The following is a 57,671-nucleotide window of genomic DNA, read 5'->3' as shown; positions in this document are numbered from 1 at the left end:
GATTACGATTCAAGATTTTCACTATGTACAACAAAACAAAAAACAACGAAAATCCTAATGCATAAAAATATGCCGTGAGAATATCTTTCTGTAATGCCAATAACAGTATGAAAAACACGCTGATACAGGCCTCTTTATTACTACGTAAATAAGAATATGCTACAAATAAAAAAATGATGAGCGGAGATACCACCGTGTCGCTGATACCTATGTAAATCGCTAAAATACCACAAACAATATCACTGGGACGCAAAAGCGCTTTCCCCCTTGTTTTCTTAATGACTGCCTTTTCCAACCGAAACCACCTCTTTCATGACACGATTATAAAAGTGTTTTCTCAAGGATTCTGTCAGTTTTTGTCTTATCTTTACATAATCACCACAAGATATACTGAACATGTGAAACCATCTGTCATTTCTTGTTGTTTTCTGATAAAATAATCTTGTTTTGAAAGGGGATCTATATGATAAATCGTCGTGTTTTTTTATCTACGATGCTGACCATCGGTCTGCCCATCATCATTCAACAGATCATATCGTTAAGTTTGAATATGATTGATACCTTCATGATCGGGAGTGTCGGTGTTGCCGAATTAGCTGCTGTGGGAGCTGCTAATAAAGTTTATTTTATCTTTTCTACTATCTGTTTTGGTATTTATAGCGGTGCTAGTATTTTTGTGTCGCAATATTGGGGGATTCATGATGTGAAAAACATCCGAAAGGTCATCGCTATTCAAATGCGGATTGGTTTTATCCTATCCGTATTCACCTGTATCACTGCTTTTTTATTTGCCCCTGGCATCTTAAGACTCTTCGTAAGAGATGCACACGCCATTCAAATAGGCGCACAATATCTACGGATTACCTGCTTCACCTATATTATGACTGCCTTTTCTTTTTTAATGAGTTTTAACTCGCGTGCCATTCATAACCTGCGCATACCAACTATTGCAACGATTATTGCCATAACGATTAATACCATTCTTAATTATGGTTTAATATATGGTAATTTCTATATGCCTCAATTAGGTGCCCAGGGAGCGGCGATAGCTACCCTCATTGCCCGCTTAATTGAAATGGTCTTTATCCTAACTTACGTATACACCAGTAAGGAGCATCCTTTAGCCGCAGATTTATTTACGATTACACATTTGGATCATGAATTATTAAAACGTGTTGTGAAAACGGCTCTGCCGGTAGCGGCAAGTGAAAGTGCTTGGAGCGTAGGTACAACGGTCTGCTTCATGGCTTATGGATTATTGGGCACCAGTGCTGTGGCAGTTGTACAAGTGGCGAGTGTTATTAATGATTTATTCCAATGCGTATTCTTTGGTTTAGGCAATGCCTGTGCTGTCATGATCGGAAATGAATTAGGACGCCAACGTAGTGATCTTGCCTATACCTATGGAAAAATCTTTATTCTGATGAATCTGGGATTCTGTCTGACCATGAGTATTCTGCTATATGCCAGTCGTGCTATGATCGTAGATATTTATAACTATGATGAAGCTACGAGTCGTTTATTAGATGCGACCATCATCGCCTTTGCGCTTTATAATACCCCGAAGATGATGTCCTATGTGCATATCTGCGGTATTCTTCGAGCAGGTGGCGATACCCGCTTTTGTATGGCATGTGATGTCATCGGCATTTGGTGTATTGCGATACCGCTGGCATTCCTAGGCGCAGCCGTATGGAAACTTCCACTTCCTTTGGTCGTAGCATTATCCTTTAGTGATGAAATTGTCAAAGCGCTCATCACTTTATGGCGTTTCCATTCAAAAAAATGGATTCATATCTTAATACAGACCAGCGAATCCCTGATGTGATCCCAAAAGTTAGTCCTAACATCTAACGATGAAATGTTTTAACACCTAGCATCCCTAAGGATGCTTTTTAATCTAAGCATTGTTTCACACGTTCTTTTATTTCACGAAACAGATTACTATTTTTATCTAAATGTGATTTCACATCTATAATACGTGCCGTATTGATCCACTTAGCATCATTGATAAATAAAACCGATTCCTTATTCATGCCCCGAATCTTGCCAAGCCGCATCAAATGACGTTTACCTTTTGGATTGTCTTTCCCATAAGCCTGTACATAAGCACTGTGATTCCCACTCATCGGCACAACAAACGCTTTGTTGTGAAATAAAGTCATGATGATACCAAAATGTTGAAATCCGATTTCATAAATATAAGCTTCGCCAAAATCAATATAACAAATATCACCAACACGAATATCCACTCCCAATTCATTACAATTCGTGATATTACGTCGTTCGCGTAAATTCATATCACTAATCAGTTTAGGTATCGCATCCTTCACTTCCAAACTGCGATAATCCTGACTTTTTTCTTCTATGTAATGTTGCCAAAGCTCTTCCCAATATGCTTTCTCTACAATCTTTCCTTTCTTCTCATCCTTATCTAAAATTTCTTGCAATTCCTTTAGTTCCACATCTATCACCTCATAAAACTATACGACAGAGGAACCGGTGTTTTTGTAAAAGTGAAAAGATTTATGTATTTTCCTGAATAAAAATGAAAGCTTTTTATAATTCCAATATTTCATAGGTGTTTATTTACCAAGCATTTTGAAAGATATTAAATCGGAAAGTTTTCTTTATATAAACTTTTTCTCTTCCTATAACCATACGAAAAAAGACGCCCATATACATCGACGTCTCACATTTATATTTAATTACTTCTTTTACTAAATTTATGGCAGATTATTAGGAATCGTTTTTTAACGCCTCTTATCACCGATAACAAAGGATGAAATTGTTTCGATATCATGCCACTGCCTTCAATGAACAATTCAACAATCAAGGCAATGATGAAGAGAACAACAAAGCCAGCCGTTTTATTCACCAAATAGATATATGCGGTAAAACCAAACAAAGCTGTAACCACATACAAAATTAGCACTGTATTTCGTTGCCCGAAACGCTGCATCAACAAATGATGCACATGTTTTTTATCCGCATCTGAGAATTTATGCCCGGACAATTTTCTTCGTAAGATTGCACCTAAGGTATCCACAATCGGTACCGCCAATAATAAAATCGGTAAGGCCAATGTCATGATCGTAGAACTCTTAAAGCCTAATAAAGAAATCGCTGATATGATAAAGCCTAAGAATAACGCACCGCAATCTCCCATAAAGATGCTTGCCGGATGTGAATTATAAATGAGGAACCCCATCGTTGCACCCGCCAAGATCAACGACATCGTTTGAATATCCATACGTCCTTCAATAGCAGAAAGACATGCAACCACAATCAAAATAATCGTACTGATACCACCGGCTAAGCCATCCAATCCATCAATCAGATTGACCGCATTGGTAATCCCGATGATCCAGACAAAAGTTACTAAGAAAGAGATGATTCCCATATCAATCGTAATACCTAAAGGTAAACGAATGACATCTAAACTCACCTTTCCTACCATCATCAGTACAATGGCAGCAGCTATTTCAAATAATAATTTCAATTTCGGCGATAAGTTTACCATATCATCAATCAATCCGCCGATAAACATAATACTTCCGCCAATCAAGATCCCATTGATGGTCATATCGGTTTTCATAAACACCGCCATACACACAACAAAAGATACATAGATGGCAACTCCGCCAATACGGGCAATTTTGCCACTATGTACCGTTCGTTCATTTTCTAAGGCATAAATTTCTAATCGCGTTGCCACAACTTTTAAGAAAGGTGTCAGAAAAGCCGATAGTAACAACGGAATCAATAGATATTTCAGGTAATCCATAGATTCACCTCGCTTATCTTATGTGTTTTAGCGTACCAGATGCAAATTCTCCAATAAGATTCCGGTTCCTTCTGCAACACAGCGCAATGCATTTTCCGCAACATATACTGGAATATGTAATTCATTACGCAATAATTCATCAATACCATGCAACAATGCACCACCACCGGTTAATACGATACCTCTGGTAACAATATCGCTAGCCAATTCCGGAGGTGTCTGTTCCAATACCGTTTTACAAGCACGTACAACATCCTGCAGGCTTTCTGCCATACTACCCTGAATTTCCTCAGAGCATAAGGAAATCGTTGTTGGTAAGCCGGTAACCAAGTCACGTCCGCTGACTTCCATTGTTTCATGTAAGCTGCCTTTCCAAGCAGTACCGATATTTTTCTTCACTTCTTCGGCTGTACGATCACCGATCAACAGTTTCTTTTCTTCTTTTACAAATTTAATGATATCACGATCAAAGGTATCTCCAGCAATCTTCAAAGATGTACTGGATACGATTTCCCCTAAAGAAATAACCGCAACATCGGTAGTACCACCACCGATATCCAATACCATACAGCCACTTGGCTTACCGATATCCAAACCGGCACCAACCGCTGCTACTTTTGGTTCTTCTTCAATAAATACTTTTTTTGCCCCTGCGCGATAAGCGGCATCACGAATGGCATTTCTTTCCACACTTGTAATATTGCTTGGACAACAAATCAGAATCGTAGGACGTTTGAACATTCCCTTGATTGCCAATTTCTTAAAGAAGAAATTCAGCATAATTTCGGTTACTTCAAAGTCCGCGATAACGCCATCCTTTAAAGGACGGATTGCCAATACTCTGCCTGGTGTTCTTCCAAGCATATCCTTTGCTTCCTGGCCTGCAGCCAGACATTTTTTTGTTTCTGCATCTATTGCCACGACGCTAGGTTCGTCAATAACGATACCCTCGCCTTTTACATACATTAATAAGTTCGCTGTTCCTAAGTCGATTCCTACTTCTTTCGAAAACATAGTTATTCCTCCGTTCTTCAAGCAAATATCATTATAACATAAAATTCCGATTAAAAAAGGCAAATTCTGCAAACTTCAGACATCCTTAAGATTTAACCGCTTTCTTATTTTACGGATATGAAAATAGTACCCTTTAGGTACTATTTTATCTCGCTCAAAGTCTTGTCAAAGACGGTTTTCGGATCTATGATCGTACCATTTTTTTCAACGACCATATGCAAATGCTTTCCTAACTCTTTATTGTAAATATTCGTCCCCGCTTTAGCAATGGCATCACCCTGATTCACTTTATCACCTTGTTTTAATGCCACATCATCCAGGCTTTGATAGGTGATGGAAAGATCCTTGCTCTTGATGGTAACACTCTTTCCAAACAAGGCATCTTCTTTCACCTCACTGACATCACCGGCAAAAACAGCTAAAACATCAAAGGCTTCATCGTTACATGCATAATCAATTCCCTGATTGGCACGATAGACACCTTCAAACTTCGTCATGCTGTCAACTTCATGATCCTTACCATCAAAGTATTCTAACACCGTTTTCGCTTCTACATTGAATGGATGGATGCCTTTCTGCGTGGTATCCGGTAACGACAATACCGGAACACTTTCCTTGAACACTGCCGTGTCCTCTTTATCCTTGCGGCTTGTGTATTCATAGCTGATAAACGCTACGGCAATCACCAGCACACAGCTTAATGCAACAATCAGTCTTCGTTTTGATGTGTTTTTTTCTTTCGTATAGCTATACATTTCATCACCTCTAGTGATGATTATTCCCTTATGAAATTCCTTTATACATCCTTTTTTTCAATCTTTACATCAGTGTAATAATGATGTAGGATTTCCTGATAGCTCTTACCTTCCAACGCCATCCCCTGAGCACCATACTGTGACATTCCTAAACCATGCCCATATCCTTTTGTCGTGATGCGATAAGCATCCCCGGTTTTTTTAATGGTGAAACAAGAAGAGCGAAGATTTAACTTCTCTCTTATACTGCGTCCGCTAAATGTTATACCATCGATTTTTATACTTTTTACATAACCGCTGGCATATCGAAGCGGCTCACTGATTTCGCTGACAGGATTTTGAAAACCCAATTTCGTATGAAAGGTATTGCTATCGATCGTTACCGTCTTTTCATATCCCTTTTCCTTTTTATCCCAATGGGAATCGACACTACGCAAGTAGGGCGTTTTACTTTCCCAATACTCCTCCGCATTTGCCGTTTTCCCACAAGAGCCGCTAAAAAACACTGCGGATATCGGTTTTCCCTGATACGTCAAAATTTCTCCAGATGTCTCTTTCACGGCCTGTTTGATACGTTTAGAATACTTCGCATAGGATGCCCCCCATATTTGCTTTAATTGTTTATCATCATGATAAACTTGTGTCTGTGTCGTATCATCTACTTCTAAGCCTCGCCGTATCACAAAGGTCCTCGCCGCAACACATTGCGCTTTTAATGCTTCCATTTCAAAAGATGCTGACATTTCAGAGGCTATGACACCACGTAAATAATCATCCATAGCCAAATGCAGCTCACTGCCATCTTGTCTGACGACATGTACTTTCTTTTTGGATTCTTTCTGCTTTTCAGCTGTAAAAGATTTCTCTTCCTGTGTCTGCCATTTAAGCGATGACTGCTTTCCATCTCCAATATGTAACCATAAGTAAAAGATAACAATGATGCTGAGAACAAGCGCGACTGCCTTGCATGTTTCCTTCAAAGCCTCACACCTCCCCTATCATGGTATGATGACAAAGCCGGTTCTATGCTTCATCATCTTGAAGAACTTTCTTACGATAATCACTTGGTGATACATGATAGTATTTTTTAAACACCTTATTAAAATATAGCTGATCTTCCATACCGACAGCATTTGCCACATCCTTAATCTTATAAGCGGGTTCTTGTAACAATTCTTTGGCCTTCTTCATTCTTTTTTCATTAATATAATAATTCAGATTGATACCCGTCTCACTTTTGAACAATCTACTCAGCGTACTTTCATTCATATCTAATGTTTCTGCCAGCATTTTCAAATTCAGTTTCTGATGATAATTCTTTTCCACAAAATCCATCACTTCCGTTATTTCACGGCGATATTTACTACTGCTAGAATCTTTCATCCACTCCTCAATCTTCACAAAGCCTTCTTTTAACACTTCTGACAATTTATCCAGTGTTTCGCATTTCCGTATGTTTGCGGTGATTGCGCCAAACGGCATGTTCTGTCGGGCTCCTTTTTCAATCTCTTTTCCTTCTAAGTTATTAATAATAAAAATCGTATATTCTAAGACTTGTCTTGGTACGATATGATTCTCACGCATATACAATAATGTCTTATCAATTAATTCATTCGCCTGATGAAAATTTTTCTTCTGCACCGCCTCCAGCAATTCCACATGGTATTGTAAATCATTCATTTGCAGGCTATGAAACAGATCCCCTTCTTCACTGTGTATCAACACACCTTCCCCTTTATAAAAGCGCTGTTCATGAGCCTGTACCACCTGCATATATACTTCATCATAGGTCTTTAAGGTGCGCTGTATATCAGATAAGGTAATCGATAAATGGACATCCAGATATTGTTCAATATTTCGCATAATGGAATTACATATCGTTATAATACGCAACTTCTCCGCACTGTGGAAAAGAATGACACCAGAGTGATTACTAATAAAAATCACCTGATGTTTTACATATAACGAGATACTTTCGCGTATCAAATCACGCAGATTACTCTGTAAACGCGCATGTTCTTTAAATTTCCCTTCATAAAGCATATTAATATTATCAACACGAAAATAAGCCAATTGATAAAAATCCTCATATTCCTGAAAAATCGGTTGTGCTAAAGCTCGCTGATATTCCTTCACATCAATGATATGCTCATTTTTACTTAATACCATGCATTGTTGTAATTCTTTAATTCCCTGTTTTTCTTCTTCATTTTGTGATGAGCCACCTTCTTCACAGTTTTCTTTCACCTGGGTGATGATCCTGGTCAATTCTTCTTTTTCCAATGTAATCTTTAACAGGTAATCAAAAGCTCCTGCCTTCATCGCATCACGGACTAGCTCAAAGTCGGAATAATTGCTTAATACGATGACTTGTGTATTTCGGCTTTCTTTTTTTATTTTTGTTATGAGTTCTATGCCATCCATTTCCGGCATTTTCAAATCGGTAATAACAATTTCAGGGTGTACCTCTTGAAAGATGCGATAAGCTTCCTTACCATCCTTGACCGTCGCAATCACCTCACAGTGTAAGGCCTGCCAGTCAATCATATTTTTTAACGTGATTCGGATCAGTCTTTCATCATCTGCTATCAATACCTTGTACATCTGTAATTCCCCCTTTCCTATATGGAAGCAACAGTGTCACAATGGTTCCTTTATTCACTTCACTCTGAATATTCATCGAATATTTATCTCCATACATCAAGCGTATGCGCTCTTGTATATTCATAATACCGATGCCACTTAATTTCTTATTGGTATAGGATTGTTCCACCTCTTGAAATCCTTTTCCATTATCTCCTATCTCTATTTTCAAACAACCTTTTTCAGCCTGCGCACGAATCGTCAAAATCTGATGTTCGCGATCTTCTTCAAATGCATGCAGAATACTGTTTTCAACAATCGGCTGTAACAGAAATTTCAAAATACGGCAATGGCGTACATCTTCATCAATATTATAAACCGTTTCAAACAAATCACCATAGCGAAGCTTTTGAATGATGATATAATTTTTCACATTTTCTATTTCTTCTTCCACATCAACATATTCATTACTGTCTACGATCGTATTACGTAATAACTTTGATAGCGCACTAATGCCTTCACTAACGGGATTGTCTTCATTTAAAATCGCCAAATAATGAAGTGTATTTAACGTATTGAATAAGAAATGCGGATTTATTTGTGCCTGTAACAACTGAAGTTGCGTTTCTCTTTTTTGTTCCTGTTCCAGTGCAACCGTCTTTACTAATTCCTGTACACGATTCAACAAGTCATTAAAGTTTTCACTTAATTCATGTACCTCATCTTTCCCATTATCCTCCACCTGACTACTAATAAGATTCGTTTCATCAAGCTTGCGCATGGATACCAAAATATTATGAATCGGATCATAAATACTGTGATATACAATAGTCGATAAGATAGCTTCTAATATCAAGATGGCCACACCATAAAGAAATAGCATATTCCGCGTACTATGAATTTCTTGTAAGACATATTCCGAGCTTACTAGATTGACAACCTTCCAATCCATGCCCTCAATTTGCTTACTTTCATGGTAATAAGACTTACCATTCACATTGACCATGTCTTGACTTATCTGAATATTTTTTCCTTTCGGAAACGCTGCCTGACCAAATAAATAATGATTATCCTTATCAATAATGATCATCATATTTGAAATACTGGAAGCATTGGTAAATGATGGACTGAATGCTCCCTCTTTAAAACCACCACAAACATAGCCAATGGTTTCATTATGGTAAACGATACGTTTTGTTAAGAATATTCCATTATGTTCTTTTTTATATGCCCAACTAATATCCAAGGTAGATGGTAATGACAAATTTCCTTGTTCCTTTTCACCGGCATCATCATAAATGACTTCCTGTTTCTCATTAAAGAGCACCAGACGATTTCGTCCGTTTAAATTCATATTCATCTTTGCATAGGCAACGAAATTTTTGCGTACAGAGCTTTCACCATCACTCAGCAACATGTCATATACGATTCCTTGTGCACAGAATTCCGTCATCTGATCTTCAAGACGCTCCATATTCAGATGAAAGAGTTCTTCTACCATCTCAACAGAATGTTGTGATGATTCCTGATTCTTTGATATGATCATTTGCATACTGAAATTATAGTATAATAAAAAACAGATAATCATTACCACCAATGGCAATGCGATAAAACCAAATAAAAGGCGGGAGCGTATGCTCACATTACGTAACAATTTGCGTCGCTGTTTCATATCATGCACCATCATCTATAGACCATTGAACAAAGATATATTCAATAAAAATTGTGCTACCAGATAGCCTAAAGCCAACGCTAACAACAATAGCAGACATTGCACTTTTCCTGGTTTGTGCACATCACAAAAACGGTCAAATTTGACACTGCTTAATGCCCAGAAACTTGCCGCAAAACAAAAAAGATATACAGTAAAAGTGATTAGGAAATAACGCATAAGCACCCTCCTTACATTTCTTATATTATATCATACTTCTCCATCAAAAAAAGGGAGGCGTTAAACCTCCTCTTGTGTATACGCACGTTCTTTGTGGAAGTAAATACTGGAGCTTGATAATATCAGAAGAAACAACAAGCCCGTTTGTACCCAATACACTGTATAATCCAACATGCCATGAATCAAGACAGTTAGGATACAGGCAACGATCAAGGAACATAAACGCAAATCAATGCGTCTTACAAATAAACGATATATTTCTTTCAGATTACTGCCAAAATAGACTCCCATGATCAATACGCCAATCACTCCATGACTTAAGATAGGATCTAAAATCACATTATGAGCATGTTGTGTAGGATGTCCACCATATTGTTTATAAATATGGAAATAAGTCAATGGACCTTCCCCCAGCAAAGGATGCGCCTCTATTCCTTTAACGGCTGTTGTCCAAATTTTAGCTCGCTTAAGAAAATCCGTAAAGATAGAAGCTCTTTGAAATACCTCCGGCTTTAATAATATCGCTATCCCACCTGTTCCAATTGCACTCATGGTCGCGGTGAAATAACCAAAACGCTTATTCATCAAAAACATGAAAGGTATCGTCACAACAAATGGTACCCAGGCCGTACGACAGCCTGTTAGATATAAAGCAAATAAGTTTGCCAAAATTGTTACGATATAAAAAATAATACGGCGTTTTGTTTTAACCTGCATCATCTTATATACGCAGATAAGCACCAGAAATTCAATCATCATTGCATAGTAATTGGCATTAAAAAAGGTTGAATTCACACGATTTTTAGGACTGTCTTCAATAACCAGCATCATAAAATCATAGTTCAGACGATGTACGATACGCATATATTCCATCAAAGCCCAAGCTACACAGAATAATGATATGATGCAGCAGGCATCCATTAACAATTCAAATAAACGTTTATTAATCACCGTACGGAAGTAAAAAATAAAGAGAAAGATCACTAAGATACCGATTCCACAAACAGCTCCCAGCCAGTTTTGATGAAATGCTGCCACCAAAGAAGCTAACAAACAAAAGGCAATTGCGAATTTTGATCTTGGTACTGATTGAATAATCGTTTTCATACGTCCCTGAATGGTTAAATAAAGCAATACACCGATAATCGCGATAATTGAACAATAGAAAGGTAAAAATATCGTACAGACAACAAACATGATCAGATATTCATCAAATGAAAAGTTGTCTAGCTTGCGATGTAAAAAGGCAGCAATTTTGTCCATGTTTGTTTCCTCCGTTCCTAAAAGTAGCTTTATTATAGCATTCCACATCAAAAATAACAATTTACCAAAGTAATCTTACAAATTTGATAGAAAGAAAAAACACGCCTTTGCAAACAACAGATAGAATTACAAAAGAGCCATCCAGAAGATGGCTCCATCAGTGAAAGGGAAGAAAACTCAGAATTTATAAGGCTTATTGATTGTCTCCATATATTCATACATCGTAATATCCGGATTCTTCAACGCCTCCAGAAGATGATAGGGATCCTCAATGATAACCCCACAAGTCTTCATATATTGGAGAATATTTACTATGTCTTCATGATGAAGATTGGCAAAAATAGGTAAGCCTCCCGTACTTGATGGCAACAGGAAGCCATTTTCCATGGAATTCATGGTAAACAACTTCACATCCTTATTTTTCAATAGGAAATATAGCTGCATGGTGTAACGACTATATCCCCAGGTGCCCCATTTGCGCTCAAAGGTAAACTTAACTCTATCAATCTCATGCCAATACAATCGTTCATAAAAATCACTAATCTCTTTTGATAACAAGATCTGTAATACCAATGATAATTTTTTAAAATGGCCGTATGGAGGAAGATAAGCCAGATATGTTTCATGATATTCCATACATTTGCTGGAATCTATCGCAAAGGGGAGCCATAAGCATTCGACGAACATTAGAAAGACGATCATACAAATGGTAATGTTGGATTGGGATACCAAGTGCATCCTTTAACAGTCCCTGCATTGCAACACCAAACAACAATCCGATAACCGCAATAACAGCTGCACTGGCTAGGATCTTTCCACGTGAGACATTTCCTTTCTTCTGCTTCATAACAATACCTCCCATAGGTTTTCTTTACCCGCTTATACAATACGTCATCTTTTACTTTCTGTGTCATACTTTTGCATAAGTGGCTGCTTTTATGACACATGTGGTAAAGCAAGATGTATTTTGGTAATAAATAATTGATGTTCTTGATCAAAGCAACAATGCAGATCTCCTTGATATTTCTGTGCCACATCTTGCATATTACGCAATCCAAAACCGTGATAAAAGGTATCCTCTTTCGTTGACAGCATGCGTTCACCAACTTGATGTACACTTTCACAGCTGTTTTTCATTTTTATAAAAACATACCCTTTCTCTTTGCGTATCTTTAACTGTATGACACGTTGTTTACATTTTACACAGCTTTCAATGGCATTTTCCACCATATTGCAAAAAATAGCGCTCATATCCACAGGATCAAACTGATCTTCTGCAAATGGTTCTACATCTAGTATCAATTGAATATCCTGCTCCATGATATCCTTTTGATAATTGCGCAAAACTCGATCCAGCAAAGGACAACCGGTAGGAATAAAGCTTACCACCTCAGAATAGGTCATCATGATTTTTTTCGTCAATGTATCATTCTCTTCTATTGTTTTATTATTTAAGAGCTTCATCTGTTTACGTAAATCATGTATCTGACGTAATATTTCATCATTATCCTTTTGTAATCGTTCATACTGAATGACATTTTCTTTTGCTAAATGTCTGCGATTTGTTATTGATAACATCGTTTCATACTGCTGCTTTTGCACATACGCAAAACGATTTAACAACGTGATCATAAGAAATAGCAAAAACGGTAACATATGCTCTATATGCATCATATTGGATTTCTTAAGCCAGACAAACTGTATCATGATACCTAACAACACTCCATATGCCATTAATAAAAACCATCCGCCTTCGCTTTGCTTGCGAAGTATCAAAAAAAGCAACGCATGAAGGATTCCCTCGACAAGCAGAAAACACATGCATTTTGCATACCAATCATGGAGAAAAACATCCATCATGAATGCCACCAGCAAGGAGAGGATAAAACTTACCAGAAAACTGCAGAAACATTTTACAAAGGCTGTTTCTTTCTCATAAATGAAACCGGCTATGATACACAATCCCCATAAACCATATAAATACCAATCCATTGGTAACACCAAGCTGCTTAGACAAGCTCCCATAACCAGGATGCTCATAAACTGCCTGATTTTCATCTTCATTGCGGAAAACTGAAACCATGTCTCATAATATAAAAAGGTCATATAAAGCATGCTGCCTGTGCAAAGAAATACCGTGAAATAATTCATAGACTCATCTCCTGAAACTGTAACCAGCTTTCTTGTACCTGCTGCACTCTTCTTCTAGCCAAGGGTAAAGTCTCATGATTGCTTATTTCAATACAGTCTTTACGAATCTGCATAATATGGCTCAATTGTACAAACAGTCCCTTATGACATTCAACAAAATGCACATGTAATTGCTTTGCCCAATAACTAACCCCTTCCTTACTTTCATATACTCCTTGAGGCGTATGGAAACAAGTCGTTCTTCCAATACTTTCAAAATATAAAATTTCTTTCATTTTCACCATGGTTGTCTCTTGGTGCATAGTTAAAGTCAGTGTTTGTGAGGTATCTCTTGTCTGTAAAATTTCATCCAATTCACTATACAACAAAGTCTCATGAATTGGCTTTAACAAATACCGGGATGCTTGTATCTTATAACCCTCTAAAGAATATTTTAGATAGCTGGTAATTACTACGATAATCATATCCGGTAAACGTTTACGTAATTCCATCGCAATTTCAATCCCATTTTCTTCTTGTATCTCAATATCTAAAAACAGCATATGATATATCTTCGTACTATCTAGAAGCTCTTTTCCATTTGTATAACGATCAATTCTGGCTTCCATATGACGCTTGTCAAAATATGCCCGCAATAAATCTTCATTTCTTTTCCCATCCTGATATTCGTCATCCAATACACAAATTTGCAACATCTTATCACCCTCACTAATAGTTTCATTATACACACAATATGATAAAAAGGATGTATGAAACACAAAATCGGTTCTTTTTCTGACATCACCGGTAAAAAAGACGTAAAAATCATAAAAAAAGGAAACCCTAAGACCCTACATCAGGTTTTACGATTTCCTACGTTTTTTGCCCACCACTTACAAGCGAGACTATTCTAACTCTTTTAGCTGATTATCAATTTTTTTGATTTCTTCTTCTAAAGTCGCAATTTCATTCTTTTGTTCTGTGATTGTCTGCTCAGCCTTGCTCCTCTTGCTTTCTGCGGTTTCTTTTTTCTCATTATAAATACCGGTAAGTGAAGATGCTTCTCCAGTAAGACGATTATATTCTGTCATAGCTGCATTTTTTCTTTCTAATGCCGCATCTAAACTTTCTTTTAACTGAGCTTTTACTGTTTCATCTTTTTCCGCATTATAATTCCCTAAAATACGTTCATATTCATCGTTGGCTGCCTTATACTCACCATTTTCATAAGTACTTACTTTTTTCTGCGCCTCTTTAGCCTTTGCCAACTCATTTTTTTCTAAAGATGCTAAAGTTTCAGTTGCATCCTTCTTATCCTTTTCGGCAAGTTCCAACTTATCGTTGGCATCTGCTTTCCGCTGTACATAGGTTTCTCTTTGTTTCTTTAAAGCTGCAATCTTGGCTGAGGAATCAGTAACATCGTCTTTGTTATTGGTATCATCCTTATTTGCATCCGTATTTGTCGGATCCTTGGTTGGGGTTGTTGGTTCTTCTGTTTGCTCCGGTGCCTTTTTATTATCATTACCGCCAAGGAAAGTATCCATTGCATATTGTACGGCAAAAAAGCATGCAACGATGATTAAAATCCCAACAATGCCAAGAATGACATAGGTAATGATTTTATTTATCTTCGTATTTTTTTCTTCATCATCGCCTTCATCTTCTTCCACTTCTTCTTTTTTAGATGTGGTTTTCTTAATTGATTTCTTTACAGGTAATGGTTCTTCATCCTCATCTAACACATGTACATCCGATAATGGCTGAACGATCGTTTTCCCCAATTCTTCCTCGTCTTCTGCTTCTTCATCATAATCAGAGATTGGCATCTGCTGAGTCATCGTTACATCTTGTGGCTCTTCAGCTGCAGTTAGGCTTTTTTTGCCATTCATGATTACCAATGTCTGATCATTTGTATCATCCACAAAGCCTACTCTTGTTTTCGCCAGTTCTTCTTCATCTACGCGAATATCAGGGATAGCTTTCTTCTCTGTACTTGCTTTTTTATCTTCAAAGATAGGGGAATGAAATTTCTCTCCCGTTAATGGATTAATCGCATTTTCCTCTTGGTTTCGTGGTGATGCTGAAGCAGTTGTCTGTGCTTCTTTTTGGCGTTTCATCTCTTCTATCTTTCGGCGTAATTCACTATCTTTACTATAATCGTTAATAATACCTGTCAAATCTACATCATCATGTTCGTTTTTTCTATTGTTCTGCATACGATCCCTCCGTTACAATTAGCGGTTTCATTTAATGAAAGAGCGTCCAATCGGACACTCAAGAAGAATTTTCACACTCAAAGGAGGAGAGAAAAATTCTTATATAAATCTATGCATCATGATTTCATTGGCTAGATGAAAACACATAAATTTACGTTATTATTATAACACTGAATTTTTCAATCTGTCATTCCATTTCTTAATTTTATCTTACACTATTCAGGAGCACCGTTTCTTACCATTTTAATTTCCGTGAAAGGAAATAAAACATAAACATCCTTACCAACGATAGCAGATTTTTTAAAAGGCCCGACTGCTCTAGAATCATAAGATACCACACGGTTATCTCCCATCAAAAAGTATTCATCTTTTCCTAAGGTTATTTTATTAAAATCCTCCGTAAATGGTTTCCCCTGTGATCGAATATGATTTGCATACTCTGTATTTAGATAAGGCTCTTCTAATGGCTTGTCATTTACATAAACCACATCATCTTTCGCATATACCGTATCATTTGGCATACCAATCACACGCTTTACCCAGTTTTCATCAGTTTCTTCATTATAGACAACCACCACATCCTGGCGTTTAATGCCTTGGGTCTTTGCCAAAAAGATATTCATGACACCGATTTCTGAATCGCTAAGCGTTGGATACATACTATCTCCATCAACCTGCACTGGATTGATGACAAAGTGTGATAACAGCATTACGACGATAAAGCAGATGATGAAGGTTCTGGCTAAATCAAACAATTCATACTTCCATCCGCTTTTCTTAGGCTTTTTCTTCTTGCTCTTTTTCATTGAAGAACTATCTTCATGCTGTTCATCATCTATAATCATAGCTTCTACATTGGGTTTTGTATTTTCTATTGTTTCTGTTTCTGATTTCTTTTCTTCCATAAAGGTTTGCTCCTTTTCGACTATGTACATTATTATAACACTACTTATCTAAAACAAAATGGGAAATTGTCGAAAAGCAAAACGTTCTGTATTTCATATCGCAGAAATAACAAATAATGTGCAATTTCTTCATATAGGTCTATTAGATTATAGAAATGTCTTTGAACTAATTAAATATGGAGTTGAAACTCAATCTTTCCTAATTTCCATTCATTTAAATTTTACTGTCTTGTTAAAGGTATGCCTGCGGTCGTACAAGAGTTTTTTTATTTTGCGACGTTTTCTATGGATTATGCCGATATAGTGCGACGTTTTTCCAATATTTTGACTACCTAACTGCGACGTTTTTCCATATTGTTACCTTTTTCTTTTCCTTCTATCCATACAAATTCCTTATACCATAAGACTTTAGCGTACATTCTTCTTTACCAACACAACATAAAAAGACGTATGCACTCTCGAAGAGTTTCATACGTCAATATGACTTATCCATTATAAACATGAATACGATTGATAGCTTTGGCAAGGGCAACTTCTGCACGTTTGATATTTGTGCGGCTGTCTTGCTTTTTCAAACGCGCTTCCGCACGTTCCTTTGCCCGTTTTGCTCGTTCAATATCTATTTCTTCACGACCTTCTACGGCATCTGTCAAAATGCGCATTTCATTATCCGCAAACTGTAACAAACCACCGGCCAAAGCATAATCCTTTTGTTCCTTATGCTCGCTCAAGGTACATTTGCATGTCTTTAACATCGCCACGATTGGCATATGATTGGAAAGAATGGTTGTTTCACCATCTACCGTTGTGACATGCACAGCCTCCACTTCACCCTCTTTATACAAACCAAGAGGAGTAATGATTTTCAGCTTGATCATAGGACTAGCCTTCCATCGCTTTGGCTTTTTCTACCACTTCTTCAATAGTGGAAGCGAACATGAAGGCCTGTTCCGGTAAGTCATCATACTTGCCATCTAACAGCTCTTTGAAACTGCGTACCGTATCTTCACGAGATACGTAGCATCCTTTGATACCGGAGAATACTTCGGCAACATGGAATGGCTGTGACAGGAAGTTACGTACACGACGGGCACGATTAACGATGATCTTATCTTCTTCACTTAATTCATCCATACCTAAGATAGCGATGATATCCTGTAATTCTTTATATCTCTGTAAGATTTGCTGTACACCACGAGCTACCTCATAATGTTCCTCACCCACTACTAATGGATCAAGGATACGAGAGCTAGATTCCAATGGATCAACAGCCGGGTAGATACCCAATGCCGCAATGTCACGATCCAATACGGTTTTAGCATCCAAATGAGTAAATGCCGTTGCTGGTGCGGGGTCTGTCAAGTCATCGGCAGGTACGTAGATGGCCTGTACGGAAGTGATGGAACCATCCTTCGTAGATGTGATACGTTCCTGTAACTGTCCCATTTCCGTTGCCAATGTTGGCTGATAACCTACGGCACTTGGCATACGTCCTAACAGCGCACTTACTTCTGAACCAGCCTGTGTGAAACGGAAGATATTGTCGATAAACAATAACACATCCTGATGTTCAACATCACGGAAGTATTCTGCCATCGTTAAGCCGGTCAAACCAACACGCATTCTGGCACCTGGAGATTCATTCATCTGTCCATATACCAGAACGGTTTTATCAAGGACACCACTGTCCTTCATTTCATGATACATGTCGTTACCTTCACGGGTTCTTTCCCCAACACCGGTAACAACGGATTTACCACCATGTTCCTTGGCAATATTGTGAATCAATTCTTGAATCAATACGGTTTTACCTACACCGGCACCACCGAACAGACCAATCTTACCACCTTTGGAATATGGGCACAAAAGGTCGATAACCTTAATACCGGTTTCCAACATTTCCGCAGATGTCTGTTGTTCATCAAAGCTTGGTGCTTTACGATGAATAGGCAGACGTTTGCTTGTTTTTACTTCGCCTAAACCATCAATTTCACGGCCTAAGACATTAAACATTCTTCCTAAGACTTCATCTCCGACAGGTACTTGAATCGGTGCGCCTGTATCGATGGCATCCATGCCACGTACTAAACCATCCGTACCACCCATGGCAATACAGCGTACCCGTTCATCGCCGATATGCTGTGCCACTTCGACAATCAGAGAGTCTTGATTTTTCAAAGGGATTTCGATTGCGCTCAACAGTTGTGGTAATTCGCCGTTTTCAAAAGCAACGTCAACTACCGGACCGATGACCTGCACAATTTTTCCTGTGTTTTTACTCATCAACTGCTCACTCCTTCCATTGCGTTGACACCGCCGACGATTTCTGTGATTTCCTGTGTAATGGCGGCCTGTCTAGCCTGGTTGAATTGTAATTCCAGTGTTTCCTTAATTTCTTCAGCGTTATCTGTAGCGCTTTCCATAGCCATACGGCGACTTGCCTGTTCACTTGTTTTAGTTTCCAGGAAATAGCTGTATAACAGAGATCTGACATACATCGGAACCAAGGTATCAAGGATTTGATCACCGGCTGGTTCAAAGATTGTCAGAGCGCTTGTTTTCTTTTCACGTTCCTTATCCTTTTCTACCGGTAACAAGGTTACTAACTGCGGCTCAAAGCTGACAGAGTTCACAAAGTGAGTATACAGGATACGGATTTCGGATATTTCTTTCTTGCGGTATAAGTCCAATGCATGATCGGCAATGGTTACCAGTTCACTGTAACAGTCATCTTCAAAGTCTGTTTCTTCCATCACGACATGGAAATCCTTATTACGGCTCCAATTGACACCGCGACTTCCTATCATGACAAAATCACCGACATTACCAATGTCATTCAACAGCATGCGAAAGATATTCGCATTATAGCCGCCACATAAGCCCATATCACTTGTAAAAACGATGGTGAATGGTTTTGCGCCTTCATTTTTACTTAAATAAGGATGGCGGGAATGTTCTATGGAAGACAGGATTTCTTGCACCGTTTCTTTTAAATAATGGGCATATTCCCGATTTTCTTCCATGTACTGTTTTTGTTTTTTCAGCTTACTGGTCGCCACTAGCTGCATCGCCTTGGTAATCTTTTTGGTAGATTCTACTGAGCGGATGCGCGCTTTGATTTCCAGTTTTCCAGCTGCCATAGACTATCCTTCCAGCATGTTCTTGAATTCTGTTTCAAAAGAAGTCAAGGCATCCTTGATACGCTGTGACAAAGCATCGTCTAACGCCTGCTGTTCATCAATATCATGGATGATGTCCGCATGTTCACGTTCCATATATTTTAACATTTCTTTTTCATACAGTTTGACCTGTTCTACCTTCACAGGCTTCAAGAATTTATGTTTTGCCGCAAATAAAGATAATACCTGATGGGCAACCGGCATTGGTTCATACTGGTTCTGAATCAGTAATTGTGTTAAGCGTTCCCCATGTGCCAATGTTTCAGTCGTAGCAGCATCTAAGTCACTACCGAATTTCGCAAAGGCCTGCATTTCACGGAACTGTGCTAATTCCAGTTTTAAGCTTCCGCTGACCTGCTTCATGGCTTTGATCTGGGCTGCACTACCAACACGGGATACCGATAAACCACTGTCTACCGCAGGACGTACACCGCTGTTAAACAATTCTGTCTGTAAGAAGATCTGTCCATCGGTGATAGAAATAACGTTGGTAGGAATATAAGCAGAAATATCACCTGCCTGCGTTTCAATAATTGGCAGTGCGGTTAAACTTCCTGCACCTAATTCATCGTTCAGCTTCGCTGCACGCTCTAACAGACGGCTATGCAAATAGAAGACATCCCCTGGATAGGCTTCACGTCCTGGTGGACGTTTTAACAATAAGGACATGGTACGATAAGCAACCGCATGCTTACTTAAATCATCATAGATGATTAAGACATCGTCACCGTTTTCCATCCATTCTTCCCCAATCGCACATCCTGCATATGGAGCAATGTATTGCAAAGGTGCCGGTTCACTAGCGGTAGAAGATACGATTGTCGTATATTCCATAGCACCATGTTTTCTTAATTTTTCTACGATTTGGGCAACCGTACTGGCTTTCTGTCCGATTGCTACATAAATACATTTTACATTCTTACCTTTTTGGTTGATGATCGTATCAATGGCAATCGCTGTTTTACCTGTCTGGCGATCCCCGATGATCAACTCACGCTGCCCTTTTCCGATTGGAATCATAGAGTCAATGATCTTCAAACCTGTCTGGATTGGCTGATGAACACTTTTACGTGTCATAACACCGGGAGCAACACGCTCTACCGGACGGTATTTTTCACTGACAATAGGAGCACCGCCATCAATCGCCTGTCCTAAGGCATTGACAACTCTTCCTAACATCATATCACCAACAGGAACTTCTACGATCTTTCCTGTACGCTTTACTTCGTCGCCCTCTTTGATTCCCTCATCATCACCTAACAATACGGCTCCGACATGTTCCTCTTCAAGGTTCAATACCATTCCATACACATCGTGTGGGAACAGTAACAGTTCTCCAGACATTGCATTATTCAGACCGTGGACTAACGAGATACCATCACCAATCGTGATGACGGTGCCGGTTTCTCCGACCTCCAGCTCATCATCGTAGCGCCGTATCTGTTCCTTGATCAGTTTGCTGATTTCTTCTGGCTTTAAACTCACCATATTCACCTCACTTGCTTATTGTGTTTCAGATACGTTCAAAACGGTACGTTTCAGACGCTGTAGTCTGCCTAATGCCGTATTGTCGATAATCTGATCGTTTATTTTGATGCGGATGCCGGCAATCAGATCTTTATCTGTTGACAGCACGAAATCTACTTTTTTCTGCAGTTTCTTTTCGAGTGTTTCTTTCAGCTTTGCAATTTCTTCCTTCTGTAATGGTGTTGCACTCTTCACGTGTACCACCTGAATGTTATTAAAGTCATTGTAAGCCTTATTGTATTCTCTGCGAATCTCTTCAATTTTAGCGAAACGTCCTTTATCAATCAGCAGTTTTAAAAAGTTTAACAGCATATGGTCAATCTGCTTTCCATAGATTGTTTCCAACATGCCTTTCTTTTCTTCCTTGCTGATTTTCGGATGTGCCATGACAGCACGGAATTCATCATCCTTCTTCACACTGTCTGCCACCACATTCAGCTGTTCTTTATATACATCCAGCTTTTCATCTTCTTGTGCCAGCGCAAACAATGCATCACAGTAATTCTTACTGACTATGCCTGCCATGTGTCATCACCTGCGTGTTCAATAAATTCATCCACATACTTCTGCTGTTGTTTCTCATCCAGCTCCTTCTCAATGATCTTGCTGGCAGCTTCAAATGCTACATCCGTAATCGTCTGTTTCATTTCTTTCTGTGCCTGAACTTTTTCACGCTCAATATCCTGCATTGCTTTTGTTTTTAATCCATCCGCTTCATCTCTGGCTTTTGCAAGAATTTCTTTCTTCTCAGCCGTCGCATTGCGTTTTGCGGTTTCCAGGATCTCATGAGCATCGCTTTTGGCATTTGCCATCTGCGTTTCATACTGTACTTTATAATCTTCACCCGCTTTGCGTGCATCGCTGCCCGCTTGGATATCTGCTGCGATTGCATCGTGGCGTTTCTGGAAATAATCCGTGATGACATCCCAGAAAAAATGCTTGGCAACCAGACAGATGATCAAGGTTGAAATACAGACAAGAGCCATATCCACAGGGTTTATTCGCAGGTAATTGGTAATGTCGATATTCATCTGCTAAACCTCCTTATGGTTGTGAATCTTACGAAAATTCATATAAAAGTCATGCCTATGTAAAAGATATTTTCTTCATGCAGAGGGTTCTTTCCCTAATAGCAAAACTTGCTTACTTTCTGCATGCGCATGACCTTGCAAGATCTTACGCTTAACCTTTCAGGAAAATCAACAGCAATGCGATGATCAATGCATAGATACCAGTTGTTTCGGCCATCGCGATACCTAATACCATGATAGAACGAATCTTACCGGCAGCTTCTGGATTGCGGCCTACGGATTCAGCACCTTTACTAGCGGCAATACCCTGACCAATACCAGGACCAAGACCAGCAATCATTGCAATACCAGCACCTAACAGTGCCATACCTTGTACGAAAAATTCATTAAATTCAGCCATTTTCATTTCCTCCTATTACTAATTTGCAAACAGCTTTTTTATTCTTCTTCATCGACATACGATTCACTCAAGAAGAAACTTGCCAATGTGAAGAAGATGTAGGTCTGAATCAGACCTGAGAAAATATCGAAATACGCATGCAGGAATGGCGTAAAGGATAAACCTAGTACACCAAACGGCATCAGCGATTCCATCAGTGTGTAAACAAGACCGGTAATAATGGTACCTGCCAACAGGTTACCAAACAAACGCAGTGACAGTGAAACCGGTAATGCCAGATCACCAAGAATGTTTAACGGTAAGAATAAGAAGATAGGATCACACAGCTCCTTAAATCTTCCAATCACACCTTTTTCCTTGAGTCCGACGAATTGAATCAGCAAGAACATCATAACAGCCAGTGTCACATTAACACTTAAGTTTGATGTCGGTGGCTGTAATCCTATCAGCCCCAGTAAGTTACTAGGAGCCATCATAAAGATCAGTGTTCCAAAGAAGGGCAGATAAAACTTCGTACGTGCCTTTAGGTTATCGGATATAATACCGGTTCCCAGTTTGGCGACACATTCACATACAAGCACAAAGCCTTTCGGTGCCTGTGTTGGATCTGCTTTCTTTATCTTATTACCTGCAATAATGAAAAAGACAGATAATAGCACACACAGAATCAGCCAGTTCACAATGGATGGGTGCAGCTGAATCGTCATATCACCTATCCGGATTACAAATTCCACGAATCAATCCTCCTTTCTGTGTAGAAATACATATATAAGAATTGCCCCTTTATGAAGCAGCATTCCTGCCAAAAGTGCCAAAACATGTACGCCTCGCCATGCGGCTAACGCAAAGATCAGTGTATAAATGGCATAGCGTTTTACATAGCTGCTGTAACCTTTTGCCTTGGGATTGCCATATAATTCAATGGTGTTGCTCATGTGCGTGATCATCGAGAAACCGATGATACCGGTGAGTGCACCAATCAAAATACCGGCACTGATATCTTTGAAATGCCCTTGAAAAAGCATGAGTGAGATACCACAGCTGACAAGTGCTAAAGCAAGCGTAATACGGCGGATTTCTTTTCCCATCTGTGAAGTTTCATCCATCATGCTCACTCATTCCTTTCATCAGCAGATAAAAATTAGCAATGATTGCATATGCCAGCAACAGCAACAAAATGATTGGTGTTGTATGAAGCTTTTCATCCAGCCACATACCAATCAAAACGGCTAACAGACAGCTTAACAGCATCGTCATCATAAAGCGAACGGCCTTATAATAGTCCTTCATGTTACTTTGTACCGAAGATTCTATCTCCTGCATCACCAAGACCCGGTACGATATAGCCATGTTCATTTAGCTTCTCATCTAATGCAGCTAAGTAAATATCCACTTCCGGATGTGCTTCTTCCACAGCTTTTACACCTTCCGGTGCACCTACCAAACAAACCAGGCGAATATTTTTTGCGCCCTGTTTCTTCACCATATCAATGGCAGCATTAGCACTTCCTCCGGTTGCCAGCATTGGATCAACGATCATCACAACCGCATCCTTCACATTCTTAGGATATTTTTCAAAATACGTATGAGGTTCTAATGTTTCCTCATCGCGATACAAACCGATATGCGCAATCTTAACGGTTGGAATCAGATTGGCAATACCATTCACCATGCCCAGACCAGCACGCAGAATCGGTACTAATACGATATCCTTTGCCAGCTCTTTGGTCGTGTAGGGAGAAACCGGTGTTTCAATGTCTACGGTACGCAAAGGCAAATCGCGGGAAATCTCATATGCCATCAAACCGGCAATTTCATCAAGATTGGCCCGAAAGTCTTTGGTTCCGCATTCCTTCCTGCGCATCTGCGTAAGCTTATGCGTAATCAGGGGATGTTCTAAAACTTTCAACATGTTACTTCTCCTATTCTTTTCTTTGCGCAGTATACACTTTACCATATCTGCGTCATTTGATTAGCAGACAAATTTGACATTATGTCAAAATTCAGCTTATCTGCGTCTTTTTTATTATACCATGGATGTCCTGTTTTTAACGATAAAAGCTTAATTTTCTGGCACAAAAATGTTGCTTTACAATAGATGTGTTACAGATTCGCTTAACCAAAAACAAGAACTGAATGATTCATCTATATAAGACTTATTTTTCAGTTCTCTTACAAGCTTCTTTCTTTGCGATTTTTTGAATTATACTTATGTTAATGAACGAGCTCTGGGTGCGTTAACAGTAAAACCAAGATGGCCTCGGCAAATGAAATACTTTCGGTTTCAATCTGTAAATACTTTATTTCCCAATAATACTGTGTAGGAATACATACTGCCTGTTGCAAAGAGGAAATAAAGCTTTCGATACTGTTTCATAAACAATGAAAGGAATCGATTTATTGAAATGTCATAAAAATGGATGAATTTTTTTATTGAAATGTCATATTTTTATCAATAAATTTCTATTGAAATGTCAATGCTTTCGTATTATAACAAGCTTGACAAGCAAGGAGGTATACTTATGCTATATCGAAAAATCGCTTCCGTAATCGAAATCACCTTTCTTTGAAAACAAATAAAATACTTTTAATTGATGGCGCACGTCAAGTAGGAAAAACCTTTATTATTCGCCATGTTGGAAAAAAGATGTACGATAATTTCATTGAAATTAATATGATTGAAGATCGTTTACAAAACCAATTATTTAAAAATGTAAAAACTGTTGAAGATTTTTATCTTCAGGTTAGCATGCTTGCTGGTTCTCAAATGAAAGAGAAAGAGAACACCTTAATATTCATTGATGAAATACAAGCATATCCCCATCTACTAACCCTTTTAAGATTTTTATCACAAGATGACAAATTCACCTATATTGCCAGTGGTTCACTATTAGACGTTACCTTATCGAACACTTCCTCTATTCCTATGGGCAGCATACGTAAAATCAGAATGTGTCCTTTAGATTTTGAAGAATTTATACGTGTCCTAGGATTGAATGATCTTACATTATCTATATTAGAAAATAAATTTAACCATCTTGAAACACTTGATGAGACCATGCATGATAAAATGATGGATTTATTTCGTAAATATCTACTTGTGGGAGGGCTCCCCGATGTCATTAACACGTATCTAGAAACCAAAAATATTCAAGCAGTTAGAGAAGTTCAAAATGAAATATATGAGTATTATAAAAGTGACGCTTCAAAGTATGATACAGAAAACAAACTTAAAATCAGCAGAATTTATGATTTAATACCATCTAATATGGAAAACAAAAAGAAACGTGTCGTCATACAAAACATTGAAAATAAAAGAGGAAAAACCTTCCAAAATTATATAGATGAGTTTGATTATTTGATCAGTGCCGGTATCGCACTTCCTGGACAGGCAATTGCTAATCCGGTTTTTCCATTCATAGCATCTTGCGGAAAAAATCTATTATAACTTTATTTGAATGATATTGGCCTATTAACCGCTATCCTATATGGCAATAACATTCGCGCTATTCTCGATGATGAAAAAAGCATAAATTTAGGTGCAGTCTATGAAAGTGTTGTTGCGAGTGAACTAATAGCACATGGTTATCGACTATATTATTTTGATAATAGAAGCAAAGGTGAAGTAGACTATTTAATTGATGATTATGAAAGTTTGTCAGTAATTCCTCTTGAAGTAAAATCCGGAAAAGACTATACCGTGCATAGTGCTTTAAATACCTTAACAAAAAATAACAATTATCCTATTAAAAAAGCTTATGTACTATCGAATGAAAGAGAGATCATACAGAAAAATAACATCACTTATATTCCGATCTATAACATCATGTTCTTTCAACGTGATAAAATTATAAATGAGAAGCAACTACTTTTTTAAAAAGGGTAATAAAGAGAATGGTTTTATTTACATTCTTTTTTTCTGAAAAGCTGCATGGATTTCAGTGGATTCTTGGCAAAAAAGCTTGCCCTATAATATGAATTCAAATTGTAGCTTATACAAACAATCTTAATGAACTATCTTTATTTGCGTGAAAAAAGGATAAAGCCTTAACCTTATCCTATCTGCTTATTATTCATTAGGTAAAGGGTACTTTACGGTCAATTCTCGTACCTCTTTTAATACTTGTTTGCGTACAGTTTCATCATCCGCATGCTTTAACACGCGGGAAATCCATAAAGCTACCTGTTTAAATTCTTCTTCCTTAAATCCTCTGGTAGTCATCGCCGCACTTCCTAAACGGATGCCGCTTGTCACGAATGGTTTTTCTGTTTCAAACGGAATTGTGTTTTTGTTACAAGTGATGCCTGCTTCATCTAAGAGCTTTTCTGCCTCTTTCCCAGACATGCCAATACTAGATTTTACATCCACCAAGATCAGATGATTATCGGTACCACCACTTACGATGCGAAAGCCTTCTGCCTGCAAAGTATCACTCATGATCTTACAGTTTTTAATAATTTGTTGTGCATATGTTTGGAAAGATGGTTGTAAGGCTTCATAAAAGCACACTGCTTTAGCAGCTATAATATGCATCAATGGGCCACCCTGCATACCAGGGAAGACTTTCTTATCCAATAGTGCTGCATATTTTTCTTTACATAAGATCATGCCACCGCGCGGACCACGTAAGGTTTTATGTGTAGTTGTAGTCACAAAATCAGCATAAGGCACTGGACTAGGATGAAGATTAGCCGCCACAAGTCCGGCAATATGAGCCATATCCACCATAAAGTAAGCCCCTGCTTCATCAGCAATCTCTCTGAATTTCTGAAAATCAATGATTCTTGGATAAGCACTTGCCCCTGCGACAATCAATTTTGGCTTATATTGCAAGGCTTTTTCTCTAACATCCTCATAATCAATGGTTTCCCCATCTTTGGTAACCCCATAATCAACAAAATTATATAATGTACCGCTGAAGTTTAACGGATGTCCATGTGTTAAATGTCCTCCGGCAGTTAAGTTCATACCTAAAACTGTATCCCCTGGTTCTAACAGTGCCATGTAAACACCCATATTCGCCTGTGAACCACTATGTGGCTGTACATTCGCATGTTCTGCATGGAACAATTCTTTTGCCCGTTCTCTGGCAATATCTTCCACTTCATCTACATTCACACAACCGCCGTAATAACGTTTATGTGGGTAACCTTCTGCATATTTATTCGTTAAGATACTGCCTGCTGCGGCTAATACATCCGCGGATACATAATTCTCTGATGCAATCAATTCAATGTTGTAAAGCTGTCTTTCTGTTTCCTTTGCAATCGCTTCGGCAATTCTTTTATCGTTCATAGTGTGTCCTCCGTTTTCTCTTATTTTATCACAAATCCTTTATTCGTCACCTACTGCGCTCTGAAAACTTTTTGAAAAATATTTGCGGATAATAAAGATGATCGCAACAGCTAAGACACCAATCAGATTTTCCATGGCACTTTCATGCGAAATGATGATCTGACGAGCTACTGCATAAAGCAATACTTCAATCACCGATTCCGGCGTATGCAACAATAACATCTTCACAAACTCAATTGCCACAACAATTGTCAGTACACCGCTTAAAAAGTGTTCTAACTGAAAATCTCCTGCTATGACTAAGGCGGTTGTATCCAACAATGCCATTCCTGCCGCGATAACGATTGCCACCATCAAACATAAGGCTACGCTGAATTCTAAAAGTTTGGTAAACCGTAAAAATCGTGTGTTTAAATTCTTCATTTTCCTCTCCTACGTTATTTCTTAAAATTAGGATATACAGCAAGATAATCGATGTTTGCTTTTCTTGCTTGGGTAAGTTGCTGTTTACGTGGTATATGATAACAGATTCCATCTTTCACAAAGCGTGCACCGGTCTGCTTGAAATAAAAAGGAATCTTTTTATTTAAACATTGTTCTCTTAGATGTAAGATCCATGCATAATCGCACATTCTTGCCTCATCGCCGCTTTCTCCTCCGGCAGTTACCTGCTCGATACGCTCATCCAACCATAACGTAAGATCTATGTCCTCTAACAGCGGTTCACAGATCAATTCTTTATGACGAATAGGCAATTCCATGTAGATGGGCAGTCTGCGTTCAGCCTCTATTTGATTTTCAATCGTCGCACAAATAGTTACATTCTCATAACCGCTTTGCCAATCATCCGGCAAGTTTGGCAAAATTCTTTCCACACGTTTTGTAATCATATAAAAATGTAGATCTGAACGTTGTTTCATGAAGCTCCATGCTTCCTTGCGCCATGCATCTGCCTCTTCCACAAAGAAATCAGAGCTAAAGCAAGTATAGACAACACCTTCCTGTATCTTCCAGGAACCATCTTTTTTCTTTTTCACAGGCAAAGCGAAATCTTTCGTCTTTTTTACAACACTACTATCTCTTCCATAGCGCTCATCCATCCGATATACATAACAATTTGCACAACCGGCACTGTATTTATGACAGCCATGCCAAGGATTCCATAAAGTCATATTTGTTTCCTTTCACTAGGCAAAGAGCTGCCTTTATCAGCAGCTCTCACTTTATTTTTCTAATGCCATCACTTTATCAATACGACGCTGATGACGTTCTGCATGCGAGAATTCCGTGTTCAACCAAACATGAACAATTTCCTTCATCACAGCTTCTCCGGTTACCAGCTGACCGAGTGCTAATACATTTGTGTCATTATGCTCTCTAGTTAAGCGTGCGCTCACCGGATCAGATACTAACGCACAGCGAATACCTTTGATCTTGTTTGCGGTAATACTTACGCCAATACCGGTACTGCATATTACAATTCCTCGATCATTCTTACCATTCGCTACAGACTGTGCAGCAGGTGCTGCATAATCAGGATAATCTACGGATTCCTTACTATGACAGCCAAAGTCTTCAATCTCATGTCCTTCCTCAGACAACATTTTCTTAATGAGTTCCTTATACTCATAAGCTCCATGATCACAAGCTAATGCAATTTTCATAACGATAACCTCCCATATTTCCTATTCAGCTAACCTATTTCCTATGCGAAATTTATCCAATTTCTTTCGCATCAAAGCACAAACAAACACCTTCATCTGTATTCTCACTGTTGAATTTGCCCTGGACACGCTTTAATGCCACCATACAGTTTTCAAGTGATGGTACTTGTAATACTGCGGCATACGTTAACGCAGAACAATGGCAGAATACATCATTTCTGCGCAAGTTATGATACAACACTTCCTTTAACAATGCGCTGGCTTTACGCACTGCTACTTCATTCGTCTTAGACACCATCTTTAACTGTAACATGACGATATAACTGACAACTCCACGTGATGATGCACGAACATGCACCTGATATAAATTACGGAAAATTTCAGCATCACAATAAAAGGCTCCATTGCGATATATTTCCTCATTTAAATCTCCTATCAATTCTTGAATACTCTCTGGCTCATCTTTATGGAATTTTAATAATTCATGATGAATATTCGTGATGTTCGGTGTTAGTTCAATATTAAATGTACTACTATATAGTTCCACAATTTTATGATAATACGTAATAGCTTGCGAATATTGCTTTACTTCATAAAAAGCCTTTAATTTAACTTCCATTAATTCTGGGAAGATAAAATGTTTAAATTCTGCATATTCACAAATTTTCAATACACGATCATAATCTTTTTCCTGTTCACATAGTTTGCATCCATGTAATAAAGCACGCTGAATCATATCTTTATAATAACGGCGTTTTACTAAAATCCATTCTTCATCAAAGTCATGTAAAAAAGCCATTCCATATGTATTCAGTAAATGCTGACATTTATCACACATCGTTGAAGCATCTTTGATATTTTCAATATCCTCACATGCTTTTTCAAGACGGACGATATCAATATCCCATGGTATTGCATTGTTCCAGGAATACGTATTACCTTTTGATAAGATACAAGAATGTTTTCGCTCTCTGCAAAATGGCTCCAATTCCTTACGTGCACGATAAATCAGATTTCGCAAGGCCCCTTCCGGATTTTCACTGATGCCATTTGGCCATAAAACTTCAATCAATGCCTCTTTCGTTAAAGAAGTATGACGATACATGATTAAATAAGCAATTAAGATAATCAATTGTGTGCTTTTTTTGACTTTATTAGGAAATTGAAATTCTTTATTTTCAATCGAAAACTCACCCAGCAAATGAATCTTTATTGGTCTTTCTTTTTTCATTTCATGTATAGGATGATAATTTCATCCTTCTCCTTTCTGTCGTGTTAGTCTTGCAGGACTTCGCGAATTCGTTTTTCGCTGATAGGTCCTTCTCTTACAATGCGTAATTCATCGGCACTCATATCCACGATAGTACTTGCCTTACTGCCTCCACTTTCGCCAACTACGATAGCATCAATTCGTCCATCCAGCTGTTTTAATACCCCCTCTGCTGTTTCTTGCGGTTCTTCACCACTTAGATTAGCACTAGTCACAAGCAATGGTTTCTCACAGAGATCAATCAGATGTAGTATGATGTCATCATCCGGCATGCGTATCCCTACCGTATCAAATCCATTTGTCAAATATGCAGGAAGGTGTTCTTTCTTCTTAAGAATCATCGTAAAGCCTCCCGGCATAAATTCCTCCGCAAGTTTTCTTGCGTCTTCACTCATATAGGCGATTTCTTCCATTTGTCGGAAATTTGAAACCATGGTAGGGATTGGTTTATTTTCTGGTCTTCCTTTACTTTTTTTAAGAGCTTCTAAGGCCGCTTCATTTTCATAAATGACAGCCAAACCATAAACCGTATCCGTAGGGAAGGCAACCACCTTTCCTTCTTTCAATAAATCAGCGATTGTTTCGATATCTTTTGCTTCATAACGCACAGTTTCCATTTTCTTCACCTTCTGTAGTTATTTTATCATATTATACGGCTTTTTTAATAAAATTTTTATTATCATTCCAATTCTATCATTATAAATATAGAAATACTTTTTATATCTTACAATTCAGATGGAAGTATCTTCTCCTTTTCTTAATAGCCTTCTTTTATATTCACAAGATTACAAAGTGCTTTTCCTTGTGCATAAGCCTCAAGATTTTGTATTAAAATATTTACATAACGCTCAAAAGATTCCGGTAATTGAAAGGTACCTGAAATATGGGGTGTCAAAATGACATTTGTCTCTTTCCAGATAGGATGTTGCTGCGGCAACGGCTCCTGTTCCATTACATCTAATACCGCTCCTTTGATAGGGTATGTATGAAGAGCTTCTAATAACTCATCTAACGACAGGGCATCTCCTCTTCCCACATTTACCAAAATAGCGTTTTCTTTCATTCTAGCATAATATTGCTTTTGAAAGATATGTCTTGTTTTTGCTGTGCTTGGTAAAGCCAATACGACAACATCAGCATGAGGTAAAAGTGTTTCTATTTCTTCTATACCATAAAGTTCATCAAAAGCCGTTAGGGGAAGCTTTGAATGACGATTAATGCCAATCGTATGTGCCCCCATCATCTTAACTTTCCCGGCAAATTCTTTTCCAAGATCACCTGTACCTACTACTAAAATCTTGGAACCGTAAATAGAAGAAATAGGTTCTTCCACTTGCCATAAATGCTTTTTTTGATGTTGCTGATAGAGATGTATATTACGCATAAGCATTAATATAGTACAAATCAGATATTCGCTGATCGCTAAACCAAAACTGCCACTGGCATTACATAAGCTGCATGACGAAGGAAGCTTATTTAAATATTGTTCATTTCCGGCTGTTTCCAATTGTAACAAGCGAAGATTTTCAGCGATTGGCAAATACGTTAAAGGCACTTTCCCGGCAATCACCTCAGCCCAACGTATATCCTCTTCATTAACAGAGTCAGGGGTTTTTAAACGATATTCATAACACGCAGGTATTCTATTTAAATGATGTGGTTTCAATGCAGATAATAGTAATAAATGTTTTTTCATAACGGATTCCTCCCGTGTAAGTGTATCGTATTTTACCTATCTTGTGAATAGATAATGTCATCCTTGTAGAAAAGGTGGTCTTTTTCAATAAAGAATCCACCTTTCTTTGCTTATTGTTTTTCTTTTCTTCTACGTTTTAAACCATATACCAATACAGCACCACCACTTAGCAATACCATCATGATCCATAATGTTCGCTGACTTGTATCACTTGTCTGAACTTCATCTTCTGGTTTTGGTTTTTCTGTAGTTGGTTTGCTTGGCGTCGCCGGTTTTTGTGGGTCTTCTTTGGGTGGGGTTGGTTCAGTATCTTTTTTCTTTACATAATATACCTTGATGATATTTTTACTTGCATCTTCACCTAAGGTCAATGGTATATTCTCCACCTTTTCAAATATGTACCCTTCCTTGTTCTTCTCTGGATAGGTTTCTACGATATCGCCTGCTTTTAAATCTGCGATGTTCTCTGTCTTGCTCTCATCCAGCTTGCCATCATAGAAGTATTGTACCTTTGCAATTGTTTTTGTTCTTGTGTAGTATACTTCAATCACATTCTGACTAGCATCTTCTACTAGTTTTTCTGGTATCTTTACTTCTGCTAAAGAATAGTGTTCCTTCTTTTTATCTTCATAGTTTTTATACTGTGAACCTACTTCTAATTCGTCTACTCGATAGGACGCTTTCTTATCTTCTACTCCATCATAGTAATACTTCACAGTAACCGAAGTTGTCTTGCTATCTTCTTCATCCTTTGCATAATAGATGTTGATGACATTTTCTGCCGCTATAGCACTCAACGTTAGTGGTAAATGCTCGCTCTTCACAAAGTGATACCCTTCTTTATTCTTTTCCGGATAGGTTTCTACGACATCGCCTGCTTTTAAATCTGCAATGATCTCTGTCTTGCTCTCATCCAGCTTGCCATCATAGTAGTATTGTACCTTTGCGATTGTTTTTGTTCTTGTATAGTATACTTCAATCACATTCTGACTAGCATCTTCTACTAGTTTTTCTGGTATCTTTACTTCTGCTAAAGAATAGTGTTCCTTCTTTTTATCTACATAGTTTTTATACTGTGAACCTACTTCTAATTCGTCTACTCGATAGGACGCTTTCTTATCTTCTACTCCATCATAGTAATACTTCACAGTAACCGAAGTTGTCTTGCTATCTTCTTCATCCTTTGCATAATAGATGTTGATGACATTTTCTGCCGCTATAGCACTTAACGTTAGTGGTAAATGCTCGCTCTTCACAAAGTGATACCCTTCTTTATTCTTTTCCGGATAGGTTTCTACGACATCGCCTGCTTTTAAATCTGCGATGATCTCTGTCTTACTGTCATCCAGCTTTCCATCATAAAAGTATTGTACCTTCGCGATTGTTTTTGTTCTTGTATAGTATACATGAATGACATTTGCTTTCTCATCCTCTACAAGTTTTTCGGGGATCTGTACTGCCGCAAAGGAATAATGTTCTTTCTTCTTATCCTTATACCCACCAAAATAAGAACCTACTTCCAAATCATCAATTCTTTCTCTTAGGCTTTCATCTTCCACATCATCATAGAAATATTTTACGGTTACAGAAGTCTTCTTGTGTACATAATATACCTTAATAACATTCTCTTCTGCATTCTCTTTTAATGTAAGTGGCAACCCTTCTACTTTATCAAGTTTATAGTTTTCTTTGATCTTATCCGGATACGTTGTAATCGTATCGCCTGCTTTTTGATCTGCTAGAATTTCTGTCTGACTATCATCCAACTTTTCATCATAGTAATACTGTATCTTAGCGATGGTCTTATTTCTTGTGTAATATACCTTGATGACATTTTCTTCTGCATTTTCCACAAGTTTTTCAGGAATTGTTACGGTTGCCAAAGAATAATGTTCTTTCTTCTTATCTTTATAAGTATCATAATGAGAACCTATCGCAAGATCATTGACGGTATAAGCAGCTTCCTTATCTTCTATACCATCATAGAAATATTGGACAGTTACAGCCGTTTTCTTTTTCTTATAATAAACCTTGATGACATTCTTGGTGTAGTCATCATCTACGATCATAGGAAGTCCATCTGTTTTATCTACTTCATACATACCATCTTTTGATTTGTCTGGATAAGCAGTTACTGTATCCCCAGTATGAAGGTCAGTTAAGGTTTCTGTCGCCTCATCATCTTTAACCCCATCATAGTAGTATTCTACTTTACCGGTTGGTTCAAAGACGGCAATTACATTTAGTTTAGATATCAAAAAACTTCTCGCATATGGTGGAAGTAAAGAATCAACAAGATTACCCTCATAAATTGGTGTTTTTGATAATTCTTCTGTAGACCATATCTCTTTTTTTAATGTATACCAGTCTGCAATCGTTACTTCATTTTTTGCATTAACACTTCTAGAGGGAACTTTAGGAAAACAATTCTTGAAATAAGGGCGTAATTTCCATCCTGCAAATACATAGCCCTCATCAGCGACAGGTATTGGTAAATCAAGTATGCGAAGAAATATATCTTCTCCACTATCTTCTATGTATTTAGTAATTTTACCTGTTTCATTCTTTAAAACGCCATGATTGTTTGCCATATAGGATGTGGGAATTTTTCGATTTATCATTTTTATTTCATATGTTACTTCTGAAACATCTGTTGGTAATATAATGCTTTTTTTGTTCTCACCATCTAAATCTTTAACATATATTTCATTATAAGCATTAACATAGCTTTGCTCGTAGGTCAATTTCTGATTTAGTACAGAATACTTATTATTGAACAAAAAATATGAGGCATTAAATTCTATTCCCTTTGGTGCATAAGTAGTATCCACTAGTTTGTTCCCATTTCCTTGATCCAATTCAAAGGTTACTTTGATAAAATCACTTCTTTTTTTTAATTCTTCTTCACTTATCCATTGTGCATACAATCGAACTGGATTATTTTTTCCTTTTATTAATTCATATATGTCGTCGGAAGTAGCTGTCCAAAAAGATAAAAATTCATCAGGATTTTCATTATTAGGTGTTAAAGACCATCCTATTAAATATTCCTTATCTTCCATAGGAATTATATAATCACCTCTAGAAAATAGTGGGAGACTATTAATTTCTTTTAATTCCGGAGTTAGTGCGATATCATTACCATTTGGATCACAAAAGATGCTATTTTTTTCATCAGAATAGCTTGAAAACACTTGTAATTCACCATTTGTTATTGCATGTATATATTCAAAAACGGGAATTTGTTTGAAAGATTGATCATAAAACGGATACCACCCAATAAAATAACTTCCCTCATATTCTAAACCATTTGTTGGCATATTTTTCAATTTAATTTCATCGCCTAATTCATATTCTGCATTATCAATAGGACATGTAACTGAATCAAGACATTCATATACGATTTTAAACTTTGTCTTCTTCATTACTATAGGTTCTAAGACCACTCCAACGCCATAATCATTTTCATCAGTAAAAGGAGCATACACCTCATTTAATTGCTTATTTTTCCATCCAACAAACACATAATCTGAATTTTTAAATTCATCCGAGATATCCGGCAGTAAGAATGAATAATCACTATTTAATTCATCGAATATCACAATCAGTTCTGGTTGCCGAATCTCTATATTATTTGGTAAGGATGATAAGTCAAATGTAGCTGGAACATATATAAAAATAGGTTTAAGATTAACTTTTGTTTTATCTCCATTATAACTTAAAGCTTCTTGCAGTTTTTCAAAAGTGATTAAATCATTTTCTTTCCAAATATCTCCATTATAAGTTTTCCATCCATAAAAAATACTGTTTCTTGATGTTAAAGTACCTGCTCCAGCAATAGCTGCCACTGGCTTCATACCTTTTTCTAATCCATATATATTTTTATCGACAGGTGGTTTACCGTTTAAACCTTCTGGATTTTCATAGATAATATCAATGCCATAATTGTCCTCTTCATCATAAATCCCCGTTAAAACACCTGGAAAACAGCCTGCTGCCAATGTTCTCGGAAAATCTATTTTTAATTTTTTTACTTTTAGTGATATTTTTGATCCTGCAGGATATTCAATAGCCACTTGGTTTTCATAGTTTTCATATAACCAATATAAAAAATTTTTCCTTATCAAATCAGGTTCTTTTAAGACCACATCTTCAACAATCAATTCTTCTGTATCTTCATTATAACTATAGTTATAGCGATCTTTAAAATCTTTTATTATTTCATTATTATCATTTTGGTAAATAGATAATATACCTAATTTGTTTTCATTATCGTAAATAGCGAACAAAAACAGCAATACATCTCCTTCATCTGTGATGCATATATATTCAGAAAAATCTACATCAGATAATTTATCACCTGGTTTTATTCTAGGTACACTTTCATCTATATATGCATCAATACTTGCAGCCCAGTAAAGAAATTTTCTTGTTTCTAGTCCAGATTCTCTAAACTCTTCAGGATAATTAATTATATCTGTTCCCTCTATAGTTTTTTCCAACCATTCATTATTTGCACTATAGTATGTAATTTCTGTATTTTCTAAAGCTTTTATTCCTTTTGCTTTAATTTCTTTTTTCATAAATTGTGCAACAAAAGTGCTATCTTCTTTTATTTCTATCTCTTTCCCAGGCTCATAGACCTTGCTATCTTTTTCATTCTTCCAGCCTGCAAAGACTTCATTCTCATGTTCGCTGTTGCGATATACCGGTAGTGTTATCTTCCCATCTTTTGTTTCTTCTTCATGGTATATAGTTTCCTTATCTCCATTTATATCCATGAAATTTACCTTAAAGACTTTCTCTTTCCAGATAGCATAAACATCTAGTGTTGTTTCGTCTTTCATCACTTCATTCAATTTCGTCTTTTCCGCTACACGTTTACCTTTGCCATCCGCTTGCAAGTTCCATGATACAAAGGTTCTTCCTTCCCATGTAAAAAGACTTCCTTCTTCGATGGCCTCTTCTTTGCTTGCATATTCTTTGTCTATAATCTCATCTGTTCCATCATTCTTATGATAATGCACGGTGAAGCTTTCTTTTGTTTCTTCTGCTTTGATCGTTCCTTGTGATGGCAGTATTGTCAGTGCCATCATAAACACCAAAAACAATACTCCTAATTGTTTCATCCGCTCCTTCATTTTTTCCTCACCTTTCAGTTTCACTTATTTGTGCAATAAGCATTTTTCTGTAACCGTTTACATAAAAATTATAACCGATTTATTTATGAATAGCAATGTAGTTCCTTCGTTATCATACTATTTTGGTTATAAAAAAGCTCTTATAGGATTTCATAAGAGCTTTATAGTAAAGTAGTGTGATTAATATTTTAAATCTATAACCTTTTCCCAACGAAATTCATTTCTACCAAAATGTCCATAGCAGGCTGTTGCTTGATAAATAGGTTTTAACAAGTCTAATTCCTCAATAATGTTTTTCACTTCGAAATTAAAGTTTTTCTTTACAATATCTAATAAATCTTCATCACTCATAGTTCCTGTACCAAATGTATCTAATAAAATAGATATTGGTTTTACCTTGCCGATAGCATATGCCACCTGAATCTCACATTTTCTTGCCAACTGATGAGCCACAATATTTTTAGCAACATAGCGGCAATAATATGCAGCACTGCGATCTACCTTTGATGGATCTTTACTGGAAAAACAGCCGCCACCGATTCTACCCATACCTCCATAAGTATCAACAACAATCTTGCGTCCTGTCGTACCACTATCACCAAAAGAACCGCCTACAATAAAGCTGCCACTTGGATTGATAAGATAGCGCGTGTCCTCATCTAATAATTCATCTGGAATTACCGGCGTGATGACTTCTTTCATAATCAAATTGGCAATTTCCTGCTGACTCACATCCGGTGTATGTTGGGTCGATACAACGATAGTATCAATACGTTTAATTTGATCATTTTCATATTCAACACTTACTTGTGTCTTGCCATCAGGTCTTAAAATCGGATGTGTACGGCGTACTTCACTTAACTGTTTTGCAAGTTTATGTGCATAAGCAATTGGCGCTGGCATATATTCTTCTGTATCATCACATGCATAGCCAAACATGATTCCCTGATCCCCTGCACCAATACTACCATCTTGGACAACTGCCTGGTGTATTTCACTGGATTGCTTATTTACTTTCACCATTACCTGATATTCTTCTTCATATCCAATGTTTTTGATGACCTTTTTCGCAATACCTTCAAAATCAATCTTAGCTTTTGTGTCAGCTTCTCCATAAATCAACACAAACTCATCTTTAATTGTTGCCTCCACTGCCATCTTGCTATTCTTATCCTGACGTAATGCTTCATCTAAGATAGCATCCGCAATCGTATCACAGATTTTATCCGGATGGCCTTCTGTAATGCTTTCTGATGTAAATACATAATCTTTCATATCAATTCCTCCATATAAAAAGCCTTCTCAAGCGTCAGAGAAGGCATACGTATCGATTCTTTCTTCTCTTATCGCTGTTAGCTGTACCACCTTATATGATTTACCCCATACAGGTTGGTGTGGGATTATCGAGCTAACTCTCTACCCCAACTCTTGATAAAAAAGGCATCTATATTAAAACATGCATGTAGTACTTTTGCAAGTAAATCTTATCGAAAAAATATGAGGAAGTATTTACCACCGCTTATATCATAAACATTTCATCTTATTACCGCAAACGTATAAAAGTTATTTTCTGGCTTGACTTTATGTATAGCTCTGTTAAAATAGGGTTGCTCGGAGGGCGAGTCATTCAAAGAGAAATGATGAGCTGGATAAGGCGACGGATTGAGATACCCGTAACCTTGTTCAGCTCTTTTTTTGATTAGGAGGAATTTTTATGGATTTTTTAAAGGGAAATATAAAGACACTTTATTTTAAATATTTAGCAGCTGCCTTTGGGAGTGTTTTGATTACATCTGTTTACTCGATTGTCGATATGGCAATGGTTGGACAATATCAAGGACCAGAAGGTACAGCAGCATTAGCTGTAGTTGCGCCGATTTGGAACATTATTTTTAGTTTAGGATTGTTAATGGGAATTGGAGGTTCGGTTATTTTCAGTACTATCAAAGGGAATGGAAAAAGCAGAACACAAGAAGCGAATGCTTATTTTTCAGCAGCCGTAATAGGAGCCGTCTTCTTAGCGGTAATCACATGGATCCTTATCATCTTGTTTGATCGTCAACTGCTTATGTTTTTTGGCGCAAAAAGTTCCTTGTTAGCTCTAGCAAGAACCTATTTATTACCAATCAAATTTGTCTTACCTTGTTTCCTGTTTACGCAAGTATTAGCTGCTTTCTTACGTAATGATGCTGATCCTACACTTGCGACAATAGGAGTATTAGCCGGCGGTATTTTTAATATGATTGGTGATTATGTCTTCGTCTTTGTGTTTGATATGGGTATCTTTGGTGCCGGTTTAGCAACGGCGATTGGTTCTATCATCTCCTGTATCGTTATGCTAAAACATTTCTTTTCTAAGACAAATACCTTAAAGTTTCAAATGCCACAACATATACTGCATAAACTCAAAAGAATTACCATTACGGGATTTTCAACTTTCTTTATTGATATTGCCATGGGAATCTTGACCATTTTATTCAACCGTCAGATTATGAACTATCTTGGGACAGATGCCTTATCCATTTATGGTATCATCGTAAACATCAGCACCTTTGTGCAATGTTGTGCATATAGCATCGGACAAGCAGCACAACCAATCATCTCCGTCAATTATGGCGCAAAACTCGGATTCCGTATTAAGAAAGTTCTAAACTATGCCTTAGCTACTGTTTTATTCTTTAGTATCTTTTGGACTGCACTGTCTGCATTAGCCCCTAACCTATTTGTTAAATTGTTTATGGCACCCACTAAAGAAATCTTACAAATTGCTCCCTTAATTATTCGTACCTATGGATTGTCCTTTTTATTACTACCATTCAATATCTTCTCAACTTATTACTTCCAAGCTTTATTAAAACCAAAAGCCGCTTTCATTGTTTCCGTAGCGCGCGGACTTATCATTAGTGGTATTCTTATTTATCTATTACCTTTGTTAAGTCCTGAAGCTCTTTGGTATACGATGCCCCTTACTGAGTTCATTGTTGTTATCTATGCTGGTAGTAAAATGTTTCAATATACAAAGGCATTGGCTGATAAAAAATAGTTTGACGTTATGATTGAATCATTCTTCAACTACACAAAGAAATCCATTATTCGTAAAGCTTCTTATACAAAAAAATCTGCATGGTTTTTACATCCATACAGATATTTTTTATTTTAATCTAAATCTTCCCCATTACTTTTAATTACTTTCTGGTACCAGTAAAAGCTCTTCTTTTTATAACGGTTTAAGGTACCCTTACCATCTGCATCAATATCATTTGGTAAGAATGATTTGTTATGTTAATCGGCTTATAACTTTTTAAACTTGTTTCTTTTCTCAAATGAAAATCCACACAAAATCAATGAAGCAATTCAGACATTCCGCTTTCCTTACTCAATTGTATCTAAAATATCTTTCATTCGTTTTGCTAAGCCCTTGCATTTCGCAACACTTAAACTACATACAGCTACACGAATACCTTTATTTACCTTTACGGTATAGATATGCTGTTCCATAAGCTTTTCATGATAACTGTCACGTACTTTATTATCTGGAATTGCTACCGTTACAAAGAAGCCTTCCTTGTAAGGATAATATGCCAAGCCACAGGCATCAGCTTCACTAGTAAAGATATCACTGCGTTGCTTCAATAGCTTCACATAGCCATCTTTTTCTTTCATAAAAGCATCATAGTTTTCGGTTGTCACAAACGTAAAGTTATCCATAGCGGCATTAGGTACATTTGACCAAGTTGCTCTGGCAGCTTTTTCAAAAACAATTTCAACGCCACGGACAGCTTCTTCACTCTTACCTAACAAAATAGCAGCACCGCAACGCAAACCATAAGAAGTTAATGATTTACTGCAGCTGAACGCAATGATGGCAAATACATTATCACTAAACTCATCAAAGGTTTTAATATAGTCACGAGAATGTGGTAAATCATACGCATAGTCAATATACGCAATATCGTTTAATAAAACGACCGGTACTTCTTTGGCACATGCATTTAAGAAAGCAACAACTTCCTGCCACTCTTCCTTACTTAAAGAATAACCGGTAGGATTATGGCAAGGGTCATTGATGACAATTAACAGTTTCTGCTGTTTTTCCATCACCTGACGACATACTTGTTTTAAAGATGTTAAATTGAAATGATCTTCTTCAAACAATGCATAAGTTGCGACATTTAGATTATCCATCGTTGCCATCAGCTTATAGCTGCCCCAGGCAATTTCCGGTAAGATAACAGTTTCCCCTTCATCCAAAATTTCTGATAAAGTGATCGCCACAGCACCGGTGCCTCCCGGTGTGGCAATCACACTGTGTGCTAAGGTGGAACCACTTGGTTTAACGATCCAATCATACACCTGCTGACGATAGCTGTCATTACCGACAAAACTTCCGGCATAGGCTGCCTTTGTTTCCTTGGCTATATGATCATAAGGTGTAAACACACTTTCAAAGGCTACGATTGTTCCCTCTTCATTGTACAAAGAACCAATGGTCGCATCAACGATCTTCTCTGCACCAACTGCTGCTTTTGCTTCCTTCGCTTTTTTCACGATCGCAAAAACGGTATCTTCAATTGGTGTCGTATTCACTTTTTCTTTCACAAAACTCATTTTTCATCCCTGCTTTCTTTTGTATATGCACCTAAGATGCGCACTTCTTCACAAACATCTTTTAACTCCTGTACCAACAACTGTTCCTGTTCCTTTTGGATATTACCATCAATTTCAACATAGAAATAATATTCCCATGGTCTGTCTTTTATGGAGCGCGAGATGATGCTTTGCATATTAAAACCATGACGTGCAATGATATTCATGGCACTGACTAATGCTCCTGCTTTATGCGGTATAATGACAGCTAAGGAAAAGATATTTCCACTTGGTTGTAAATCTCTGCCAATGATGATAAAGCGTGTCGTATTTTGGGCACTGGTATTGATATCCTCTGCTAACACGGCTAAGCCATACCGTTCTGCATTTTCTTTTGCGGCTATGGCAGCTTTCTTTTTATCATTTTGTTTAGCAATATATTCTGCCGCTAATGCCGTATTCGGATACGGTATCAATTCATATCCTCTGCCTTCTAAAAATTGTTTCGATTGATAGATTGCCTGATCTTTTGAATATACCTGACGGATATCTTCCAGTTTTGCTCCCGGGATTCCTAGTAAATTCTGTGAGATCTTTAAGTCATAATCCTTACAGACATAAACAGGATACTTGATTAATAAATCTAATACCTCTCCTACTTCTCCGGTATAGCTGTTTTCAAACGGTACGATACCATAACGGATTTCTCCATCCACAACGGCTTTAAACACATCTTCAAAAGATGCATACCGTTGTTTTTTATGTTCCGGAAAGACATGTGTGCAGGCGATATGTGAAAAAGCACCCTCCACGCCTTGATAACCGACAACATCCTGATTCAGAATCATTTTCTGATATTTACGTGAGATTGCCATGATATCCTGCAAAAACTCTTTATAGCTGTCTTGATATTTTTCTTCTTTGATATATTGCAGATTATGTGCAATGACAAAGTTCTCACGGCTGCGATCTAATACCGGAAGCCCTTGTTCCTGTTTATAAGCTATGACCTTTTCTACAGCCTGCATGCGTTTTTCAAACAGCTCTGCCATTTGCGCATCTATCTCATTAATGTCCTTGCGGGCATCATCCAACTTCGTCATATCCTCACCTCTTTTTCATTCTTTTTTATTATACAATACTTTGATATGAATGAATATAGTTTCAGAAAAGAAATGTAAAGGAAATGAAGCGTTGACCCTCGATTCAGATACTATATCATATCCTTTTATATGAATAGCCATCTAAGGTCCTGCATCAGAAACCATCTAATTACCAATTATGCAAATGAAAGAAATCAATCATGCGTAAGAATGGCATAGTGAAGCCATGGTAAGATGCGATTGTTTTCATTGCGTTTACAAGAATTTGAAATTTCTTTCATTTTATGTATGGATTTGCTTGAAATTCTTTCTTGATTATATTATGATATAGGAAATTGGAGTGATAGCCATGCATAACAAAGGATTTTATTATTATCTTTAATCTTCGTTATAAAGCCAAACATGGTTCTTTTTCACTTCTTTATAACGGATAAAAAAAGCATCTGCAATTCACTGATGCTTTTTTTCTTTATCAGGGAGGAATCGTTATGAAACTACATGTAGATCTAAAAGAAAATGGATACGATATTTATATGGAAAAAGGCATCTTATATCGCTTAAACGATCATATTCAACTGAATCGCAAGGTTATGATCATTACCGATACCGGTGTACCAAATTCCTATGCACAAACCGTTAAGGAACAATGTAAGGAAGGCTATGTACATGTTGTCGAAGCTGGTGAATCCAGTAAGAGCATGAAGGTCTTTCAACAACTCTGTGAGGATTTGCTGGAACATAATTTCTCACGTAAGGATTGTGTCATTGCGTTAGGTGGCGGGGTTGTAGGAGATTTATCCGGTTTTGTGGCAGCCAGCTATATGCGTGGTATTGACTTTATTCAGATACCGACCACTACGCTCTCACAAATCGACAGTAGTATCGGTGGTAAGGTTGCCATCAATTTGGATGATGTGAAAAACATCGTTGGGGCCTTTTATCAGCCTAAAGCTGTCTTCATTGATACAGACACTTTATTAACACTGCCAAAACGGCATTTCTATAATGGTTTAGTAGAAGCATTGAAAGCCGGATTGATCTATGATGAAAAACTATTTGCCCTTTTTGAGGAAGAAGATATTCCTGCTCATTTAGAAGAAATCATCTATCATGCGCTATGCGTGAAAAAAGCAGTTGTGGAAGCTGATGAAAAAGAGTTGGGCTTACGCAAGATCTTAAACTTTGGTCATACCATCGGACATGCTATTGAAAGCTATTATCACCTTTCACAATATTTGCATGGAGAATGTGTTGCCATGGGCATGTTGTATTTTATGAGTGAAGATGTTCAAAAACGTGTCTTACCTATTTATAAACGGATGCATTTACAAAGTGATGTACCTTATGATAGTGATGAAGTGTTTGAAATATTATGCAAAGATAAGAAAGCAAGCGGCGATCATGTCACCGTTGTTAAGGTCAATACGATTGGTAAAGCAGAATTAAAAGAATGGAAGTTAAGTGATGTTCGTCACATTTTGAAAGGATAAGGTTATGAAGAATACATTTGGAAATCAATTCAGTGTTACGATCTTTGGAGAAAGTCATGGAGAGGCAATCGGTGTCGTCATTGACGGTTTAGCTGCCGGTATTCATCTGGACATGGATTTCATCAATGCCATGATGGATAAACGTAAGGCGAAAGGACGTATCAGCACACAGCGTAAAGAAAGTGATGCGTTGCATATCGTCAGTGGATATTTTGAAGGCTATACTACCGGGACACCGTTAACCATTCTGATAGAAAACACCAATACGCGTAGTGGTGATTATACCAAAACCAAGAATCGCTTGCGTCCCTCACATGCCGATTATACCGCTGATGTAAAGTATAGTGGTTATCAAGATTATCGCGGCGGCGGCCATTTCAGCGGACGCATTACGGCACCCCTTGTGGCGGCAGGTGCAATTGCCATGCAGGTGTTACAACAAAAAGGCATTTTGATTGGTTCTCATATTGCCCAGTGTCATACCATCAAAGATCAGCCATTTGCTCAAGAGGAAGAACTCCTTGAACAACAGCTTCGACAAATGAATACCAGCGATCTTGCGGTATTAGATGAAACAGCAGCGCAAGCGATGCGTACACAAATAGAAGAAGCAGCGATGCAAGGAGATAGTGTAGGTGGTATCTTAGAAAGTGCAATTTTACATTTACCGGCTGGTATCGGAGAACCTTTCTTTGATTCCATGGAAAGTCGTTTAAGCCATTTATTATTCAGTGTACCGGCTGTAAAAGGTGTCGAATTTGGTTTGGGTTTTGCCTTTTGTGATCGTTATGGAAGTGAAGTCAATGATGCCATTATTTATGATGGCAAAGTAAAAACCAGGACCAATCATAACGGTGGTATTAACGGAGGTATCAGTAATGGTATGCCGGTACTGATCAAAACAGTTATTAAACCAACGCCATCTATTTATAAGGAACAGGATACGATTGATAAGGAAACGCTTGAAGCCGTGAAACTAACGATTCAGGGTAGACATGATCCTGCCATCATCCATCGCGCAAGAATCGTAGTCGATGCGGTTTTGGCTATCGGTATCTTAGATATGCTCATGGAGCGTAGTGCAACTATGGAAATGCAGAAATAAAATTAACGATGTGGATACGTCCACCAAGATAAGATTAGAAATAAAGGAGGTTTCTCATATGATTATTACGATGAAGAAAGATGCAACAACAAGTGATATTGAACATGTTATGAAGCAATTAAAGGAGCGCGGCTTACAAATACATGAGAGCATTGGTGAGAATTTCAATGTCTTTGGAGTCGTAGGCGATACCAGTCAAATTGATCCTAAGCGCATTGAGGCAAACCCTCATGTGGAAAGTGTTGTGCGTGTATCATCCCCATATAAAAAAGCAAGTCGTATGTTTCATCCAGAAGATACGATTGTCGAAGTCAATGGTATCCGCATTGGCGGTAACGAAAAACTAGTTGTTATTGGCGGTCCTTGCAGTGTAGAAGGAAAAGAGATGATCATGCATCTGGCCCAAGAAGTAAAGGATGCCGGTGGCTGTATGTTAAGAGGTGGCGCTTATAAACCGAGAACCTCTCCGTATGCTTTTCAGGGCATGGGAACAGAAGGTATCCTTGCTTTAGCACAAGCAAGAAAACAAAGTGGCTTACCAATTGTCACAGAATTGATGAGTGCTGATAAACTTGATGAATTTGTGGAACATGTCGATATCATTCAGATTGGGGCCCGTAATATGCAAAACTTTGATTTGTTAAAAGCGGTAGGAAAGACACAAAAACCAATCTTGCTAAAACGTGGTTTGGCCAATACGATAGAAGAATGGATCATGAGTGCAGAATATATTCTTTCTGAAGGAAATCCAAATGTCATTCTTTGTGAACGAGGCATTCGTACCTTTGAGCCATACACCCGAAATACCTTAGATCTTAGTGTCATTCCAATCATCAAGAAGAAGACCCATTTGCCTATCATCATTGATCCAAGTCATGCGACCGGTGATTGGGAACTGGTGGAAGCCGCATCTTTAGCTGCGATTGCGGCAGGTGCAGATGGTCTAATCATTGAAGTCCATGATCATCCGGAATGTGCATGGAGCGATGGTGCACAATCCTTGAAACCGGAAAACTTTAAGCAGTTGATTCAAAAAGGGAAAGCGATTGCGAATGTCATTGGGAGGGATATGTAATGAAAGTTACCATAGCTACCTCTTTAGGTAAAGGTCATGTGCATATTCCCCCAAGCAAATCCATGGCACATCGTGCAATTATCTGTGCTTCTCTTGCGAAGGGAAGAAGTGTCATATCCAATGTTGCCTATTCCAAAGATATACGTGCAACGATAGAAGGAATGAAACAGCTTGGCGCACATATTGAAATAGCGGAAGATACTGTCACTATTGATGGTATAGCAAACTTTCAAGGTTTAAAAGACAAGGAAATTTTTTGCAATGAATCCGGTTCTACCTTACGTTTCTTTATTCCTATTTTCTCTCTTTGTGAAAAACCAATCACCTTTACCGGCAGCGGACGATTATTACAAAGACCGCAAAAAGTATATGAAGACATCTTTCATGAAAAAGGATTAGCCTTTCAGCAAGATGCCCATGGTATCCACATTCAGGAGGCACTACCTTATGGAGAATATCAGATCAAAGGTGATGTCAGTTCACAATTCATCAGTGGTTTATTGTTCACCCTACCACTGTTGGAAAAGGACTCTACAATTCATATTCTTCCTCCCTTTGAATCACGTTCTTATGTGGAACTGACCTTACAAATGCTGGAACATTTCGGTGTCCATGCTTATTTTAAAGATGAAATGACACTTGCTATTCCGGGTGGACAAACCTATCAAGCAAACAATTATGAGATTGAAGGTGATTATTCACAATTGGCTTTCTTTGCGGTATATGCTGCGATTCATGGAAAGATTACCGTGACCGGTGTTTCTCATGCATCAAGACAGGGTGATAAAGCGATTTTGGAAATCTTAAAAAGCTTTGGGGCACGTATAGAAGAAGTACCCCATGGCTATACCTTTTATAAAAGTGAATTAAAGGGCACCTCCATTGATTTAGCAAACTGTCCGGATCTAGGACCTATTCTTTGTGTGCTTGGCATGTATTCCCTGGGAAATACGCATATTTACAATGCCGGCAGATTGCGCATTAAAGAAAGTGATCGCATTGCGGCAATGGAAGAAGAACTGCGCAAGTTTGGCGTTACCATAACCTCTACAGAAGATGAAATCTTCATTCAAGGCGGGCAAGACTATACATGCAAACAGACATTGCATGGACATAATGATCATCGCATTGTGATGGCCTTAAGTGTTGCCACAGCTTGCAGTAATTCCTGTACAACCATAGAGGATGCACAGGCGATTACCAAGAGCTATCCTACCTTCTTTGATGATTTTGCGAAGGTGCAAGAAAAGGTGGAAAGCTTATGATAAAAAAAGATACCCGTTTTTTAATTGTTGGACTTGGTTTGATTGGTGGCAGCTATGCCATGGGATTAAAACGCAATGGATTTCATGTGGATGCCATTGACATTAACCAGTTAAGCATTGATTATGCCAAGGAACATGACATCATTGATGAAGGAAGTACTTTTGCTATTGAACTGATTCAAAACGCTGATTTCATCATTTCCGGATTGTATCCCAACATGACGGTGGAGTGGTATGCAACGTATCAAAAATACATGAAGCCCCATGCTTTTCTGACAGATGTAAGTGGTGTAAAACGCAATATTGTAGAACGTATCCAAAGTATTTTACGTGAGGATCTAGAATTTTGCGCCTCTCATCCAATGGCAGGGAAAGAAGTCAGCGGTGTGAAATATGCGGATGATGCTATTTTCCATATTGCTAATTTCATTATCACTCCAACTGCTAAAAACACCGAGACAGCCATAGCTACCTTAAAAGAATTTGCCAGTATTTTAGGCTTTACGAATATTTCCGTATTAACACCGGAAGAACATGATGAAATGGTCGGCTTTGTTTCACAATTGACGCATGTGATTGCCGTATCGCTAATGAATACTAACGATAATACACATTTGGTGGAATATACCGGAGATAGTTTCCGTGATTTAACAAGAATTGCCAAGATCAATGAAAATCTATGGAGTGAATTGTTTTTCTTAAATAAAGATAATTTAATTCGCGAAATCGATGACTTCGTGAAGGAAATCAATCATTTAAAGACAAAGTTGGAACAGGATGATGTTGAAGGATTAAAAGAATTATTCATTCAATCCACCATTCGTCGTAAACGCTTTGATCGATAATCGTATAACTTCTCTGCTTGTCGGAGAAGTTTTTGTTTGGTAAGTTGAATACGCTGTATAATAAAGATAAAGAAGCCTTTTGAAATGAGGTGAGCATATGCAACAATTTTTACGCTATACTGCCTGGGAAATGGAAAAGCCTAAACCTTTCGGTCTTTTTCATGTGTTGATGTTACTCGTGGGAATTAGTGTGTGCATAGGAATTGCTTATCGTTTACGTCATGTTACTAAAAAACAGTATGTTTATGGCATCTTTGGAATCAGTCTTGTATTGCTCATACTAGAACTTTATAAACAGCTATTTCACTTTTATCTGCTTGATGCCCAACAATATGATTGGTGGATCTTTCCTTTTCAGTTATGCTCCTTACCTATGTATATCGGAATCTTATTTCCTTTCTTAAAAGATCAATGGCGGATACCATTAGAAACCTTTCTCATGGACTTTAGTTTACTAGGAGCTATCATGGCCCTTCTTTTTCCGGATGATTTGATGCATCGTTACGTGATGCTAACGGCACATGCCTTTTTATGGCATTTCTTATTACTATTCTTGAGTTTATGGATTGGCTTTCATAAACAAGGCGATACAACCACAAAAGGTTTCTTACAAACTTTGCCTTTATTCTTTATGTTTGCCGGCATAGCAACCTTTTTAAATATTGCTTTTCATACACTGGGAGAGCTTAATATGTTTTATATCAGCCCTTATTATGAAAGCACGCAACCTTTCTTTGACTTGTTAACACCAATTTTTGGTATTTCTATGCGTAATCTTATTTATCTTTTCTGCATCCTCTTAGGTGCTTGGCTTATTCATCTTATCTGGCGCACACTACAAAAGCTTTTATAATTCTGAAATAAAACCATTTGTTGAACTCTGCCCTTTGACAAGGATACAAAAAGAACAAGCTGTCATGTACATAAATGATTTTTGCTGCACAATAAAAAAAGACTGCGGTTTGTCACAGTCATTACTACAGCATCACATAGCTTGTTTATCGCACGAATTTAAGATATACGTTTCCAATATACGATGCGATCATGAAATATTTCCTTTACTAATTTTAAAAAGGTTTCCTCTTTAAAATCAACTCTTGGTACCATGATAAAAGGCTTATGCTTATCCACAAAAAAGACCATAATTTCACGTCCGATGACAACTTTTTTGATCACTTCTTGTTTATAGCTCATCATGACATCTTGGTATTCATCACTGATCGTATCCTCGCTTAGTGTTACCACTCCATTTTGTTCACGAAGCCCGCAATAACGTTTGCGAAATCGCAGTTTGCATATAAATAAGTAACAACCGATGATGCTCCAAAATAAAGCCAAATATATAGACAGGGTGAAAATCACCTTATAAAAATCAGAATCTGTTTCTGCCCCAAATAGAATACTTAACATGGATAAAAAAACAGCTGCAAGTGCATAATAAAAATAATGAAATTTATGTACCACTGCTTTTTTCGTTTTTAATATGTGATTACGTTTTTGCAGGATTTCAAAAAATTCATCACTGTAATCATGAACTCTGTCCTTTTCAAACTGATATTCATATACATATTCCATAGTTTTCCCTCTTTTTTAAAAAACCTTGAGAATTTCACAAGGTTTTTTTACTAAATCGTGATGTCAGAACCTAATTTTTCATTTAGCTCATTTACATATTTTTTCGCTAGCTCTACATACATGTTGCCTGGATGAAAACAGCTGATGCTGGAATAGAAATAGGAACGAGAACTTTCCCAGTTTTCTAAATAGTAATAAGATAAGCCAATCATATAAGCACTGACGCCCAAGCCAAAGCCCTTCATACGTTTATCTTCAATGGCATCATCCATTTCTTTAATTAAATCTGTTCGTTTATTAAAGACAACTTCATAAGACCAACGCTGATACATTTTAAAAGTTTCATCATCAATTGTGTCAATGATCTCCATCAATTTATCACAATATGCACGATTCTGATTCTGTAAATAAATATGGAAATATAAATCTAAGATTTCTTCTTTATTTTCCATTGTATAATCCTTCGCCAAGGCCTCTTCCAATGCTTTTTGACGTTCTGCTTCAGGACGGCTACGATAAATAGCTTTTAAGCGATACAATTCACAATTAAATTTGCCAACCGCTTTCTGATAAGCATCTTTTTCACAAAGCTCAATAACCTTTGCATAATCCTTCCCCTGAATAGCTATATTTAAACGACCGACAGAGTTTTGTTTATAAATCATAAAGGCTATTGCAGCCGCAAACAATAAGATAATTACTACATAAGATATTATACTCATATTTCTTACCTCTTCTTTTCATTACACCGTTCATATTATAACGTAATTCACGAAAAATAGGTAGCCTTCCTTTATTTTTTCAATATTTTTTCGGTTGAAAGAGTGGAGGAAACTTAAAAATTGCTTTATAATAAAGCGGTATGTCAAAGAGGGAGTGATACATATGCATATTATGAAGAAATTTATGAATTATTATAAACCATATCGTACCGTATTCTTATTAGATATGATATGTGCCTTAGTCATTAGTGTTATTGATCTGGCATTCCCCCAGATTTTAAATTACTTAAATAACACATTTTATTTACAGACAAAGGAAGCTATTTTAGATAGTCTGGTTTGGTTAGGTGTTGGATTATTGATCATGTATATCCTTCGTGCCTTATGTCGCTACTATGTAACAGCACAAGGTCATATTATGGGTGCCCGCATGGAAAGTGATATGCGTCAGGATCTGTTTGATCAGTTTGAACGTTTATCTTTTTCCTATTATGATAAAAATAATACCGGAGAAATGATGAGCAAACTGGTTTCGGATTTATTTGATATCAGCGAATTAGCCCATCATGGCCCGGAAAATGTCTTCATTTCTTTATTAAAAATCTTTGGTTCTTTTATTCTATTGATGTATATTCATGTCGGTTTGACCTTAATTCTGATCGGTGTAACCATATTAATGTTGATATTCAGTTTATTTCAAAATCGCAAGATGCAGGCAACCTTCATGGATAACCGCCGTAAGATTGCTGGTGTAAATGCCAGTTTGCAGGATAGCTTAGCAGGTATTCGTGTCGTGAAGTCCTTTGCGAATGAAGACATTGAACGTGATAAATTTGCCCACAGCAATCAAATGTTCTTACAGTCAAAGGAAAACAATTATTATCGTATGGGCTTATTCCATGCCGGTAATAATTTCTTTCAGGGTTTGTTGTATTTGACGATTTTAGTCGCTGGTGGTTATTTCATTGCCATGGGAAATTTAGAACCAGTTGCCTTAGCAACGTATGCACTGTATGTAAATATCTTTGTTGCACCGATTGAAGTGTTGGTAGAGTTCACGGAAATGTTCCAAAAAGGATTCTCTGGTTTTAAACGTTTCCTTGAAGTAGTAGAAACAAAACCAGACATCGTAGATGCACCAGATGCAAAAGAGTTGAAAGAAGTTCATGGTGTCATTGATTATGAAGATGTTTGCTTCTCTTACAATGATGAAGAGAAAGTATTGGATCACATTCACATTCATATTGATGCCGGTAAATCCATTGCCCTTGTTGGACCAAGCGGCGGTGGAAAGACAACCATTTGTTCCTTGTTGCCTCGCTTTTATGATGTTACACATGGCTCTATTAAGGTAGATGGGAAAGATATTCGTTCACTGACCTTGGAAAGTTTGCGCAAAGCGATTGGTATCGTGCAACAGGATGTTTATCTGTTTACCGGCTCTATTAAAGAAAACATCGCTTATGGAAAACCTGGAGCAAGTGATGAGGAAATCATTGCCGCTGCTAAAAAAGCAAATATCCATGAATTTATCGTTTCTCTTCCAGATGGATATGATACCTTTGTAGGAGAGCGTGGCACACGGTTATCCGGTGGTCAGAAACAACGTATCTCCATTGCCAGAGTCTTTCTAAAAGACCCTAAGATCTTAATATTAGATGAAGCAACCAGTGCTTTGGATAATGAAAGTGAACGTCATATTCAAAAAAGTCTGGAAGAGCTGGCAAAGAATCGTACAACCATTACGATTGCTCATCGTCTATCAACCATCCGTAATGCTGATGAAATCATCGTCATTTCTGAAAATGGACAGGAAGAACGAGGAACGCATAATGAGTTAATCGCGTTAAATGGCATTTACGCGAATTATTATCGTTTACAATTTGAAGGTTTAGATTTTGATGAGGATATGACGAAACAAATTCACATGAAATAAAATGGGATATATTCTCTATATCCTAGGCTGCTGTTTTTTGATATCAGTTAGATCTTTACATATTAAAAAACGTATTTCATCGTTAGAAGTGTAGAAAATTGCGACACTTGCTAAAGAAATACGTTTTTTTATTTATTAAAACTTAAATTAAATTTTTGATTATCTTTTTAAATCTTCTTAAATGTCCGTATAGCCTTATTTTATCGTCTATTCGGGCATTTTTACTATCGGTAGATACTTCACGTTTCTTCTTATATATCTTCATGTTTTGGCTTTGAAAAGTGGTAAATTCTTTACGCTATCAAACGTAACAATTCCGTTTTCACACCATCAATCGAAGCATGAGCGTATAGGTTCAGCGTGATATTGATGTTTGAATGCCCCATGATGTATTGCAAGCTCTTTGGGTTCATATTCTTGTTTGCTAAACGTGTACAGAACGTATGGCGTAAGATATGCGGTGTAACATTTGGTAAATAGCCCTCATGGTGCTTGTTATACTTCTTGATGAGATTTCCAAACGTAGTTGTATAGTTTGCACCCGTCATGGGATAGCCTTGCTGATTAAGGAATACAAAGTCGCTGTAACCGTCAATGATGATGGGTTCTAGTTTTCTGCGGTTCTTCAACACTCTTTGAAATATCATACACGCTTCATCACTCATAGGAACTTGACGGATACCGCTTTTTGTTTTCGGTGTTTCAATGTAGTAACCAACTTCCTTGTTCTTTAATAACTGGTGGTCTACATTGATGATACGGTTCTCAAAATCCAAGTCCTTGACAGTCAGCCCGCAAAATTCTGAAATACGAAGCCCTGTTTTCAGCAATAGCAGGATTGCGTCATAATGCTTCTGGTATGTCTTATCATGTTCTACAAAGGATAACAGCTTTTCTTCCTGTTCCTCTGTAAGTGCTTCTCTGGGCTTTCTGTCGTCCTCAATCACTGTATTCAAGGCATAATTGAATGGGTTCTTTCTGACATAATCGTCCTCTATTGCTATGTAAAAGGAAGCCTTTAAGGAACGCTTATAATTGTTAATCGTCTGATAGGAATAGCCATTCTCTTTCATTCTGACAGCCCATTCTTTAGCGTCAGAGGGCTTTATGCTGTCAATGCTCCTGTTCCCCAGCTTATCACGTTTTAGTATCTCCATGAGCTGTTCACGCTGTACAGCGGTAGTTTTCTTTACATTGCTTCTGCTGGCATTCTGCTTAGCATATACCTGGCAGAGCGTCATTTTCTTGCCTATGCTGTCGATACCGTCTGCAAGGTCTTTTTGTATCTCTTTTTCCAGTTCCCTCAATGAGGGTTTATCACGCTTTCGGCTGGTGTCTTATCCGTAGGTACAAGTTTCCATGCATAAACGCACTGTGGCGTACCAGTATCGTCAACGTATTTATATAAGTATCTCCCGTCTGTTCTCTGGCTCTCTCCTGTTCTCAGAATACGACCTTTGTTATCCCGTCTTTTTTCTGTCATGTGGTTGCTCCTTTCCTTTATGGAAAGAGCCTTGATACGACTAAAACTATGATAGCATATACAAGGCTCAATTTCACTAAATTGCGTCTAATTCATCTATGATTTTTTCAAACTGTTTCCGCTTAATCTGAATACGGTTGCCATTCATAATCAGCCAGTTTGCATTTTTACTTTCTTCTGCCAGTCTGCGCAGTTTGTTTTCTCCAATGCGGAAATAACGGGACGCTTCTTCAATGGTAAGGGTATAGCGTTCCCATACAGGAATATCAATCTCACTCATATATCTGATACACGCACCTCCTATCTCTTCTTAGTATCATACTGTACATATGGTATCAGTTCTTCCCTGTGTAATTTCTGTAAATGACCTGTCAGCTTACAACTGAATGTTGGGCTGTATCTGACTTTTGCCAGCATATCGTCCACACGTTCCAAGTCGCCTAATGCTTCATGCTGTTCAAGGAAATAGAACGCCTTGACAGCCGATAATACGCCACCCTCTTTCAGCCACTTCTGTGTTTCTACAAGGGTATTATCCGGCGTTACTGTATGAAGTTTCAAAGTTTCAACTGCTCCTAAAAACCGTTTCCAGAACTGGCACGTTTTCCAACGGCTTTTATTGCTTCTGGCACGACAAAACGCAAGTTTCCAGCCAGCAGGTTAAATGCCAGCTTTCCCAAGTCCAGCGGATTGTCTTTGAACAACATGGCAAATGAATGAGCCTTTTTATCACGTAACTGCATTTCTGTCCGTTTCCAGCTCCCGATTTCATCATAAGGCTTATTATTCTTCATGCTGACTTCTTTATCTTTATCATAAAAACGGTAGGACAGGGCAGACTTGCCAGCTCCGATATAGACCGTCTTTGCGGTGTCAAATTCCTCATATTTACTTTCAGCAAAATGGTGGGTGTTGCTGTTTGCGATATATTCTTCTTTTTCGCATTTCCGCTTTAACTGCTCTGGTGTAAAATATGGCACTTCATTTCTGTCATCAATGGCAATATCCAGCCTTGTGAAGTGGAAACTGCCATAAAACCAACGCTCACAGCGACGGAATAAATCACCAAATGTCTGACCGTGCATATCCAGTATGCGGAAAATCTCATCACAGCCCTTTCCTTTTAATACGAGGTATGCACTAAGCCCCATAGGGTTAGCTTCTGTTTTTCTTGCATTTCCGAAAACCTCAATACTTCCTATCTGCCATTTTGTCTGATAGTCTTTATGCAGTACCCTTGCCGATTGCGTTTCAAAAATATCAACAGGCAGTTCAAGAACATAACGTATGACTTCTTCTGCGGTTGCAGTGTCAAATATAATGCTGATGTAGTCAATCTTAATGCTAATATGCTCTTTCTTTGGTATCTGTATTTCCTCCTTTTCTACTGCAATTCTTTACATTGCAAAATCCTTGATAAACGCTGATTTTAAGCCTGTTTTCAATTATCAATTCTGTACGCGCAGGGCGGTGTTACTATAACGCCCTGTCGGAACGCCTAAAGGCGTTCCTTTCCTAAAGTAACTGTCTGTCCAGAACACGTCTGGGGGACGTGCCCTGTCCAGCCAGTCACTTTAGGAAACCACGTTTTCCAATCCCGAAAGTCTGATATTAACGCCTTCAGAATGAAAACAATTCTTTATAATGCTTATGCAAGTAGATAATTAATGTTGTTGTGCTTAATCAATCAACCGATCATATAATAACCTCATCAAACTTATTTGTCAACAATATTTCTTGACATTTTCAAAAATATTAAGTATCATAGGCTTAAATAAGCAAGAGAGCGAGGAAAAACAACATGAAATATGAGCTTTTAGGAGAGAACATACAGAGGGTAAGGAAGTTTCGTGGCATGAACCAGCAGGAACTGGCAGACGCAATCGGTATCAATATGCAGAGCCTTTCCAAGATTGAAAGAGGTGTCAACTTTCCCACCTTTGATACATTAGAAAAGATTACTTCTGTTTTAGGTGTGACACCCAATGAGTTATTATGTGGGGAATGGAAGAACACTTCCCACATGGAACAGGAGATTTTGAAGTTTCTGGAATGTGAGGAACGATTAAATGTGGAACTTGCACACGGACAGTATGACAACTATTTTGACAGTGAGGAAGAATGGAAAGAATATGAGTTAAAGAAGCTCCGTGAATACATCATGGACTATATCAGTTCAGAGGACAGGCAAGCGTCTGACCTGTACCCTATAAAAGCATTGATACAGCGTTATAAATTCCAGAATTTGCTTGATAAATATGACGATCTATACAGCCTTGATTTGTTTGGAGAAACCATAAAGGGACACAGAAATGTGAACCCTTATGAGGGAGAAACCATACTTAACAGGCATGTGGACGAGGACAGGCAAAGTTTGCCCAGTGTTCCAACCATAGAAGGCTTTGAAGATTTGAAAGGTATAGGATAACTCTTATCCTCTCACAGAAGATACAGCAAAGTAAAAAGCCCAGTCAAGAATGCTTCGCACCACCTTTGGTGGCAAGTTCTTGACAGGGCTTTTTATTTCCTGTGTTGGGTAATCAAGAGGATAAAGAGGGCGTGTGCTGACGCTCTTTTCCATAATGGATAAAGACTACACAGATTTCGCAGTTTGAGCTTGTGTTACATAAAGATAGCAACTGGAAAATTGTCCGATAAAAATAAATAAATATCCACCAGCTTAGCTGGTGGTTTTTACGTAATCGCCCCAAGGGGCTCAGATTCAGGCTACGCTTAC

Annotated in this window: 53 protein-coding genes, 2 pseudogenes and 1 riboswitch (1 of these 56 running past the window's edge); of the genes and pseudogenes, 12 read left to right on the top strand and 43 right to left on the bottom strand. The window is 37.7% G+C overall.

What is annotated here, in order from left to right; translation table 11 throughout:
* On the bottom strand, nucleotides 1-295 hold the 5' portion of the coding sequence (locus ACESSZ_RS07625) for a SpoIIE family protein phosphatase (RefSeq protein WP_008690985.1). It extends 1,583 nt beyond the left edge of the window; the window shows 295 of its 1,878 coding nt (coding positions 1-295); it begins with the start codon at nucleotides 293-295; its stop codon lies off the left edge, out of view.
* Nucleotides 296-463: 168 nt separating this feature from the next.
* Here ACESSZ_RS07625 and ACESSZ_RS07620 point away from each other — a divergent pair, with 168 nt between their 5' ends.
* Nucleotides 464-1,828, top strand: coding sequence for an MATE family efflux transporter (locus ACESSZ_RS07620; protein ID WP_008690984.1), 1,365 nt, complete (start codon nucleotides 464-466; stop codon nucleotides 1,826-1,828).
* A gap of 67 nt (nucleotides 1,829-1,895) precedes the next feature.
* Here ACESSZ_RS07620 and ACESSZ_RS07615 read toward each other — a convergent pair whose 3' ends face one another.
* The 26 genes from ACESSZ_RS07615 to upp all read right to left on the bottom strand — a co-directional run bounded on the left by ACESSZ_RS07615 (nucleotide 1,896) and on the right by upp (nucleotide 24,593).
* The gene (locus tag ACESSZ_RS07615; protein WP_008690983.1) at nucleotides 1,896-2,465 is read right to left on the bottom strand and encodes a hypothetical protein; all 570 of its coding nucleotides are present in this window, start codon (nucleotides 2,463-2,465) and stop codon (nucleotides 1,896-1,898) included.
* 239 nt (nucleotides 2,466-2,704) lie between these two features.
* Nucleotides 2,705-3,787, bottom strand: a complete 1,083-nt coding sequence (locus ACESSZ_RS07610) for an MraY family glycosyltransferase (RefSeq protein ID WP_008690981.1) — start codon at nucleotides 3,785-3,787, stop codon at nucleotides 2,705-2,707.
* A gap of 27 nt (nucleotides 3,788-3,814) precedes the next feature.
* Nucleotides 3,815-4,801, bottom strand: coding sequence for a rod shape-determining protein (locus ACESSZ_RS07605; protein ID WP_008690978.1), 987 nt, complete (start codon nucleotides 4,799-4,801; stop codon nucleotides 3,815-3,817).
* Nucleotides 4,802-4,941: 140 nt separating this feature from the next.
* Complete coding sequence (locus tag ACESSZ_RS07600) at nucleotides 4,942-5,556, bottom strand: M23 family metallopeptidase (RefSeq protein WP_008690977.1); 615 nt, start codon at nucleotides 5,554-5,556, stop codon at nucleotides 4,942-4,944.
* A 41-nt stretch (nucleotides 5,557-5,597) separates the two neighbouring features.
* Entirely contained in the window at nucleotides 5,598-6,536 is a 939-nt protein-coding gene (gene spoIID / locus ACESSZ_RS07595) for a stage II sporulation protein D (RefSeq protein WP_008690976.1), read from the bottom strand.
* A 43-nt stretch (nucleotides 6,537-6,579) separates the two neighbouring features.
* Nucleotides 6,580-8,160: a response regulator transcription factor gene (locus ACESSZ_RS07590; protein ID WP_008690975.1), complete on the bottom strand. Its 1,581-nt coding sequence runs from the start codon at nucleotides 8,158-8,160 to the stop codon at nucleotides 6,580-6,582.
* The gene (locus tag ACESSZ_RS07585; protein WP_226896800.1) at nucleotides 8,135-9,811 is read right to left on the bottom strand and encodes a sensor histidine kinase; all 1,677 of its coding nucleotides are present in this window, start codon (nucleotides 9,809-9,811) and stop codon (nucleotides 8,135-8,137) included. Before ACESSZ_RS07585 ends, ACESSZ_RS07590 begins: the two co-directional genes overlap by 26 nt.
* Before the next feature lie 15 nt (nucleotides 9,812-9,826).
* Nucleotides 9,827-10,030 carry a DUF1146 domain-containing protein gene (locus ACESSZ_RS07580; protein ID WP_008690970.1) on the bottom strand — a complete coding sequence of 68 codons (204 nt, stop codon included), beginning with the start codon at nucleotides 10,028-10,030 and terminating at the stop codon, nucleotides 9,827-9,829.
* A gap of 60 nt (nucleotides 10,031-10,090) precedes the next feature.
* The gene (locus tag ACESSZ_RS07575; RefSeq protein ID WP_008690969.1) at nucleotides 10,091-11,293 is read right to left on the bottom strand and encodes an O-antigen ligase family protein; all 1,203 of its coding nucleotides are present in this window, start codon (nucleotides 11,291-11,293) and stop codon (nucleotides 10,091-10,093) included.
* 177 nt (nucleotides 11,294-11,470) lie between these two features.
* Nucleotides 11,471-11,929 carry a hypothetical protein gene (locus ACESSZ_RS07570; RefSeq protein ID WP_270355315.1) on the bottom strand — a complete coding sequence of 153 codons (459 nt, stop codon included), beginning with the start codon at nucleotides 11,927-11,929 and terminating at the stop codon, nucleotides 11,471-11,473.
* Nucleotides 11,916-12,140 (bottom strand): hypothetical protein, encoded by a 225-nt coding sequence (locus ACESSZ_RS07565; protein WP_270355314.1) that lies wholly within the window; start codon nucleotides 12,138-12,140, stop codon nucleotides 11,916-11,918. The genes ACESSZ_RS07570 and ACESSZ_RS07565 overlap by 14 nt, the downstream gene beginning before the upstream one ends.
* 89 nt (nucleotides 12,141-12,229) lie before the next feature.
* Nucleotides 12,230-13,444, bottom strand: a complete 1,215-nt coding sequence (locus ACESSZ_RS07560) for an ATP-binding protein (protein WP_331866837.1) — start codon at nucleotides 13,442-13,444, stop codon at nucleotides 12,230-12,232.
* On the bottom strand, nucleotides 13,441-14,139 hold the full coding sequence (locus ACESSZ_RS07555) for a LytR/AlgR family response regulator transcription factor (protein WP_008690964.1): 699 nt from the start codon (nucleotides 14,137-14,139) through the stop codon (nucleotides 13,441-13,443). The genes ACESSZ_RS07560 and ACESSZ_RS07555 overlap by 4 nt, the downstream gene beginning before the upstream one ends.
* A 189-nt stretch (nucleotides 14,140-14,328) precedes the next feature.
* Nucleotides 14,329-15,639 carry a hypothetical protein gene (locus tag ACESSZ_RS07550; RefSeq protein ID WP_331866838.1) on the bottom strand — a complete coding sequence of 437 codons (1,311 nt, stop codon included), beginning with the start codon at nucleotides 15,637-15,639 and terminating at the stop codon, nucleotides 14,329-14,331.
* Between the two features lie 215 nt (nucleotides 15,640-15,854).
* Nucleotides 15,855-16,544 (bottom strand): signal peptidase I, encoded by a 690-nt coding sequence (gene lepB / locus ACESSZ_RS07545; RefSeq protein WP_119983539.1) that lies wholly within the window; start codon nucleotides 16,542-16,544, stop codon nucleotides 15,855-15,857.
* 485 nt (nucleotides 16,545-17,029) lie between these two features.
* Nucleotides 17,030-17,422, bottom strand: coding sequence for an ATP synthase F1 subunit epsilon (gene atpC, locus ACESSZ_RS07540; RefSeq protein WP_008690961.1), 393 nt, complete (start codon nucleotides 17,420-17,422; stop codon nucleotides 17,030-17,032).
* A gap of 4 nt (nucleotides 17,423-17,426) precedes the next feature.
* The gene (atpD, locus tag ACESSZ_RS07535) at nucleotides 17,427-18,827 is read right to left on the bottom strand and encodes a F0F1 ATP synthase subunit beta (protein ID WP_008690960.1); all 1,401 of its coding nucleotides are present in this window, start codon (nucleotides 18,825-18,827) and stop codon (nucleotides 17,427-17,429) included.
* A complete protein-coding gene (gene atpG, locus ACESSZ_RS07530; RefSeq protein WP_008977858.1) occupies nucleotides 18,827-19,684 on the bottom strand; it encodes an ATP synthase F1 subunit gamma in 858 nt (285 codons plus the stop codon). Before atpG ends, atpD begins: the two co-directional genes overlap by 1 nt.
* A gap of 3 nt (nucleotides 19,685-19,687) precedes the next feature.
* Nucleotides 19,688-21,208, bottom strand: coding sequence for a F0F1 ATP synthase subunit alpha (atpA, locus tag ACESSZ_RS07525; RefSeq protein WP_008977859.1), 1,521 nt, complete (start codon nucleotides 21,206-21,208; stop codon nucleotides 19,688-19,690).
* An 18-nt stretch (nucleotides 21,209-21,226) separates the two neighbouring features.
* Nucleotides 21,227-21,775 (bottom strand): ATP synthase F1 subunit delta, encoded by a 549-nt coding sequence (atpH, locus tag ACESSZ_RS07520; RefSeq protein WP_119983540.1) that lies wholly within the window; start codon nucleotides 21,773-21,775, stop codon nucleotides 21,227-21,229.
* Entirely contained in the window at nucleotides 21,763-22,281 is a 519-nt protein-coding gene (gene atpF, locus ACESSZ_RS07515; RefSeq protein ID WP_008690955.1) for a F0F1 ATP synthase subunit B, read from the bottom strand. Before atpF ends, atpH begins: the two co-directional genes overlap by 13 nt.
* Before the next feature lie 151 nt (nucleotides 22,282-22,432).
* Nucleotides 22,433-22,681 carry an ATP synthase F0 subunit C gene (gene atpE / locus ACESSZ_RS07510; protein ID WP_008690954.1) on the bottom strand — a complete coding sequence of 83 codons (249 nt, stop codon included), beginning with the start codon at nucleotides 22,679-22,681 and terminating at the stop codon, nucleotides 22,433-22,435.
* Nucleotides 22,682-22,719: 38 nt separating this feature from the next.
* Nucleotides 22,720-23,415: a F0F1 ATP synthase subunit A gene (atpB, locus tag ACESSZ_RS07505; RefSeq protein ID WP_119983541.1), complete on the bottom strand. Its 696-nt coding sequence runs from the start codon at nucleotides 23,413-23,415 to the stop codon at nucleotides 22,720-22,722.
* 3 nt (nucleotides 23,416-23,418) lie between these two features.
* The gene (locus tag ACESSZ_RS07500; protein ID WP_119983542.1) at nucleotides 23,419-23,790 is read right to left on the bottom strand and encodes a hypothetical protein; all 372 of its coding nucleotides are present in this window, start codon (nucleotides 23,788-23,790) and stop codon (nucleotides 23,419-23,421) included.
* A complete protein-coding gene (locus ACESSZ_RS07495; RefSeq protein WP_017144521.1) occupies nucleotides 23,780-23,971 on the bottom strand; it encodes an AtpZ/AtpI family protein in 192 nt (63 codons plus the stop codon). The genes ACESSZ_RS07500 and ACESSZ_RS07495 overlap by 11 nt, the downstream gene beginning before the upstream one ends.
* Before the next feature lies 1 nt (nucleotide 23,972).
* Nucleotides 23,973-24,593, bottom strand: coding sequence for a uracil phosphoribosyltransferase (upp, locus tag ACESSZ_RS07490; protein WP_008690949.1), 621 nt, complete (start codon nucleotides 24,591-24,593; stop codon nucleotides 23,973-23,975).
* A 654-nt stretch (nucleotides 24,594-25,247) separates the two neighbouring features.
* Between upp and ACESSZ_RS07485 the strand changes: the two genes are divergently transcribed.
* Together ACESSZ_RS07485 and ACESSZ_RS07480 are read left to right on the top strand one after the other, a co-directional pair.
* Entirely contained in the window at nucleotides 25,248-26,129 is an 882-nt protein-coding gene (locus tag ACESSZ_RS07485) for an ATP-binding protein (RefSeq protein ID WP_270355313.1), read from the top strand.
* A 6-nt stretch (nucleotides 26,130-26,135) separates the two neighbouring features.
* Nucleotides 26,136-26,558, top strand: coding sequence for a DUF4143 domain-containing protein (locus ACESSZ_RS07480; protein ID WP_270355312.1), 423 nt, complete (start codon nucleotides 26,136-26,138; stop codon nucleotides 26,556-26,558).
* Nucleotides 26,559-26,750: 192 nt separating this feature from the next.
* On the opposite strand, the gene glyA is transcribed toward ACESSZ_RS07480, so the two are convergent.
* The 9 genes from glyA to metK all read right to left on the bottom strand — a co-directional run bounded on the left by glyA (nucleotide 26,751) and on the right by metK (nucleotide 39,023).
* Nucleotides 26,751-27,977: a serine hydroxymethyltransferase gene (gene glyA, locus ACESSZ_RS07475; RefSeq protein ID WP_119983543.1), complete on the bottom strand. Its 1,227-nt coding sequence runs from the start codon at nucleotides 27,975-27,977 to the stop codon at nucleotides 26,751-26,753.
* Between the two features lie 39 nt (nucleotides 27,978-28,016).
* Nucleotides 28,017-28,400: a transporter gene (locus ACESSZ_RS07470; protein ID WP_119983544.1), complete on the bottom strand. Its 384-nt coding sequence runs from the start codon at nucleotides 28,398-28,400 to the stop codon at nucleotides 28,017-28,019.
* A 14-nt stretch (nucleotides 28,401-28,414) separates the two neighbouring features.
* Complete coding sequence (locus tag ACESSZ_RS07465; RefSeq protein ID WP_119983545.1) at nucleotides 28,415-29,149, bottom strand: DUF5131 family protein; 735 nt, start codon at nucleotides 29,147-29,149, stop codon at nucleotides 28,415-28,417.
* Nucleotides 29,150-29,200: 51 nt separating this feature from the next.
* A complete protein-coding gene (gene rpiB / locus ACESSZ_RS07460) occupies nucleotides 29,201-29,641 on the bottom strand; it encodes a ribose 5-phosphate isomerase B (protein WP_008690942.1) in 441 nt (146 codons plus the stop codon).
* Between the two features lie 52 nt (nucleotides 29,642-29,693).
* The gene (locus ACESSZ_RS07455; RefSeq protein ID WP_008690941.1) at nucleotides 29,694-30,872 is read right to left on the bottom strand and encodes an AfsR/SARP family transcriptional regulator; all 1,179 of its coding nucleotides are present in this window, start codon (nucleotides 30,870-30,872) and stop codon (nucleotides 29,694-29,696) included.
* A gap of 44 nt (nucleotides 30,873-30,916) precedes the next feature.
* On the bottom strand, nucleotides 30,917-31,528 hold the full coding sequence (locus ACESSZ_RS07450; protein WP_119983546.1) for an L-threonylcarbamoyladenylate synthase: 612 nt from the start codon (nucleotides 31,526-31,528) through the stop codon (nucleotides 30,917-30,919).
* Between the two features lie 140 nt (nucleotides 31,529-31,668).
* Nucleotides 31,669-32,607: a D-2-hydroxyacid dehydrogenase gene (locus ACESSZ_RS07445; protein WP_119983547.1), complete on the bottom strand. Its 939-nt coding sequence runs from the start codon at nucleotides 32,605-32,607 to the stop codon at nucleotides 31,669-31,671.
* Between the two features lie 110 nt (nucleotides 32,608-32,717).
* On the bottom strand, nucleotides 32,718-37,748 hold the full coding sequence (locus tag ACESSZ_RS07440) for an InlB B-repeat-containing protein (protein WP_499842727.1): 5,031 nt from the start codon (nucleotides 37,746-37,748) through the stop codon (nucleotides 32,718-32,720).
* Nucleotides 37,749-37,928: 180 nt separating this feature from the next.
* Nucleotides 37,929-39,023, bottom strand: a complete 1,095-nt coding sequence (metK, locus tag ACESSZ_RS07435; protein ID WP_008690929.1) for a methionine adenosyltransferase — start codon at nucleotides 39,021-39,023, stop codon at nucleotides 37,929-37,931.
* A 65-nt stretch (nucleotides 39,024-39,088) separates the two neighbouring features.
* Nucleotides 39,089-39,186, bottom strand: a riboswitch (SAM riboswitch).
* A gap of 276 nt (nucleotides 39,187-39,462) precedes the next feature.
* On the opposite strand from metK, the gene ACESSZ_RS07430 reads away from it, so the two are divergent.
* Nucleotides 39,463-40,791 carry an MATE family efflux transporter gene (locus ACESSZ_RS07430; protein ID WP_008690928.1) on the top strand — a complete coding sequence of 443 codons (1,329 nt, stop codon included), beginning with the start codon at nucleotides 39,463-39,465 and terminating at the stop codon, nucleotides 40,789-40,791.
* Nucleotides 40,792-41,120: 329 nt separating this feature from the next.
* Here ACESSZ_RS07430 and ACESSZ_RS07425 read toward each other — a convergent pair whose 3' ends face one another.
* Nucleotides 41,121-42,356, bottom strand: coding sequence for a pyridoxal phosphate-dependent aminotransferase (locus tag ACESSZ_RS07425; RefSeq protein WP_008690927.1), 1,236 nt, complete (start codon nucleotides 42,354-42,356; stop codon nucleotides 41,121-41,123).
* Nucleotides 42,353-43,438, bottom strand: coding sequence for a chorismate mutase (locus tag ACESSZ_RS07420; protein ID WP_008690926.1), 1,086 nt, complete (start codon nucleotides 43,436-43,438; stop codon nucleotides 42,353-42,355). The genes ACESSZ_RS07425 and ACESSZ_RS07420 overlap by 4 nt, the downstream gene beginning before the upstream one ends.
* A 488-nt stretch (nucleotides 43,439-43,926) precedes the next feature.
* Between ACESSZ_RS07420 and aroB the strand changes: the two genes are divergently transcribed.
* The 6 genes from aroB to ACESSZ_RS07390 all read left to right on the top strand — a co-directional run bounded on the left by aroB (nucleotide 43,927) and on the right by ACESSZ_RS07390 (nucleotide 50,071).
* A complete protein-coding gene (gene aroB, locus ACESSZ_RS07415) occupies nucleotides 43,927-44,928 on the top strand; it encodes a 3-dehydroquinate synthase (RefSeq protein WP_008690925.1) in 1,002 nt (333 codons plus the stop codon).
* Between the two features lie 4 nt (nucleotides 44,929-44,932).
* Nucleotides 44,933-46,033 (top strand): chorismate synthase, encoded by a 1,101-nt coding sequence (aroC, locus tag ACESSZ_RS07410; protein WP_008690924.1) that lies wholly within the window; start codon nucleotides 44,933-44,935, stop codon nucleotides 46,031-46,033.
* A 58-nt stretch (nucleotides 46,034-46,091) separates the two neighbouring features.
* Complete coding sequence (gene aroF, locus ACESSZ_RS07405) at nucleotides 46,092-47,108, top strand: 3-deoxy-7-phosphoheptulonate synthase (protein ID WP_008690923.1); 1,017 nt, start codon at nucleotides 46,092-46,094, stop codon at nucleotides 47,106-47,108.
* The gene (gene aroA, locus ACESSZ_RS07400; RefSeq protein ID WP_008690922.1) at nucleotides 47,108-48,373 is read left to right on the top strand and encodes a 3-phosphoshikimate 1-carboxyvinyltransferase; all 1,266 of its coding nucleotides are present in this window, start codon (nucleotides 47,108-47,110) and stop codon (nucleotides 48,371-48,373) included. The genes aroF and aroA overlap by 1 nt, the downstream gene beginning before the upstream one ends.
* Nucleotides 48,370-49,218, top strand: a complete 849-nt coding sequence (locus ACESSZ_RS07395; RefSeq protein WP_008690921.1) for a prephenate dehydrogenase — start codon at nucleotides 48,370-48,372, stop codon at nucleotides 49,216-49,218. Before aroA ends, ACESSZ_RS07395 begins: the two co-directional genes overlap by 4 nt.
* Nucleotides 49,219-49,315: 97 nt before the next feature.
* The gene (locus tag ACESSZ_RS07390; RefSeq protein ID WP_008690919.1) at nucleotides 49,316-50,071 is read left to right on the top strand and encodes a TMEM164 family acyltransferase; all 756 of its coding nucleotides are present in this window, start codon (nucleotides 49,316-49,318) and stop codon (nucleotides 50,069-50,071) included.
* A gap of 158 nt (nucleotides 50,072-50,229) precedes the next feature.
* On the opposite strand, the gene ACESSZ_RS07385 is transcribed toward ACESSZ_RS07390, so the two are convergent.
* Nucleotides 50,230-50,793, bottom strand: a complete 564-nt coding sequence (locus tag ACESSZ_RS07385) for a hypothetical protein (protein ID WP_008690917.1) — start codon at nucleotides 50,791-50,793, stop codon at nucleotides 50,230-50,232.
* A 50-nt stretch (nucleotides 50,794-50,843) separates the two neighbouring features.
* Nucleotides 50,844-51,515 (bottom strand): hypothetical protein, encoded by a 672-nt coding sequence (locus ACESSZ_RS07380; RefSeq protein WP_008690915.1) that lies wholly within the window; start codon nucleotides 51,513-51,515, stop codon nucleotides 50,844-50,846.
* 163 nt (nucleotides 51,516-51,678) lie between these two features.
* Here ACESSZ_RS07380 and ACESSZ_RS07375 point away from each other — a divergent pair, with 163 nt between their 5' ends.
* Nucleotides 51,679-53,451, top strand: coding sequence for an ABC transporter ATP-binding protein (locus ACESSZ_RS07375; protein WP_008690914.1), 1,773 nt, complete (start codon nucleotides 51,679-51,681; stop codon nucleotides 53,449-53,451).
* 293 nt (nucleotides 53,452-53,744) lie between these two features.
* Here the strand turns inward: ACESSZ_RS07375 and ACESSZ_RS07370 are convergent.
* The 3 genes and pseudogenes from ACESSZ_RS07370 to ACESSZ_RS07360 all read right to left on the bottom strand — a co-directional run bounded on the left by ACESSZ_RS07370 (nucleotide 53,745) and on the right by ACESSZ_RS07360 (nucleotide 56,223).
* Nucleotides 53,745-54,934 (bottom strand): annotated as a pseudogene (locus ACESSZ_RS07370) (site-specific integrase).
* Between the two features lie 76 nt (nucleotides 54,935-55,010).
* Complete coding sequence (locus tag ACESSZ_RS07365; protein WP_008690908.1) at nucleotides 55,011-55,214, bottom strand: excisionase; 204 nt, start codon at nucleotides 55,212-55,214, stop codon at nucleotides 55,011-55,013.
* A gap of 20 nt (nucleotides 55,215-55,234) precedes the next feature.
* Nucleotides 55,235-56,223: pseudogene (locus ACESSZ_RS07360) on the bottom strand (replication initiation factor domain-containing protein).
* Nucleotides 56,224-56,789: 566 nt separating this feature from the next.
* Between ACESSZ_RS07360 and ACESSZ_RS07355 the strand changes: the two are divergent.
* Complete coding sequence (locus ACESSZ_RS07355; RefSeq protein WP_499842725.1) at nucleotides 56,790-57,362, top strand: helix-turn-helix domain-containing protein; 573 nt, start codon at nucleotides 56,790-56,792, stop codon at nucleotides 57,360-57,362.
* Nucleotides 57,363-57,671 lie beyond the last annotated feature (309 nt).

Source organism: Eubacterium sp. 3_1_31 (assembly GCF_964249515.1).
Lineage (GTDB): Bacteria > Bacillota_I > Bacilli_A > Erysipelotrichales > Erysipelotrichaceae > Longicatena > Longicatena caecimuris.
Note: the sequence above shows the minus strand (reverse complement) of the source record. Positions and strands in the feature narration are given on the sequence as shown.

Coding starts and splice junctions, on each gene's coding strand:
- ACESSZ_RS07620 (WP_008690984.1), top strand. CDS start 464: ATGATAAATCGTCGTGTTTTTTTATCTACGATGCTGACCATCGGTCTG.
- ACESSZ_RS07610 (WP_008690981.1), bottom strand. CDS start 3,787: ATGGATTACCTGAAATATCTATTGATTCCGTTGTTACTATCGGCTTTT.
- ACESSZ_RS07605 (WP_008690978.1), bottom strand. CDS start 4,801: ATGTTTTCGAAAGAAGTAGGAATCGACTTAGGAACAGCGAACTTATTA.
- ACESSZ_RS07600 (WP_008690977.1), bottom strand. CDS start 5,556: ATGTATAGCTATACGAAAGAAAAAAACACATCAAAACGAAGACTGATT.
- ACESSZ_RS07590 (WP_008690975.1), bottom strand. CDS start 8,160: ATGTACAAGGTATTGATAGCAGATGATGAAAGACTGATCCGAATCACG.
- ACESSZ_RS07585 (WP_226896800.1), bottom strand. CDS start 9,811: ATGAAACAGCGACGCAAATTGTTACGTAATGTGAGCATACGCTCCCGC.
- ACESSZ_RS07580 (WP_008690970.1), bottom strand. CDS start 10,030: ATGCGTTATTTCCTAATCACTTTTACTGTATATCTTTTTTGTTTTGCG.
- ACESSZ_RS07575 (WP_008690969.1), bottom strand. CDS start 11,293: ATGGACAAAATTGCTGCCTTTTTACATCGCAAGCTAGACAACTTTTCA.
- ACESSZ_RS07570 (WP_270355315.1), bottom strand. CDS start 11,929: ATGGAATATCATGAAACATATCTGGCTTATCTTCCTCCATACGGCCAT.
- ACESSZ_RS07565 (WP_270355314.1), bottom strand. CDS start 12,140: ATGAAGCAGAAGAAAGGAAATGTCTCACGTGGAAAGATCCTAGCCAGT.
- ACESSZ_RS07560 (WP_331866837.1), bottom strand. CDS start 13,444: ATGAATTATTTCACGGTATTTCTTTGCACAGGCAGCATGCTTTATATG.
- ACESSZ_RS07555 (WP_008690964.1), bottom strand. CDS start 14,139: ATGTTGCAAATTTGTGTATTGGATGACGAATATCAGGATGGGAAAAGA.
- ACESSZ_RS07550 (WP_331866838.1), bottom strand. CDS start 15,639: ATGCAGAACAATAGAAAAAACGAACATGATGATGTAGATTTGACAGGT.
- lepB (WP_119983539.1), bottom strand. CDS start 16,544: ATGGAAGAAAAGAAATCAGAAACAGAAACAATAGAAAATACAAAACCC.
- atpC (WP_008690961.1), bottom strand. CDS start 17,422: ATGATCAAGCTGAAAATCATTACTCCTCTTGGTTTGTATAAAGAGGGT.
- atpD (WP_008690960.1), bottom strand. CDS start 18,827: ATGAGTAAAAACACAGGAAAAATTGTGCAGGTCATCGGTCCGGTAGTT.
- atpG (WP_008977858.1), bottom strand. CDS start 19,684: ATGGCAGCTGGAAAACTGGAAATCAAAGCGCGCATCCGCTCAGTAGAA.
- atpH (WP_119983540.1), bottom strand. CDS start 21,775: ATGGCAGGCATAGTCAGTAAGAATTACTGTGATGCATTGTTTGCGCTG.
- atpF (WP_008690955.1), bottom strand. CDS start 22,281: ATGAATATCGACATTACCAATTACCTGCGAATAAACCCTGTGGATATG.
- atpE (WP_008690954.1), bottom strand. CDS start 22,681: ATGGCTGAATTTAATGAATTTTTCGTACAAGGTATGGCACTGTTAGGT.
- ACESSZ_RS07500 (WP_119983542.1), bottom strand. CDS start 23,790: ATGATGGATGAAACTTCACAGATGGGAAAAGAAATCCGCCGTATTACG.
- ACESSZ_RS07495 (WP_017144521.1), bottom strand. CDS start 23,971: ATGAAGGACTATTATAAGGCCGTTCGCTTTATGATGACGATGCTGTTA.
- upp (WP_008690949.1), bottom strand. CDS start 24,593: ATGTTGAAAGTTTTAGAACATCCCCTGATTACGCATAAGCTTACGCAG.
- glyA (WP_119983543.1), bottom strand. CDS start 27,977: ATGAACGATAAAAGAATTGCCGAAGCGATTGCAAAGGAAACAGAAAGA.
- ACESSZ_RS07470 (WP_119983544.1), bottom strand. CDS start 28,400: ATGAAGAATTTAAACACACGATTTTTACGGTTTACCAAACTTTTAGAA.
- ACESSZ_RS07465 (WP_119983545.1), bottom strand. CDS start 29,149: ATGACTTTATGGAATCCTTGGCATGGCTGTCATAAATACAGTGCCGGT.
- rpiB (WP_008690942.1), bottom strand. CDS start 29,641: ATGAAAATTGCATTAGCTTGTGATCATGGAGCTTATGAGTATAAGGAA.
- ACESSZ_RS07455 (WP_008690941.1), bottom strand. CDS start 30,872: ATGAAAAAAGAAAGACCAATAAAGATTCATTTGCTGGGTGAGTTTTCG.
- ACESSZ_RS07450 (WP_119983546.1), bottom strand. CDS start 31,528: ATGGAAACTGTGCGTTATGAAGCAAAAGATATCGAAACAATCGCTGAT.
- ACESSZ_RS07445 (WP_119983547.1), bottom strand. CDS start 32,607: ATGAAAAAACATTTATTACTATTATCTGCATTGAAACCACATCATTTA.
- ACESSZ_RS07440 (WP_499842727.1), bottom strand. CDS start 37,748: ATGAAGGAGCGGATGAAACAATTAGGAGTATTGTTTTTGGTGTTTATG.
- metK (WP_008690929.1), bottom strand. CDS start 39,023: ATGAAAGATTATGTATTTACATCAGAAAGCATTACAGAAGGCCATCCG.
- ACESSZ_RS07430 (WP_008690928.1), top strand. CDS start 39,463: ATGGATTTTTTAAAGGGAAATATAAAGACACTTTATTTTAAATATTTA.
- ACESSZ_RS07425 (WP_008690927.1), bottom strand. CDS start 42,356: ATGAGTTTTGTGAAAGAAAAAGTGAATACGACACCAATTGAAGATACC.
- ACESSZ_RS07420 (WP_008690926.1), bottom strand. CDS start 43,438: ATGACGAAGTTGGATGATGCCCGCAAGGACATTAATGAGATAGATGCG.
- aroB (WP_008690925.1), top strand. CDS start 43,927: ATGAAACTACATGTAGATCTAAAAGAAAATGGATACGATATTTATATG.
- aroC (WP_008690924.1), top strand. CDS start 44,933: ATGAAGAATACATTTGGAAATCAATTCAGTGTTACGATCTTTGGAGAA.
- aroF (WP_008690923.1), top strand. CDS start 46,092: ATGATTATTACGATGAAGAAAGATGCAACAACAAGTGATATTGAACAT.
- aroA (WP_008690922.1), top strand. CDS start 47,108: ATGAAAGTTACCATAGCTACCTCTTTAGGTAAAGGTCATGTGCATATT.
- ACESSZ_RS07395 (WP_008690921.1), top strand. CDS start 48,370: ATGATAAAAAAAGATACCCGTTTTTTAATTGTTGGACTTGGTTTGATT.
- ACESSZ_RS07390 (WP_008690919.1), top strand. CDS start 49,316: ATGCAACAATTTTTACGCTATACTGCCTGGGAAATGGAAAAGCCTAAA.
- ACESSZ_RS07385 (WP_008690917.1), bottom strand. CDS start 50,793: ATGGAATATGTATATGAATATCAGTTTGAAAAGGACAGAGTTCATGAT.
- ACESSZ_RS07380 (WP_008690915.1), bottom strand. CDS start 51,515: ATGAGTATAATATCTTATGTAGTAATTATCTTATTGTTTGCGGCTGCA.
- ACESSZ_RS07375 (WP_008690914.1), top strand. CDS start 51,679: ATGCATATTATGAAGAAATTTATGAATTATTATAAACCATATCGTACC.
- ACESSZ_RS07365 (WP_008690908.1), bottom strand. CDS start 55,214: ATGAGTGAGATTGATATTCCTGTATGGGAACGCTATACCCTTACCATT.
- ACESSZ_RS07355 (WP_499842725.1), top strand. CDS start 56,790: ATGAACCAGCAGGAACTGGCAGACGCAATCGGTATCAATATGCAGAGC.